This window comes from Brevundimonas sp. NPDC007368 (assembly GCF_042869015.1).
Classification (GTDB): Bacteria; Pseudomonadota; Alphaproteobacteria; order Caulobacterales; family Caulobacteraceae; genus Brevundimonas.
The window spans coordinates 54948-111548 of sequence record NZ_JBIAFA010000007.1 but is presented as its reverse complement, the minus strand read 5'-3'; the positions used below and the strand labels follow the sequence as shown (position 1 = coordinate 111548).

The following is a 56601-nucleotide window of genomic DNA, read 5'->3' as shown; positions in this document are numbered from 1 at the left end:
CGTCAGTCTGGCCCCCAGCTGGCGAACGCCGGCCATGCGTCAGCGCCCGATGCGCAGCTGCTGCGGCTCGGACCAGACCTGCAGCAGGCGGCCGAAGCGATGACGCGAGCCCTGCACCCTCCAAGTGTAAACTCCGGGCGGCAGGTCCGTCAGGCTGAAGGCCTGATCGGCCAGACCGGGCTGGTCGATCAGCGGAGCCCCTTCGCGCGCGCCGTCGGCGTCTTCGCGGGACAGTTGGAAACGGAAACTGGCCTCGCCCTCGCCCTCGGCCTCCCAACGGAAGCGATAGACGCGGCGGCCGTCCAGCATGGCGTTGCTGGCCGCCAGACCGCCGACGCCGTTGCGGGCGCGAATGAAGCTGTAGGTGGTGCTGCGGCCTTCGACCCCCTCGGGCGACAGGGCGCTGAGCCGCAGGAAATAGGCCCCGTCCGTCAGGTCGCTGAAGGTCAGGGACGCGGCGCCGGCCGCGCTGTCCGTCTCGGCGAAGGCGTCGATCATGCCGGCGTCGGTGGCCAGACGCCCGCGATAACGATCGGCGCCCCGCAAGGCGTCGATCTCGAACACGGCCGAGGGCCCGGACTGCACTTCGTCGGGGCGAGCCAGGGCGGGGGCGGGCAACAGGGGCACCAGACGCGCGGCGGTGGCGCTGGCCGTCACGCCCTCGGCGGCGACGGCCGTGGCCTCCACCAGCCCGTCACCCGATTCGACCTCGACCCTGCCTTCGATAACCTCGGTCGCCGATCGGTCGGCGGCGTCGTCGAAGGCGACGCGGAAGTCCGTGCCGCGGACGGCCGATACCGAAACCGGCGTGCGGACGACGAAGCCGCCGGGGCGGCGGCGCGGCGTCACGCGCGACTCCGCGCGGCCCGCCTCAACCGTCATGGCGTGATCGACGGCTCCGTTGATGGCGTAGCGCCGCAGGCGGGTCAGCCGCACCCGGCTGTTCGACGGCGCCACGACATAGCTGCCGTCCGACAGGGTCAGGCGCACGAAGGCGTTGGCCCCGGTGGTCAGTACGGCGCCTTCGGACACCATCTGCCCCTGGGTGGGAGCGCCGGTCGACGTCCCCTGGGTCAGGGTCACGGCGCCGCGAAAGCCGACAATCCGCGCCTGGTCCGGGTCAGCCCGCAGCAGTTCTACGGGAATGGCCAGCGTCCGGCCCACGCTCATGCGGCGGGGGTCGGCGACGCGGTTGCCGCGCTGGACCTGCCGATAGTCGGCCGGACGATTCAGATAGGCGACGGCCAGGTTGATCAGAGTGTCGCCGCGCTGCACCTGATAATCGATGGTGCCGGCGGCCGGATCCGCCAGAGATTGCGCGAAGGAGGAGGGGGCGCAGAATGCCGCCGCCAGAGCCCCGGCGACCAGCGCCCGTCCCATCATTCCGTCGTCTCTTCCACGCTGGGGGCCTCGTCCCGGATCGCCGGTTCGACCTCGTCTGTCGCGCCTATGCGCTCAAGGCGATAACCGTAGCTGTAAATGGGCGTTAGGCGAAACCCCTGTTCGGGACGCAGGTTCAGCTTGGTGCGGATTCGCGAGATGTGCATGTCCAGCGAACGGCTGTTCAGGTTGGGCTCGTTGCCCCAGACCGTTTCAAGGATGTAGGTCCGCGACAGGGCGCGGTGAAGGTTGCGGAACAGTAGAAGCGCCAAGGCGAATTCCTTGGCCGTCAGCACGACGGTCTGGCCGTCGCGCACCACGGCGCCGGCGGACTCGTCGAACAGGGTATCGGCATGGACCTCAGCCCCCGGCGCGGAGGGCTGGGCGTAAACCCGACGCATGAGTGCGCTGATGCGGGCCGCCAGAACCGGCGGCGACAGGGGTTTGGGCAGGTAGTCGTCGGCGCCGGCGTTCAGGCCGGCGACGATGTCGTCGTCCTCGGAGCGGCTGGTGACCAGCAGCATGGGGGGCGGCGGCCGAAGATTGGTGCGCGCCCAGGCCAGAACCTCCAGCCCGGAACGGTCGGGCAGATTCCAGTCCACGATCAGAAGGTCGAAAGTATCCTTGCGCAGCGCGGAGATCAGCGCCTGCGCGCGTGAGAACAGCACGGCGCGATACCCGAGGTCCTGGGCTGTGGCGGCCATGGTTTCCAGCTGGACTGGGTCGTCGTCGAGCAGGGCAATTTTCATTTTACTTCAACACTCCGGAGCGCCCTGACCATAGCTTGCGCTTTGCGGGATGTGGTCGGCGTCAGCGGTCCAGAATGTAAAATTGCGTCACATTCCGACCTGCCGATGAAGCTTGACCTTATGCCTGAGCTTGGGCGGAATTGGGTTCCGGCAGGGGGGCGACTTTAGTCGGACCAGGGCGACAGGCGTTCGGCGGCGTCGCGACACAGGGCCTTGATCCAGCGCCGCGCCGCCTTCAGCCGCGCCGTGCCGTGGACTTCGCGGTGGGTGCTCAGCCAGAAGCGGCGCTCGATCAGCACATGGTCAGGCAGGACCCGCGTCAACCCCTCGGCCAGGAAGCAGGGCAGGACCCCGATCCCGCCGCCCGCCGCGATCATGTCCCGCTGCGCCCGGATCGAGGAGGAGGCCAGGCGCGGCCGCAGGTTGGGTCGGATCTCGTCCAGATAATGCAGCTCCGGCGCGTAGATCAGATCGTCGACGTAGCCGACGATGTCGAAGTTCGGCAAGTCCTCCACCCGTTCGGGCGCGCCATGACGCTCCAGATGGCCGGGCGCGGCGTAGAGGGCCAGCTGATAGGGGGTCAGCGGCTCGACGATCAGACGCGGGCTGGCGGCGGGGCTCAGGGTGATGGCCATGTCCACCTCGCGGCGGCTGGGCGACAGGAAGCCGGAACTGGCGGCCAATTCGATATTCAGCCCCGGATGCGCCGCCAGCAGCGCAGGCAGGGCGGGGGCCAGGACCGCGCCGCCGAAACCCTCCGAGGCGCTGATCCGCACCGTGCCGGCGATCAGGTCGGGCCGCGTCACCCGCTCGGCCGCCTCCATGGCGCTTTCGGCGTCCAGCGCCGTCTCCAGCAGTTGCGCCCCCGCCGCCGTCAGCAGCAGGCCGGAGGACGAGCGCACCACCAGGGTCGACTTTAGCGCCGTCTCCAGCCGCGCCACGCGTCGCCCGACCGTGGCGGCGTCGATCCCCAGCCGCTGGGCCGCGACGGCAAGCGACCCCGCCCGCGCGGCGGCGATGAAGATGCGAACGTCGTCCCAGTCGAACATTGCAGGAATGCACAGCATAGGATGCACGATTGCAATGGGTGGTTTGGCGTTCGTCTGCTAGGCCATGCTGGAACGAACCACGACATCACAGGGAAACGCCTCCATGCGCGACATTCGCCACTTCATCGACGGTGCGGCCTTCGACGGCGCATCGGGCCGTTTCGGCGACGTGTTCAACCCCAGCACCGGCGAGGTTCAGGCCCGCGTCCAGCTGGCCACCGTCGGCGAGATGGACCGCGCGGTCCAGTCGGCCCAGGCCGCTTTCGAGGGCTGGTCCAGCACCAACCCGCAGCGCCGCGCCCGCGTCATGTTCGAGTTCAAGCGCCTGGTCGAGGCCAATATGAACGAGCTGGCCGAGCTGCTGTCCTCGGAACACGGCAAGGTCATCGCCGACTCCAAGGGCGACATCCAGCGCGGTCTTGAGGTCATCGAGTTCGCCTGCGGCATCCCTCACGCGTTGAAGGGCGAATACACGCAAGGCGCCGGCCCCGGCATCGACGTCTATTCCATGCGTCAGCCGCTGGGCGTGGTGGCGGGCATCACCCCGTTCAACTTCCCCGGCATGATCCCGATGTGGATGTTCGGCATGGCGATCGCCGCCGGCAACACCTTCATTCTGAAGCCGTCGGAGCGTGATCCGTCCCTGCCGGTGCGTCTGGGCGAACTGATGATGGAAGCCGGCGCGCCCAAGGGCGTGCTGAACGTCGTCCACGGCGACAAGGTGGCGGTCGACGCCATCCTGACCCACCCCGACATCCACGCCGTCAGCTTCGTCGGCTCGTCCGACATCGCCCACTACGTCTATCAGATGGGCGCCCAGCACGGGAAACGCGTCCAGGCCATGGGCGGCGCCAAGAACCACGGCATCGTCCTGCCCGACGCCGACATGGATCAGGTGATCAAGGACCTGACCGGCGCGGCCTATGGCTCGGCCGGCGAGCGCTGCATGGCCCTGCCGGTGGTGGTGCCGGTCGGTCAGCGCACCGCTGACGAACTGCGCGAGCGTCTGGTCTCGGAAATCCCCAACCTGCGCGTCGGCGTCTCGACCGACGCCGAGGCCCACTACGGCCCGGTCGTCACCCAGACCCACAAGGACAAGGTCCTGGGCTGGATCAACAAGGGCGTCGAGGAAGGCGCTGAACTGGTGGTCGACGGCCGCGAGTTCAGCCTGCAGGGCCACGAGAAGGGCTTCTTCATCGGCCCGTCGCTGTTCGACCACGTCAAGCCCGAGATGGAATCCTACAAGGAAGAGATCTTCGGCCCGGTGCTGCAGATCATGCGCGCCGCCAGCTTCGAGGAGGCGCTGAGCCTGCCCAGCAAGCACCAGTACGGCAACGGCGTCGCCATCTTCACCCAGAACGGCCGCGCGGCCCGCGACTTCGCCGCCCGCGTCAACGTCGGCATGGTCGGCATCAACGTGCCGATCCCGGTGCCGGTGGCCTACCACTCGTTCGGCGGCTGGAAGCGTTCGGCCTTCGGCGACATCAACCAGCACGGCATGGAAGGTCTGCGCTTCTGGACCAAGACCAAGACCGTCACCGCCCGCTGGCCCGACAGCGAACTGGAGCACGCGGACTCGAGCTTCGTCATCCCGACGATGGGCTGATGCAGTTTTCCTCCCCACTGCGTGGGGAGGGGGACCACGAAGTGGTGGAGGGGCTGCTTCGGCGAAACGGCCCCTCCGTCTCGGCGGCTTCGCCGCCGATCCACCTTCCCATTTCATGGGGAGGAGAAGTGTAGGCTTCAGCTCAGCGTGTAAGGGATCACCCCCCGCTCATGGTCCGGCACGCGCAGGGTCCGGTCGATAGGCGGGAAGGCCCGTTGGGCGCAGTCGGTACGCTCGCAGATACGGCAGTTGACGCCCATGCGGGTCGGCGGGCCGTTCAGGTCCAGCCCGTCGGCATAGACCAGCTGCGCCGCATGTTCGATCTCGCAGCCGAGGCCCAGGGCATAGCGGCGGTCGGGTTCGAGGAAGGAGCCGCCCGGCTTGGACACGCTCTTGGCGATGCAGATGTAGCGCGAGCCGTCCGGCATCTCGGACAGGTTGACCAGGATGCGGTCCGGCGCGCCGAAGGCCTCGTGCACGTTCCACAGGGGGCAGGCGCCGCCGAAGCGGGCGAACTGGAACCGGGTGGCGCTGTGCCGCTTGGTGATGTTCCCGGCCATGTCCACCCGCGCGAAGTAAAACGGCACGCCGCGCCAGCCGGGACGCTGCAGGGTCGAGAGCCGGTGGCAGACCTGCTCGAAGCTGACGTGGAAGCGGTTCCTCAGCCGGTCGACGTCGTGGCGCAGCTCGCGCGCCGCCTCGAGGAAGCGGCGATAGGGCAGCAGCAGGGCGCCCGCCGCATAGTTGGCCAGACCCACGCGGCAGACATCGCGCGCGGAGGGAATGTCGAAGGCGGCGCGGTCCAGTTCGTGCTCGATCAGGTCGTGGAAGCGCAGCAGAACCAGTTGGTGCGCCATCAGGAAGGACCGCGTCGCGCCGGGCAGGCTGGCGTCGACATAGAGGATGCGCGCGGCCGGATCGAAGCGCCGCATGGCCCCGCGCCCTTCGCCGGTGGCCAGACGCACCCCGCACAGGTCGTTCAGTGCCGCCTCCAGATCGCGCTCGGGATGGCCGCCCGCGCCCAGCCCCAACTGCTCGGCCAGGGCCTCCGCCGCCTGATCCAGCACGTCGATGTAGTTGTCGCGGTAGTGGAAAAAGTCGCGCACGGCCTCATAGGGCAGGGCAGGCGCCGCCTGCGCCCGCTCGTCCCGGCCCAGGGTCTCGTTCAGCGTCTTCAGCCGTTCGTCCAGACGGCGATAGTCCTGATGCAGGGCCAGGAACTGACGCGCCAGCCGGGGCGTGTTGGTCACCGCCTGCTTCAGCTCGACGGCGGACGGCGTCTCGGCGTGACCGGCGACGTCGGTGACGGCCTCGCGCAGGTCGGCGATCAGGCGGGCGTCGCCGTCCAGATCGAACAGGCTGGCGTCCACGTCAAAGGCCCGCGTCAGGGCGATCAGAACCCGCGCCGTCGCCGGGCGTTGATTGGTCTCGATCTGCGACAGGTAGCTGGGCGACAGGGCCAGCCGCCCGGCGCAGGCTTCCAGCGTCCAGCCGCGCGCTTCGCGCAGCTTGCGCACCTTGGCCCCGAGGTAGAGTTTTTCCGCCATCGCAACTTTGCAAAACAGCCCGTGGACCTTGGCAGACTTACGCACTTACGCCCCTTTTGCAAAGTTGCGATTGCCTTTTTGCAACGAAGCGGCTTGGTGATCACGAAAGATTTCAGGAGCAGCCCAAACCATGAGCCAGGCCATCCTCGAGGAGCTTGAGCGCCGTCGCGCCGCCGCCAAACTGGGCGGGGGGCAAAAGCGCATCGAGAGCCAGCACGCCAAGGGTAAGCTGACCGCGCGCGAACGGATCGAAGTCCTGCTGGACGAAGGCAGCTTCGAAGAGACCGACATGTTCGTGGAGCACCGCAGCCACGACTTCGGCATGGACCAGCAACGCATCCCGGGCGACGGCGTGGTCACCGGTCGCGGCACCATCGGCGGGCGTCTGGTCTATGTCTTCTCCAAGGACTTCACCGTCTTCGGCGGCTCTTTGTCGGGCGCCCACGCGGCCAAGATCGTCAAGATCCAGAAGATGGCCCTGACCGCCGGCGCACCGATCATCGGCCTGTTCGACGCGGGCGGCGCGCGGATTCAGGAAGGCGTGGAATCGCTCGCCGGCTACGCCGACATCTTCCTGCAGAACACCCTGGCCTCGGGCGTCATCCCGCAGATTTCGGTCATCATGGGCCCGTGTGCGGGCGGCGACGTGTATTCGCCTGCCATCACCGACTTCATCTTCATGGTGAAGGACACCTCCTACATGTACGTGACGGGCCCCGACGTGGTGAAGACCGTCACCAATGAGGTGGTCAGCCACGAGGACCTGGGCGGCGCCCGCGTTCACGCCGGCAAGTCGGGGGTCGCCGACGGCGCGTTCGAGAATGATCTGGAGGCCTTGTCGGAGGTTCGCCGCCTGATCGGCTTCCTGCCTCTGTCCAACCGCGAAAAGCCGCCGGTGCGCGACAGCTATGACGAGCCGGATCGCGACGAGGCCAGCCTCGACACCCTGATCCCGACCAATCCGAACCAGCCCTATGACATGAAGGAGCTGATCCTGAAGATGGTCGATGAGGCCGACTTCTTCGAGATCGGCGCCGACTTCGCGCGGAACATCATCTGCGGCTTCGGTCGTCTGGACGGCCAGAGCGTCGGCATCGTCGCCAACCAGCCTCAGGTTCTGGCGGGGGTTCTGGATATCGACAGCAGCCGCAAGGCCGCGCGCTTCGTGCGTTTCTGCGACGCCTTCCACATCCCGCTGGTGACCCTGGTGGACGTGCCGGGCTTCATGCCGGGCACCAAGCAGGAGTACGGCGCCTTGATCAAACACGGCGCCAAGCTGCTGTTCGCCTATGCCGAGGCCACCGTGCCCAAGCTGACGGTCATCACGCGCAAGGCCTACGGCGGCGCCTATGACGTCATGAGCTCCAAGCACCTGCGCGGCGACGTCAACTACGCCTGGCCCACCGCCGAGATCGCGGTCATGGGCGCCAAGGGCGCGGTCGAGATCATCTTCCGCAAGGAGGCCGGTGATCCCGAGGCCCTGGCGGCGCGCGAGGCCGAATACAAGGAACGCTTCGCCAACCCCTTCGTGGCGGCCGGCCTGGGCTACATCGACGACGTCATCATGCCCCACGGCACGCGCCGGCGCCTGATCAAGGCCCTGCGCACGCTGAAGAATAAGACCCAGGAAAATCCCTGGAAGAAGCACGACAATATCCCCCTGTAAGGCCCAGAAATGTTCAAGAAAATTCTGATCGCCAACCGGGGCGAGATCGCGGTTCGCATCATCAAGACGTGCCGCAAGATGGGCATCAAGACGGTGCTCGTTTACTCGGACGCGGACGCTGGGTCGCTGGCCTGTGAGATGGCCGACGAGACCATCCACATCGGGCCGTCGCCGGCCGCCCAGTCCTATCTGATCCAGGACAAGATCGTGGATGCGGTGCGTCAGTCGGGCGCCGAGGCGGTGCATCCCGGTTTCGGCTTCCTGTCGGAAAACCCGGTCTTCGCGCGTCGTCTGGAGGCCGAGGGCATCACCTTCATCGGCCCGAACCCGCACGCCATCGAGGCCATGGGCGACAAAATCACGTCCAAGAAGTTCGCGGCTGAGGCGGGCGTCTCGACCGTGCCGGGTCACATGGGCCTGATTGAATCGACCGAAGAGGCGGTGAAGATCGCGGGCGAGATCGGCTATCCGGTCATGATCAAGGCCAGCGCCGGCGGCGGCGGCAAGGGCATCCGCGTCGCCCATTCCGACGCCGACATGGCCGAAGGCTTTGCCGCCGTTAAGGCCGAAGCCCTGACCGCCTTCGGCGACGACCGCGTCTTCCTCGAGAAGTTCATCGTCAATCCGCGCCACATCGAGATTCAGGTGCTGGGCGACAAGCACGGCAACATCGTCTCGCTGTTCGACCGCGAATGCTCGATCCAGCGTCGCAACCAGAAGGTCATCGAGGAGGCGCCGTCGCCTCTGCTGGACGACGCGACGCGCAAGGCCATGGGCGATCAGGCCATCGCCCTGGCCCGCGCCGTCAACTACGACAGCGCAGGCACGGTCGAGTTCGTGGCCGGTCAGGACCGCAGCTTCTACTTCCTGGAAATGAATACCCGTCTGCAGGTCGAGCATCCGGTGACGGAGCTGATCACCGGCGTCGATCTGGTCGAGCAGATGATCCGTTCGGCGGCGGGCGAGACCATGGGCTTCAAGCAGGAAGACCTGTCGATCAACGGCTGGGCCATCGAGAGCCGCATCTACGCCGAGGACCCCTATCGTGGCTTCCTGCCGTCGATCGGTCGTCTGGTGCGCTATGAGCAGCCGGAAGAGGGCGAACACTCCAGCGCTTTGGGCGACTACACCGTCCGCAACGATTCCGGCGTCCGCGAGGGCGACGAGATCAGCATGTTCTACGACCCCATGATCGCCAAGCTGTGCGCCTGGGGCGAGACGCGCGACGCCGCCGTCGAGGGCATGGCCCGCGCGCTGGAGGACACCCACCTGTCGGGTCTGGGCCACAACGTGCCCTTCCTGTCGGCGGTGATGGATCAGGACCGCTTCAAGTCCGGCCAGCTGTCGACCAGCTATATCAAGGACGAGTTCCCCGACGGCTTCCGCGGTCTGGAGCCCAGCGAGGCGCAGAAGGACATCTTCATCACCGTCGCCGCGGCGATGAACGAGGTTCTGGCCGAGCAGGCGGGCGACCCGTCGGAACGCACCGACTGGACCGTGCTGATCGACCGTGAGGCCCACTCCGTGTCGCTGTCCTACGACGAGGCCGAGGATCTGGTCATCTCGCTGGACGAGCGCGACCTGACCCTGTCGGAAATCGACTGGCGCCCGGGCATGGCCCAGTTCAAGGCGGTGCTCGACGACGAGCCCTTCACCGCCGAGGCCAAGCGCGCGCCCGACGGCTTCGATATCCGCCACCGGGCGGCCAGGGCCCGCGTCCGCGTCCTGACGCCGCGCGCCGCCGACATGTATCAGCGCCTGCCGGAAAAGGTCGCCGCCGACACCTCCAAGCTGGTGCTGACGCCCATGCCGGGACTGGTTGTCGACATCCCTGTGACGGTCGGCCAGGAGGTCAAGTCGGGCGAGACCGTCGCCATCATCGAAGCCATGAAGATGCAGAACATCCTCAAGGCCGAGCGTGACGGCGTGGTGAAGGCGGTCGGCGCCAAGGCCGGCGATCCGGTCGCCGCCGACGACGTGCTGGTGGAGTTTGCGTAAATGACGACCTTTCCCACGCCGAGCCCGCTGGAATGGCGCGAACAGGCCGAGAAGGCGCTGAAGGGGCGGGCGATCGAAAGCCTGCTGCACCTCGACGCCGACGGCCTGATCATCCGGCCGCTCTATGCCGACGCGACCGGGGTGCAGGCGCTTCGCGCGCCGCGCACCACGGACGCCGATGGGCGGGCGTGGGATCTGCGCACCCTGGTCGAGGGCGACGAGGCGGCGGCGATCAACGCCGCCGTCCTGACCGACCTTGAGAACGGCGCCGCCTCGGTGGTGCTGAAGGGGGCGTTCACGACCGACGAGGCGGCGCTGGCCGCTGCGCTGGACGGCGTGGCTCTGGAACTGGCGCCGGTGGCGCTGGACGCGGGCTTTGACGGCGTGAAGGCCGCCGAGGTCCTGTCGGCTGTGGCCAAGGGTTCGCCCCGCGCCCAGCTGCAATTTCATCTCGACCCCATCTCTGCCTACGCCGAGGCGGGTGAGGACGAGATCGACGCCGCCGTGACTGAAGCCGCCGAGGCCGCCGCGCGTCTGGCCGGGACCTATCCCGAGGCCAGACTGTTCCTGGCGTCGGGCCGCGTGGTGCATGAGGCCGGCGGCTCGGCGGGTCAGGAACTGGCCTTCGCCGCCGCCAGCGCCGTCGCCTACGTCAAGGCCGCTGTCCTGGCCGGTTTGACGACTGAGCAGGCGCTGAAGGGCGTGGTGCTGGGCGTTTCGGTCGACGCGGAATATTTCGACGCCCTGGCCAAGGTGCGGGCCATGCGCCTGATCTGGGCCAGCGTGTCCAAGGCCTTTGGCCATGAGACCCCGGCGACCATCGAGGCCCGCTCGTCGCGGCGGATGCTGTCGGCGCGTGATCCCTGGCCCAACCTGCTGCGCCTGACCGCCGCCGGGTTCGCCGGGGCTGTCGGCGGCGCCGACGTGGTGGTGCTGGACGGCTTCACCCGCGCCGAGGGCCGTCCCGACGCCTTCGCCCGCCGTCAGGCCCGCAACACCCAGCTGGTGCTGATGGAAGAGGCCAACCTCGGCCGGGTCGACGACCCCGCCGCCGGCTCCTGGTTCCTGGACAGCCGCACCCGCGATTTGGCTGAGGCGGGCTGGAAGGAGTTCCAGTCCATCGAAGCCGAAGGCGGCGTGGTCAACGCCCTGAAGCACCACCTGATCCAGCCGCGCGTCGAACGCACGCGTGGTCAGCTGGAGGCCGCGCTCAAGGACGGCGCCCGCCACATGGTCGGCGTCACCAAATATGTCGATCCCGATCCGCGCCCGGCCCCGGTTGAGGCCGCCGATCCCGCCTTCGTCCCGGTGCGCCACGGCGCCCTGACCCCGGTTCGGTTCGCCGCGCCCTTTGAAATCGCGTCCGAGGAGGCGAACCCATGAGCTTCCCCGACTTCTCCAAGGTCGATCTCGACCTGACCGCGACGGGTGAAGGCCCGACGCGTGAGCCGTGGCTGACGCCCGAGGGCCTGACGGTCGAAACCGCCTATGGCCCCGAGGCGCTGGAAGGCCTCGACGCCATCCACGGCCTGCCGGGTTTCGCCCCCTATATGCGCGGTCCCTATCCGACCATGTATGCGGGCAATCCGTGGACCATCCGCCAGTACGCGGGCTTCTCGACCGCCGAGGAGTCCAACGCCTTCTATCGCCGCAACCTGGCGGCCGGTCAGAAGGGCCTGTCGATCGCCTTCGATCTGGCCACCCACCGCGGTTATGACAGCGATCACCCGCGGGTGAAGGGCGACGTCGGCATGGCCGGCGTGGCCATCGACAGCATTCTGGACATGCGGACCCTGTTCGACGGCATTCCGCTGGATCAGATGTCGGTGTCCATGACCATGAACGGCGCCGTCCTGCCGATCCTGGCCCTCTATGTCGTCGCCGCCGAAGAACAGGGCGTCCCGCACGCGGCCCTGACCGGAACCATTCAGAACGACATTCTGAAGGAGTTCATGGTCCGCAACACCTACATCTATCCGCCCGCGCCCTCGATGCGGATCATCTCGGACATCTTCGCCTGGACCGCGCAGGAGACGCCGAAGTTCAACTCCATCTCCATCTCCGGCTATCATATGCAGGAGGCGGGAGCCTCGGCTGAGATCGAGCTGGCCTATACGCTGTCGGATGGGCTGGAATACATCAAGGCGGGCGTGGACGCCGGGATGGACGTGGACCGGTTCGCGCCGCGCCTGTCCTTCTTCTGGGCCATCGGCATGAACTACTTCATGGAGGTGGCCAAGATGCGGGCCGGCCGCCTGTTGTGGGCCGAGCAGGTCGCCGAGAAGTTCGCGCCCAAGGACCAGAGGTCGCTGTCGCTGCGGACCCACTGCCAGACCTCGGGCTGGAGCCTCGCCGCGCAAGACGTCTTCAACAACGTGTCGCGCACCATGATCGAGGCCATGGCGGCCGCGGGTGGTCAGACCCAGAGCCTGCACACCAACGCCCTGGACGAAGCCCTGGCCCTGCCGACCGACTTCTCGGCCCGGATCGCGCGCAACACCCAGATCCTGCTGCAGATGGAGACGGGCCTGACCCGCACCATCGACCCCTGGGGCGGCAGCTTCTACGTCGAGCGCCTGACCCATGATCTGGCCAATCGCGCCCGCGCCCTGATGGACGAGGTCGAGACGGCGGGCGGCATGGCCAAGGCCATTGAGGCCGGCATTCCCAAGCTGCGTATCGAGGAGGCCGCGGCCAAGACCCAGGCCCGCATCGACACCGGCCAGCAGACGGTGGTCGGCGTGAACCGCTATCTGAACGACACGCCCGACGACATTCCGATGCTGAAGGTCGACAACGCCGCCGTCCTTAGCGCGCAGATCGACAAGCTGAAAAAGCTGCGCGCCGAGCGCGATCAGGCCGCGACCGACGCCGCTCTGGAAGCCCTGACGGCGGGCGCGCGGGGAAACGCCAACCTGCTGGAGCTGGCGGTTCAGGCCGCCCGCGCCAAGGCGACGGTGGGCGAGATTTCCGACGCGCTGGAGGCCGCCTTCGGTCGCCACATCGCCACCGTGAAGACCGTCTCGGGCGTCTACGGCAAGGAGGCTGGCAATGATCCCAAGGTCGCCCGAGCCCGCGACATGGTCGCGACCTTCGTGGAGAACGACGGAGGTCCGCCGCGCATCCTGATCGCCAAGCTCGGCCAGGACGGCCACGACAGGGGTCAGAAGGTCGTCGCCACCGGCTATGGCGACATCGGCTTCGACGTCACCGCCGGTTCGCTGTTCCAGACGCCCGCCGAGGCGGCCAGGGACGCGGTCGAGAAGAATGTCCACGCGGTCGGCGCCTCGTCGCTGGCGGCGGGGCACCTGACCCTCGTGCCCGAACTGCGCGCCGAACTGGCCAAGCTGGGTCGTGAGGACATCATGATCGTGGTCGGCGGCGTCATCCCGCCCTCGGACGTGCAGCCCCTGCTCGATATGGGCGCGGCGGCGGTCTATCCGCCCGGCTCGGTCATCGCCGACACGGCGGCGGACCTGATCGAGAAACTGAACCAGCGTCTGGGCTATGCCCAACCGGCGCCCGCGGAGACCAAGTGATGATCGGCAATCTGAACCACGTCGGCGTCGCCACGCCCTCGATTGCGGACTCGATCAAGCTGTATCGCGACATCCTGGGCGCGACGAAGATCGGCGAGCCGTTCGATCTGCCGGCCCAGGGGGTGAAGGTCTGCTTCATCGACACCCCCACGGCCCAGATCGAACTGATCGAACCCTATGACGAGACCAGCCCCATCACCGGCTTCCTGGCCAAGAACCCCAAGGGCGGCCAGCACCACGTCTGCTTCGAGGTGGCCGACATCCACGCCGCCATCGCCGACATGCGCGCCAAGGGCGTCACCATCCTGGGCACCGGCGAGCCCCGCATCGGCGCGCACGGCACCCCGGTCGTCTTCCTGCATCCCAAGGAGATGGGCGGCGTCCTGATCGAACTGATGGAAACGCCGAAAGAGGCGCACTGAAGTCAAAAGGCCCGGTCGATGACCGGGCCTTTTTCTTGTCAGAACAGGATCTTGCGGAAGCTGACCCGGAAGGTCCGGCCCAGCGGGTCCAGATAGTCGGGCTGATAGGACAGCGGCGTCTCGCCCAGGCCGTTTCGCACGTCCAGCTTCTGGTCGAAGATGTTGTCGATGCCGACGCTGACGCGGGCGCCCTTCAGCCAGGGATATTTCGCCACCCAGGTCTGACGCGACGACAGGTCGGCGAACAGGTTCAGGTTGACTGTCGTCAGGTCCGAGAAGGTCAGGTCGTCGTCCGGCGTGGCGCCGCCGTTGATCCGCGTGGACTCCTTCCAGTTGGCGTTCAGGAAGCCGCCCATGCCGCTCTTGAACAGGCCCATCTGGAGCTGGACCTCGTTGCGCGCCTGACCCCCGCGCGAGCCTGTGGCGGCGCCGTCCAGCAGGTCCAGCACCGGCAGGCCGTCACGGATCGTGATCTCATCCTGGATGCGATAGGTGTGGTACAGTGAGACGTTGAAACGTCCCTGGCCGGGCTGCATGGTCGGGCCGCGTCCACCGCGTCCGCCGCCCATCTGCATCCGCATGCCGCCGCCGGGCGGAGGACCGCCCGCGCCGCCGCCGGGGGGCGGGCCGCCTTCCATACGCATCGTCACGGGACCGCCGCCTCCGCCGGGACGTCCGCCGCCCGGGCCGCGCTGGCCCATGCGCGCCGCCGCCGCCGGGTCGGGCTTGCCGAACGGGGTCGAGAAGTTCAGGCCCCAGCGAATTTCCTGTTGTTCGGCCTTCTGGAAGTTCAGCGGCCGGGCGTCGATCGACAGCAGGTTGCCGTCCAGATCCCGCGTGAAGCGCTCGGGCAGGGCGGCTTCCAGTTCCGGGGTGATGGTCGGGAAGGCGGCGATGGAGCCCTCGACCTCGGTGCGGCTGTAGTTGGCTGTCAGGCGCAGGTCCTTGTCCTTCAGCGGCGTGAAGTTGAAGCCCAGCTTCAGGATGCGCTTGGTTTCCTCGGACAGACCGGCGTTGCCGCCTTCGATGCGGGTGATGTTGACCGACTGGCCGGTGGCGAAGTCATAGACCGGCACATTGGGGGTCGAGATGGTCGGATCGTTCAACTGCGACATCGACGGGGCGTTCTGCTCGTCGCTCCAGCTGACGTTGAAGTTGATGGGCGTCCAGGGGGACCAGTTCAGGCCCAGGGTATAGGCGCTGAGGCCGCCGAAGTCGGACAGGTCCTGATAGGCCAGGTTCAGGTTGGCCGACAGGTCGCCTAGAACGCCCAGGACCTCGCGGTCGCGGCTGGCGATCGGCAGGTTGAAGTTGCCCGAGGCGCTGGTCCGGTCGCGCGACAGCGAACGTTCCGAGAAGACGCCGGAACGCACGCTCTCAGAGTCCAGCGTCTGGGTGTCGAAGCCGACCTTGAAGGTCGAGGTCAGCGAGCCCGCCGGAGCCTCCCAGGCGGTTCCGTTGATGACGCCTTCGAGGTTGCCGCTGCTGGATACGGACCGTGCGGTGTCGAAGGGAAGGCGCGGCAGCAGGTCTGCGTCGCCGAACGGGTCGATCAGGCCCGCCATCACCCCGGCCTGCAGGGTTTGCTGATCCAGCCCGCGCCCGGTGCGGGTCTTGGTCTCTGTGCGGTCATAGCCGCCGGTCAGCGTCCAGCGCCAGTCGCCCAGATAGCCGTCCACCAGGGCCCCGACCTTGCCCGCCAGGGTGTCGGTGGTGCGCGACAGGGCGTCGGGCGCGTTCAGATACAGTTGTTCCGAGATGCTGGACGGCGGCAGGGCCAGTTGGACGCTGGGCAACCCCTGGTAGGACAGCCGCGAGGTGTCCTCCAGGCTGGCGCTCAGCGTCAGGGCGGTGGTGTCGTCCAGGTCGCGCACCACCGAGCCGGCGACCGAGGCCTGTTCCTGTTTGGCCAGCAGGGTGCGGTAGTCGGTGGGATCGCCGTCCTCGCGCCGGATGTCGCGCTCGGTCTCGAACAGCGGGGTGTCGTTCTCGTATTCGAGGTCCAGCGTCGTGCGCTGCTTGCCGGCGATGCGCAGGATGTTGCCTTCCAGATCGCTGACCGTGCGGCCGCCCTCTTCCGGGCGGCGGACGCTGGCCTGCATGGTCAGCGAGCGGAAGTTGGCCTTGAGAACGAAGTTCACGACCCGCTGGTCGGCGCTGTAGCCGTAGGAGAGGGCGGTTTCCTCAGGAAGGATTTCGGTGCGCTCGATGGCCTCGGGCGGGATGCCGCGGATTTCCTGGAAGCCCGAGATGCGTCGACCGTTGACCAGGAAGACCGGCGAGCCGCCCCGCGAACTGCGCGTCACCGGCTCCAGAAGCGTCATCAGCTCCTGAATGCTGCTGGCGCCATAGGCCTTCAGCTGTTCCTCATCCAGCACCAGTTCGGGCTCGTAGTCACCGAGCGCCGCGCCCCGGCGTTTGGTCGAGACAGCTTGAATCTCGCCCAGGTCATAGGCTTCCTGCTCGTTGATGGCCGGGACCGCAGGCGTCTGGGTCTGTGGCGCCGCCGCAGGGGTCGCCGTCTCCGCATTGGGGTCGAGCGAGGCGAGGGCGAGAAGCAGAACGACGGGCGACATAAGGAGTCCTGGCTAGACCGAAGGCTTGGGCGTCGACCTGCTTGAAGACCGATGTGCGCCGAATAAGGGCGACATGGGTTCCATCAGATTAACAGCCTGTAATGACGCGGAAATGTCACAGCAGGCTCGACAGCAGTCTAACGAACGAAGGGGCGGCGTCCGTCGCACGCCGCCCCTTCTTTTTTCGGCTCTGATGAAATCAGAAGCGGGCCCGGACCCCCACGACCAGGTTGCGGCCGCGTTGCGGCGCGGTCTCGGCTAGGAAGGAGGCGTGGTTCAGCGCCAGTTCGTCCAGCAGGTTGGTCCCGCGCAGGAAGACCTGCGACTTCACCCCGGCCAACTCGACGTCATAGGCCACGGTGGCGTTGACCATGTTGTAGCCCGGCGTCTCGCTTTCAAAGACGGCGATGTCGTTCTGCTTGAAGGTGCGGCTGTATTCCACGTCGCCCGACCACGGCCCGGCGAAGGCCTCGGCGCGGACGCCGAGACGGGCGGCGGGAATGCGGGGCAGGTTGCCGCCGTCGCCCTTCAACTCGCCGCGCACATAGTCGCCGAACACCGTGGCCGACAGCCAGGGCGTCAGCTGTTGGCGCACCTCGCCCTCGATCCCGGTGAAGGTGGCGTCGGCCTGGCTGTACTGGATCAGGCGGAAGTCCTCGAACTGGTCCAGGGTCCGGGCGAAGATGTAGTCGTCGTAGACGTAGTGATAGGCGCTGACCGAGGCCGTGGTGGAGCCCGCCGTCTTGCGCAGGGTCAGCTCCAGTGCGTTGGCGGTTTCGACGTCCAGACCGCTGTCGCCGATCTCATAGGTATTGGTCGCCAGGTGGACGCCGTCGGCGTACATTTCCTGCGCCGAGGGCGCGCGCTGCGAGCGTGACAGCGAGACGGCGCCGGTCCAGCCGGGCATGAAGTGCCAGACCGCCGAGCCGGAGATCGAGAAGGGCTTGTGCTCGGTGTCGGCCAGGCCCAGGGCCGAAGCCTCCTGCCACTCCTGACGCACGGCGCCTTCCAGATGCCAGTCGCCCAGTTCGTATTCCTCCATCACGAACAGGCCGGTGTTCTTGGTCGTGCTGGGGGCCAGGAAGCTCTCCTCGCCGACGGCGGCGAAGTCGCTCTTGCTCAGTTGCAGGCCGACCACGCCCTTGAAGCCGGCGATCTCGCGATGCTGGGCCTCGATGCGGCCGTCATAGCCCTCGTTGGTGAAGGTGGTCGAGACGACGCCTTCCTCCAGCTCCTGATGCTGATAATCGGTATAGCCGGCGCGCAGACGCACGTTCTCGATGCCGGGCAGGGGGTCGCGCAGCTCGCCGCGCAGGTCGAAGCGACGGCTCTTTAGCCGGACCTCGGGCACGCCGTGGTCGTGATCGTGCTCCTCGCCCTCTTCGTGATCGTGGCCGTCATGGTCATGATCGTCGTGACCGCCGCAATGCAGGTGGTCGCCGTGCGGGTGGCAGCCCTCGTATTCGTGGGTGTGACCGGCCAGACCATAGCGGCTGGTCTGTTCGGTATAGGCCGCGCCCAGATAGCCGCGCGACCCGATGTATGAGGCGCCGAGCGTCGCGGTCGAGGTCTCATTGTAGGAGCCGTCCAGACGCGCTTCGTCCCAGTCAGGCACCTTGTAGTCGTCGGCCTTGCGGGCCGCCGCCTCGATGCGGACGGCGAAGTTGCCGGCGCCCACCGTGGCGCCGACCACGCCGGCTTCCTCGTTGTCGACCGAGCCGCGGCGGTATTCGACCACGGCCTCGCCGCCGTTGGCCGGGACGCGGGTGGGGATCTTCTTGTCCAGCAGGTTGACCGCGCCGCCGATGGCGCCGCCGCCATAGAGCAGGGCCGACGGGCCGCGCAGAATCTCGATGCCTTCCAGCAGCAGGGGCTCGCCGGAAATGGCGTGGTCGGGCGAGACTTCGGAGGCGTCCATCAGGCCCGCGCCTTCGCTCAGGACCTTGACGCGCGGGGCGGCCTGACCGCGCACCACCGGGCGGCTGGCGCCGCCGCCGAAAGTGTCGGAGTTGACGCCGGGAATGCCGCTGAGCGTGTCGCCCAGCGTCGATTGGCGGCGGTGCACCAGTTCATCGCCGCTCAGCAGGGCGACGTGGGAGCCCACGTCGTCGCCGGCGCGGCCCAGGGGCAGGGCGCGCACGACCACATCGGCGATCTCGGTCGGCTCGTCCTGATGGGTGGTCTGGATCACCTCATCCGCCGCGAAGGCGGACGTCGAGAGGGCGGCCGCCCCGGCGGCGGTCAGCAGGAAGGTTTGAAGTCGCAAGGCACGCATCCCCGTTACAATGTCGCGCACTTGATATGTTATAGTATATCACTACGCAACCGCTCCGCTCGATTTCTTTTCAAGCGGAGCCTTTGGCAGGGTGTAGCGTTGGGACCGGACTCACTCGGAGAGACGCCATGACCCGTTCCGCCGTTGCGCTGCTGTCCTGTTTTGGCCTGACCGTGGCGGCCTGTTCGCAGGAGGCGCCGCCCGCGCCCACGTCGCCGGTCGAATCGCCTACGGCCCAGACCGCCGCCGCCGTCGGCTACGCCTGTGAAAGCGGCAAGGTCGTCACCGCCACCTACCCGGACACCGAGACGGCGCGGGTGTCCTACGATGGGCGCGACTACGTCCTGACCAGCGCGGTCTCGGCCAGCGGCGCGCGTTACGTCGGGCAGGGGCTGGAATGGTGGACCGCCAGCCGCAACGGGCAGGAGAGCGGAACCCTCAGCCGACTGGCGCCGAATGAGACGACGGACGGGACCATCATCGAACGTTGCAGCCGCCCGGTCCCGGTGCTGGCGCCGTCGCCCGAGGCGCCCTGCGTCGGCGCCAACCTACTGCTGTCGGTCGAGGGCGGCGATGCGGGCATGGGCAATCGCGTCACCACCCTGGCCTTGCAGAATGCGGGGACGCAGACCTGCAGCCTGACCGGCTATCCCACCGTGACGCTGGCCGATGCGAGCGGCAGCGCCCTGACTGCGGTCAAGGTGGAGCAGGAGCCGGGCAACTATTTCGCGCAAGGCTCGGCGCCGACGCCGGTTTCATTGGCGCCACAGGCCAAGGCCTATATCGACCTGGCCTGGAACGTCGTCCCGCATGAAGCCGAGGGCGAGAAGACCTGTCCCGAGGCCAAGACCCTGCGCCTGACCGCGCCCGGTGACACCGCTGTGATCAGCCTGCCGCTGGCCTTGACCCCGTGCGGAAAGAAGGTTCGCGTCAGCCCGTTCCGCCCAGTGGCCGACGCCTCGGCCAGACCTGCCCCTGCGAGCTGAAATCGGGGGTTCAAACCTGCCGGGATTCAGCGTAGCGGAGAAATCATGACCCAGAGCACCAATACGGCCTTCTACGACCGCATCTCCGCCGAACTGACCGACATCGACGCTCAGGGCCTGACCAAGCCCGAGCGCGTCATCGCCTCGCGTCAGGGGCCGGTGATTTCGGTCAACGGCCGCGAGGTCCTCAACTTCTGCGCCAACAACTACCTCGGTCTGGCGGGCGACGAGCGCGTCACCCAGGCTGGCATCAGGGCGATGGAGAAGTGGGGCGCGGGCACGGCCTCGGTCCGCTTCATCTGCGGCACGCTGGAGATCCACAAGGAGCTGGAGCGCGCCATCGCCGACTACCTCGGCTTTGAGGCTGCCATCCTGTTCGCCGCCGCCTTCGACGCCAACGGCGGCATCTTCGAGCCTTTGTTCGGGGCCGAGGACGCCATCGTCTCGGACAGCCTGAACCACGCCTCAATCATCGACGGCGTGCGCCTGTGCAAGGCCAAGCGTTATCGCTTCGCCACCTCGGACATGGCCGATCTGGAGGCCCAGTTGAAGCAGGCCCGGGCCGACGGCGCACGCGAGATCATCATCGCCACCGACGGCGCCTTCTCGATGGACGGCTATATCGCCAGGCTGAAGGACATCCGCGCCCTGGCCGACCAGTACGGCGCCTTGATCATGGTCGACGACTGCCACGCTACCGGCTTCATGGGCGACAAGGGGCGCGGCTCCTACGCCCACTGCGGCGTTGAAGTGGATTTCGTCACCGGCACCTTCGGCAAGGCCCTGGGCGGCGCCATGGGCGGCTTCATCTGCGCCAGGGCCAATGTCGTGGCCCTGCTGAAGCAGCGCGCGCGGCCCTACCTCTTCTCCAACGCCCTGGCCCCCGCCGTCTGCGGCTCGTCGCTGGAAGCCATCCACATCGCCGCGGGCGAGGAGGGCGACGCCCTGCGCGCCCAGCTGTTCGCCAACGCCGCGCGCTTCCGTTCGGCCATGACCGAGGCGGGCTTCACCCTGCAGCCGGGCGAGCACCCGATCATCCCCGTCATGCTGGGGGACGCCAAGCTGGCGCAGGACATGGCGGCGCGGATGCTGGAACTGGGCGTCTATGTGATCGGCTTCAGCTTCCCGGTGGTGCCGCGTGGTCAGGCCCGCATCCGCACCCAGATGTCGGCGGCGCATACGTTTGAGCAGATCGACGCGGCCGTGGCCGCCTTCACCCAGGCAGGCAAGGAGCTGGGGGTCATCTGACCCCCAGCGAACCTACGATTTCAGGCTGTCGTCGGCCATGATGACCGAGCGCCCGGCCGGATTGAGCGCGGCCCACAGCACGACGGCAGCGACCAGCGGCGCCACCGACATGCCGATATAGCGGCCGATGATGGCGATCTGCGCCAGGATGGGGGGCAGGGCTGGTTGATCGAGGGCCTGCCGCACGTCCGCGCTGGGTGGGGCCAGGGCGGGGTTCAGCTGCGCCGCCAGATCGCCCCAGATCAGGCTGATCAGCGACAGGATGAACAGCAGCGTCAGCACCGCTACGGTCACGACCGCCGCCTTTAGCGGGTTCGGCGTGCGCGGCGGCGCGGTCAGGAAGGCCAGGGCCAGGGGGAAGCCCAGCAACAGCCGACGCAGCGAGGTATGGGGCACGTCGTAGGACACGGGGACGCCGCCGCTGGTCAGATGCGTGCCGACGCTCCAGCCTCCGTCCGCCAGCACCGCGATCTCGCCCGACAGGCCGAAGAGGCGGAACACCAGACCCGCCAGCGGGCGCAGGGCCGTCGCGAACAGGTCCGCGCCCCACAGCCACCAGAGCGGCAGCACCAGCACGAACAGGCCCAGCGACCACAGGCCGAAGCGACGACGCGCGGCCTCTTCCGGCGTCCGGGCGCCGAGGGTGTCGAACCAGGCGGCCATCAGGCGGCGTCCTCAGCGACGGTCCTGGGCGCATTGCCCGGTTGGCGGCTCTGCCAACGGGTCCAGAAGAAGAAGACCAGCAGGCCCTCCAGCCCGATCATCGCGTCCCACACATAGTGGTGGAAGAACTCGAACATCGATTCAGAGCCGCGCGACAGATACAGCAGGCTGATGATCCGCAGCAGGTTGACCAGCTGCAGGGCGATCACGCCAACAGCCGCTCCGATCAGGCCGTCGCGCAGCCGCCCCGGGAAGGCCAGGATGGCCGCGATCAGCAGGGCGCAGACCTCGACGGCGTTGCAACCCGCCAGCACCTGAACCGCGCCGTGCCCGTCGGCAAAGCGCAGGATGTCGCTCTGGGCCTGAACGCGGGGATCGAACGGTGCAAGCACGAAGGCGCAGATGTCGACCAGCAGCTGGGTGAAGGGCTGGACGAACAGCCGTTCGGCCCACGGCGTGGCCAGAACGCTGAACAGGGTGATCGCCAGCAGGGCGAACAGCCCCAGATACTGGACGGCTGGGGATTTGAAAAAGCGCGGCATGGTCGGGCGTCGTCGCCTCTTCAGCGGGAGATGGAAGTTGGAAAACGGGGGCGGACCGTGACGGCCCGCCCCTGCCGTCGTCTGATCCGATCAGACCGTGCGGCGACGCTTGTGAATGGTCAAGGCGGCGAAACCGCCCAGAGCGACCGTCAACAGGATCATGGCCCATTCCGTCATGGTCGGGACAGGGGCGGGCGGCGGCGTGCCGATGAAGTAGGTCGGCAGGGTGGCGGGCGCATCAACCGTGGCGCCGCCGTCCGTAGCGGTCTTGAAGGCAGCGGCGCCATAGGATCCCGACGTCGCCGTGGTTGTGACGCGCGCGCTGTCGATCACGATCTCCACATTTGAGCCGGCGGCGACGCTTTCTCCTGTGGCCAGGCGGAACTGGACGTTGTTGCCGTTCCAAACCGAGCAATAGTCTAAAGCGCCTGGCGCCAGCGGCGTCCCATTGACCGTAAACGTCACATCGGCGCCGCAACTTCCGTTGGTGATGACCAGACCGCTGAACTCGGCCAGCAGCAGGTTGGTGCGAAGGCTTGGCGTGTCGAGGGTTGTTGCGGTCGTGTAGCGGATGGTCACGTCCGTCGGCTGCGACACGCGGCTGTCCGAAAGGCTGACGGAGACGTTGGTCAGGACGCCGGCCGAGGCTGCGTTGTCCGCAAGGACCATGGTGGCGCCGACGAAGGCGGCGATCATCTTTTTCATGGGTTTTTCTAAAATTTAAGTCCGAAACTACGTCGAGACCATCTCGCCGTCGATCTTCGATCCACGGGGCGCGGCGGTAGCTGATTCGCATTCTTACGGCCAAGCTTGTTCGAGGCGACCTGTCTCATTTTGTTACGTCGAGAGGCTGGGCGACGGCGCTCCGGACGGCGGATCCGGTCGAAGAGCGCATGATCCGCTTGCGATCATGGCCAAGGGGGCCTAGCGGCTGCATCTAAGCAACGGGAGCACCCACCATGACCGACACCATGAAGGCCCTGGCCAAGACGAAACCGGCTGAGGGGCTGGAACTGATCGACGCCCCCATCCCCGCCGCGGGCGACGAGGACGTGCTGATCAAGGTGCACCGCACCGCTGTCTGCGGCACCGACATCCACATCTGGAACTGGGACGAATGGTCCCAGAAGAACGTGCCTGTCCCGATGATCACCGGCCACGAGTTCGCCGGCGAGATCGTCGCCATCGGCAAGGACGTGGATCGCCGCCTCAAGGTCGGCCAGCGCGTCTCGGCCGAGGGCCACGTCATCGACCTGAACTCCGAAGCGGCTCGGGCCGGTCACTTCCACCTCGACCCCGACACCCGCGGCATCGGCGTGAACCGCCAGGGCGCCTTCGCCGAATATGTCGTGGCGCCGGCCTTCAACGTCATCGAACTGCCGGACGACGTTCCTTATGAGATCGGCTCGATCCTCGACCCGTTCGGCAACGCCGTGCACACGGCGCAGCAGTTCGATCTGCTGGGCGAGGACGTGCTGGTCACTGGCGCCGGCCCGATCGGCATGATGGCCGCCGCCGTGGCGCGCCATGCGGGCGCTCGCACCGTGGTCCTCACCGATATCAATGACTTCCGCCTGGAACTTGCGCAGAAGGTTGCGCCGGGCGTGCGCACGGTCAACACCACCAAGGAAGACCTGCGCGACGTTATGCACGAACTCGGCCTCAAGGTCGGCTTCGACGTGGCGCTGGAGATGTCGGGTTCGCCCATCGCCTTCAAGCAGTGCGTCGACACCCTGATCATGGGCGGCGGCATGGCCCTGCTGGGCATTCCGTCCAAGCCGATGGAGACCGACTGGGGCACGATCATCCTGAAGGCCCTGACCATCAAGGGCGTCTATGGCCGCGAGATGTTCACCACCTGGCGCAAGATGCTGGGTCTGCTGAAGGCTGGTCTGGACCTGTCGCCGCTGATCACCCACCAGATGTCCTATCAGGATTTCCAGCAGGGCTTCGAAGCCATGAAGTCCGGTCAGTCGGGCAAGGTGGTTCTGAACTGGGCTGATTGATCGGTCGCTGACCCGCGAAGCCGAGGCCCCCTGACCGCAAGGCAGGGGGCTTCAGGCCACGGCGGAGCGCGGGCCGGTGGCGCGGAAGACGATGATCACGAACAGGATCATCGATAGCAGGGTCAGGGTCGGACCCGCCATCAGACCCAGGTTGGCCGCCGCCTGCACGTCCGCCCCGCCCAGCAGCTTGGCCGCAAGCGCCGGCATGAAGATCACCAGCCCGACCAGCGAAACCCAGAAGTGTGTCTGGGGCAGCCAGCCCAGGGCCGCCCCGGGCTGAATCCGATAGAAGAGGCCGTAAAGCGCCATCGACACCCAGCCCAGCAGATTGATGTGAGCGTGAACCGGCGAGGCGGCGAACTGTTCGGTCGCCCCCATCCAGTAGCCCAACCCCATGCCGATCAGGGCGAACAGAACCGCCAGCCTCAGGAAGCGGTTGGAAAGGCGGTAATCCATCAGCGTATCCTCACAAGGGGCGGCCAGGCAGGCGGATTAGGCTGAAGAACGCCGATCTTCAAAATGAAACAACCGTCATTTCATGGCGACGACAGCAACCGGATCAGGGCCGGCTCGAACCCTTTCGCTTCGGCGCCGGGCAGGGCGTCGGCCAGGCTCCCGTCCTCGAACGTCGCCATCACGCGCGGATGGACATAGGCGGCGCGGCAGACCGTCGGCGTATTGCCCAGCAGGCCGGACACCGCCTTGACGCACAGGGTGATCTTGCGCCGCGCATCTGTGGACGAGGTCGGCGGCTCCATGCCGCACAGGGCGCGCGCGGCGGACACGGTCCCGGCCCAGGTGCGGAAATCCTTGGCCGAGAACTGCTCGCCCATGGCCTCGCGGATATAGGCGTTGACGTCGTCCGAGGTGACCGGACGCAGGTCGCCCGCCGCGTCCCGGTATTTGAACAGATGCTGGCCGGGCAGGCCCTCCAGGGTGCGCATCGCCCGCGCCAGCCGCTGATCGCGAACGCTTATCTTGTGGTCCTTGCCGCTCTTGCCGCGAAACTCGAAGGTCAGGGCCGCGCCGTCCACATCCAGATGTCGCTTGTGCAGGGTGGTCAGGCCGTAGCTGCGGTTCTGGCGGGCGTACTCGGCGTTGCCGACGCGGATCAGGGTGATTTCCAGCAGGCGCACGGCGGTGGCCAGCACCTTGTCGCGGCATGGCCCGCGTCGAGACAGATCATGCTCCACCCTCTGCCGCAGCTTCGGCAGTCTGCGGGCGAAGTCGGACAGGCGGTCGAACTTGTGGCTGGCGGCGTGGCGGGTCCAGTCGGGGTGATAGCGGTACTGCTTGCGCCCGCGCGCGTCGCGCCCCGTCGCCTGGACATGGCCGTTGGCGCGAGGGCAGATCCAGACGTCCGTCCAGGCGGGCGGGACGGCCAGGGCGCGGATGCGGTCCAGCGTCTTGCGGTCTCCAATGGGGCGGTTGTCCCGGTCGCGATAGGAAAAGCCCTTGCCCGACCGGCGACGGGTGATGCCGGGGCTGTCGTCGCTGCACCAGCTCAGCCCCTCGGGGATATCGTGGACGATTGGAAGAGCAGAGGGGCCGTCGGGCATGGGTCGGGTCCTGGTCGCCGGAGGCCAACGGGCCGCATCGCGCACGGGTTCCTCTTGACCCAGCGCCCGGACCGGGGGACGGAGCGGGGATGAATTATCGCCACAGCTTTCACGCCGGAAACTTCGCCGACCTGGTCAAGCACGCCCTGGTGCTGTGGCTGCTGAAGGAGCGGCAGGAGAGGGGGGCGGTCACGGTCCTCGACACCCATGCGGGCGCGGGCTTGTATGACTTGTCGGGCGACGGTGCGCGGTCGAAAGAGGCCGAGGCGGGCGTGGCGAGGCTGATGACCGCCGAGGACCGGCCGCCGCTGATCGAGGCCCTGGCGGCCGAGGTCGCGGCGCTGAACCCCGACGGCGGGGCGCGCTTCTATCCGGGTTCGCCGCTGCTGATCGCTCGGGCGCTGCGTGAAGGCGACCGCTATCTGGGCTTTGAGTTCCATCCGCCGGTTCATGAAATGCTGGCCGAGGCCTTGGCCGATTGGCCCGCAGCCGAGGGCCGTCAGGGCGACGGATATGTCGAGGCGTTGAAGGCGGCCAGGGCGACCAAGGGGCCGTTGGTCCTGATCGATCCGCCGTTTGAGCGGCCCGACGACTACGTACGCTCAGCCGAGACGGCTGCGGCCATCCTGCGCCACGACCGCACGGCGACGGTGGCGGTCTGGACCCCCTTGAAGGACATGGAGACCTTCGACGGCTTCATCCGCCGTCTGGAGGAGGCCAGGGTCGGTCGGGTGCTGGTGGCCGAGGCGCGTCTGCGCCCGCTGAACAATCCGATGAAGATGAACGGCTGCACCATGACGGTGATCAATCCGCCGCCAGGCGCCGAGGCGGCCGCCGCCGAAATCTGCGGCTGGGTCGCGGCGACCCTGGGCGAGGCGGGCGCCCGGGCCGAGGTCTGGCGGGCCGGTTAAGTCTCGATCACCTCGCCGGGCTCATAGAGGTGCGGCTCGAAGGTGGCGATGGACAGGATCGGCTCCATAGCGGCGACCACCTGGGGATGGCGGGTCATGACCTTCCAGTCGGTGGCGCTGGCCCAGACGGCGTGATTGGCGACGACACGTCCGTTCAGGCCGCGATGCAGGGTGCCCGAGACAAAGCCGGGCAGGGTGCGCTGCACCTGGGCCAGGGCCGTCAGATGCTCGATCAATTCCTCCTGACGGCGCGCGTCGCACTTGAAGATGTTGATCAGGACGACAGGGGAATCGGCGGGCGCGTCGGCGGTCATGAAGGGCAGCCTCGTTGCAATCGCCCGACTTCTACCCCAATCCAGAGACAGACGCTTCCTTCTCCCCGCAGGAAAACGCCGAAATGACCCGCATCGCCATTCTGGAAACCGGCCACCCGCCCGAGCATCTGCGGGACGCCTTCGACGACTATCCGGCGCGCTTCCGCTATCTGTTGGGCGAGAACGTGCCGACGACGCGCTTCGACGTGCAGTCGGGGCAACTGCCGGAAGACCCATCTGTCTATACGGGCGTCATCGTCACCGGCTCGGCGGCCGGGGTCTATGACGACCTGCCGTGGATCTCGCCGCTGGTGGACTGGCTGAGGGCGGCGCGCGGCCAGACCCGCCTGCTGGGGATCTGCTTCGGCCATCAGGTCATCGCCCATGCCTTCGGCGGCAAGGTCGAGAAGTCGCACAAGGGCTGGGGCGTCGGTCTGCACCGCTACGACGTGGTCGGTCAGGAGCCCTGGATGCACCCGCGCGCGCCCTCCATCGCCATTCCGGTGTCGCATCAGGATCAGGTGGTGGCGGTCGCGCCCGACGCGCGCGTCATCGCTTCCAGCGCCTTCACCCCCTATGCCGGTCTGGCATGGGGCGAGGACGCGGTCAGCTTCCAGTGCCACCCGGAGTTCCAGCCGGCCTACGCCGCCGCCCTGATCGAGGGACGACGTGGCCATCGCATCCCGCACGATCTGGCGGACGAAGCTCTGCTGAGCCTCGAAGGAGCGAACGACCGGGCGGTGCTGACGGCCTGGATCCGCGCCTATCTGCTGCTGACCCCGCCGCCGGTCGAGGCTGACGGTAGCGGCATCTGACGCGGGCGCGTTCATCGAACGCTAAACCTTGCTCAACTTCTGCTGTGCCAATCTGGGGCGTCAGTCCGGAAGTGATATGTCGCCAATCAAAGCCGCGGTCCTCGCGACCGCCATTCTTCTGTCTCCGGGTCTGGCTCAGGCGCAGGCGCCCGCGCCGCGCGATGACTTGCTGCGGGCCGTCGAGCAGCGCGCCTCGCAGACCAGCTTCGCCGCGCTCGAAGCCTTCGGCGAGGCGGCCTACAAGCGCCACGACCGCGAGGGACTGAATCGCCTCTATCACGTCGTCTGGATCATTCAGAACCAGGGCGAGTTCGAGCGCGCGGGCTTCTGGAACGCGCGATTGGCCGAGAACGCGCGCGCGCAAAGCGACCGTCGCTACATCGAGATCGCGCAACTGAATGATCTGACCGCCCGCTACGACCAAGGCGATCTTAGCGTCGACGCTGAGATGGCCCGCATGACCGCCGTGGGATCTGACTGGTTCGTGCGGGCTCACGCCGCGCGTCTCACGGCCATGGCTCTCATGGACCAGGACAAGGTGGGCGAGGGCCTGAAGCTGCTCAGTCAGGCCGAGACCGAGATTCAGGACGAAGATCCTTTCGCTGCCACCGCCCATTCGGGGCTGTGGGAGATGACCGGCATGGGGTTGATGAAGCTGAACGACGTGGTGGGGGCGACGATCGCCTTTCGTCGCTTCGAACTCGACTACGCCAATCCGGCCTATCCGCGCCCCGACTTCGACAGCCTGTACAACCTGACCAAGATGGCGGTGCAGGTCGGCGACCTGAGCCGGGCCCAGGCCTATTACGCCGCTCACCGCCGCCTCAGCATGCGCACGGGTCTGGAGAACCTGCTGGTCTATGACGCCAGCCTGTGCGCCCAGGTGGCGGATGCCAGGGACGAGCCGCTGGAGGTGCTGGCTTGCGTCGCGCCCTATGGCGAGGACATGGGCCCGGCCGCCTTCCTGAAGCTGGAGCTGTTGCCTTTGCGGGCTGTGGCCCGCGCGCGGACCGGCGACCTTGACGGGGCGCGTCGTGATCTGGCCCAACTGCGCGTGCTGGACCGCGAGGGTGGCGTGGATTCCCACGTGGCCCTGGTCGAGGCCGAACTTCTGTTCGCCTCTGGCCAGTCGGCCGAGGCCTATGCGGTGTTGCGGACCTATCAACGCGAACGGGATGTCCAGACGGCCCAGAGATTTAGTGCGGGCATTCGTCAGGTCACCGGCGACATCCAGGAACAGTTGGATCGGCGGCGACAGCAACTGGAGACCGCTCGCGCCAACACCGAACTGCAGCGCACGGTCATCCGTTGGCAGAACTGGATTGTCGGCATCGGCGTGGTCTTCATGCTGTCGGCGCTGCTGACCTTGCTGTGGCAGTGGCGTCAGGGGGGCGAACTGCGCCGCGCCCGCCGCCGCGCCGAGGAGGCCAATCGCGCCAAGAGCGAGTTCCTGGCCAATATGAGCCACGAGATCCGCACTCCGCTGAACGGGGTCGTGGCCATGGCCGACGCCTTGGGTCAGCGCCAGCTGAACGCCGACGAGCATGACATGGTCGAGGTCATTCGCTCATCCGGCGCCATGCTGGAACGCCTGTTGTCCGACATCCTGGACAGCGCCCGCATCGAGTCCGGCCAAGTCACGATCGAACCCGCGCCCTTCCATCTGGGCCGCGCGGTGCAGGACGTGGCGGCCCTGTGGCGCATTCCGGCCGAAGCCAAGGGTGTGGAGGTCGTCTTGCACGTCCATCCCGTCTTTGACCGCCAGGTGCTAGGAGACGCCGTGCGCGTGCGTCAGGTTCTGACCAATCTGGTCAGCAACGCGCTGAAGTTCACGTCGCAGGGCAAGGTCAGCCTGACGGTCGAACCGGGCCTTGAGGGAGACGTACGGTTTATCGTCACCGACACCGGCGTCGGCTTCGACGAGGAGCAGAAGGCGCGCATCTTCGGCCGCTTCCAGCAGGCCGACGGCTCGATCACGCGGCGCTTCGGCGGCACCGGCCTGGGTCTGGCCATCTCGCGCGAACTCGTCGAGCTCATGGGCGGCTGGCTGGAATGCGACAGCACGCCCGGCGTGGGCTCGCGCTTCTGGTTCGAGATTCCATTGCCGCCCGTCGGGGAAGCGATCGAGGCCGTCGATGAGGTTCAGCCCGCCGGCGACGTGCGCGAACAGCCGCTGCGGGTATTGCTGGCCGACGACCACCCGGCCAACCGCAAGGTCATCGAGATCATGCTGGGCGCGACCGCGATGGAACTGGTCGCCGTCGAGGACGGGGCGCAGGCGCTGGAGACCTTCAAGCGCGAGGCCTTCGATCTGGTCCTGATGGACATGCAGATGCCGGTGATGGACGGCCTGACCGCCACTGCGGGCATTCGCGCCTTCGAGGCGCAGCACGGCCGCGCCCGGACGCCGATCCTGATGCTGACCGCCAACGCCATGGCCGAGCATGTCGAGGCGGGGCGGGCGGCAGGCTCGGACGGCCATCTGACCAAGCCCCTGACCCTCGCCGCCCTGTTCGACGGGATCGATCAGGTGATGACCCGGCGCGACCGCGCCGCCTAGGGCCTGATCAGGGCCACTTCACCACGGGCGGCATGGAACTGAGGATCGACTCGACATTGCCGCCGGTCTTCAGCCCGAACATGGTGCCGCGGTCGTAGAGCAGGTTGAACTCGACGTAGCGGCCGCGACGGATCAGCTGTTCCTCGCGTTCGTCAGCGGTCCAGGCCTCGGTCATGCGGCCGGCGACGATCTTGGAATAGACGTCGAGGAAGGCCTTGCCGACGTCCTGGGTGAAGGCGAAGTCGCGTTCCCAGTCGCCGCTGTCGTGATGGTCGTAGAAGATGCCGCCGGTGCCGCGCGGTTCGTTGCGGTGGGGCAGGAAGAAGTACTCGTCGCACCACTGCTTGTATTTGGCGTGCCAGGCCGGGTCATAGGCGTCGCAGGCGCCCTTCATTGCAGCGTGGAAGGCGAGGGTGTCGGGGTGGTCGTCGCGACGGTCCGCGTCCAGCACCGGCGTCAGGTCGCCGCCGCCGCCGAACCAGGTTTTCGTGGTCGAAATCAGTCGGGTGTTCATGTGCACGGCGGGCACGCGCGGGCTGACCGGATGGCAGATCAGGCTGATGCCGGTGGCGAAAAAGCGCGGGTCTTCCTCGGCGCCGGGGACGTTCTTCGCATAGTCGGCGGGGAAGGTCCCGTGGACGGTCGAACAGTGGACGCCCACCTTTTCGAACAGGCGGCCGCTCATCATGCCCATGACGCCGCCGCCGCCTTCCTTGCGGTCCCAGGGCGTGCGCACGAAGCGGCCGGCCTCGCCGGGGAAGAGGTCGGCGGGGGCGGCGTCTTCCAGGGCCTCGAAACCGGCGTGGATCTGATCACGCAGGGTCTCGAACCAGACGCGGGCGCGCTCGCGGTGCTCGACCATCAGGGTGGGGGTGTCTTGGATCATCAGGGCTTCAACCATGACGGGCGGCCTTTGTGAACAGTGTGCGATGCGCGCTTCATGCGCCCCGGCTCAAAACAGGGCCTTGATCCAGATCAGACCCCGTTTCCATGCCGCCTCGCCTGTGTCAGCGTGACCTTATCAGTCTTCAGGGGACCCTCATGATCCGCACCGCTCTGCTCGCCGCCGTCTCGCTCGCTGTCCTGGCCGGACCCGCGCTGGCGCAAACCCCGGCCGGCGACAACACCGCAGGGCAGGAGCGGGTGATGCAGATCCTGCGCCGCACGCCCCTGATCGACGGCCACAACGACCTGCCGTGGGCCTTGCGTCAGGGCTTCGGAAATGACCCTTATCGTGTTGATCTGGCGACCAATCTGGCGGCGACGACGCGCCTTCACACCGACATCCCGCGCCTGCGCGCGGGCGGCGTCGGGGCGCAGTTCTGGTCCGTCTATGTCCCTGCCAGCCTGGAGCCGGTCGAGGCCGCCAAGGCCACCTTCGAGCAGATCGACACGGTCAAGCGCATCGCCGCCGCCTATCCCTCGGTGTTCGAGATCGCTGTCACCGCCGACGACATCGCCCGCATCCACAAGGCGGGCCGCATCGCCAGCCTGATCGGCATGGAAGGCGGCTATTCGATCGATGATTCCCTGGGCCTGCTGCGCGAGTTCTATGATTCGGGTTCACGCTACATGACGCTGACCCACTCCAAGACCACGACCTGGGCCGACAGCGCCACGGACGCGCCCAAGTGGGGCGGCCTGTCGCCCTTCGGCGAGCAGGTGGTCAAGGAGATGAACCGCCTCGGCATGATGGTGGACCTGAGCCACGTCTCGGAAGAGACCATGTACGACGCCATCCGCGTCTCGACGGCCCCGGTCATCTTCTCGCACTCGTCGGCGCGCGCCGTGACGGGCCACCCCCGCAACGTGCCCGACGCCGTGCTGCGGATGATGCCGGCCAACGGCGGCATCGTCATGGTGACCTTCGTGCCCGGTTTCATCAGCGAACCGGTGCGCCAGTGGGGCTCTTTGCGCTCCGCCGAGCTTTCGCGGCTCTCGGCTCTGAACCAGGGCGATCCTGACGCGGTGAAGGCGGGCATGGACGCCTGGACGGCCGCCAACCCTTCGCCCAAGGCCACGCTGGACGACGTCGTGGCCCACATTCAGCACGTTCGCGACGTGGCGGGCATCGACCATGTGGGGCTGGGCGGCGATTTCGACGGCGTCGACAGCCTGCCTGAGGGCGTGGAGAGCGTGGAGGCCTATCCCCGCATCCTGGCCGAACTGATGCGTCGTGGCTGGACCGAGGCCGATATCCGCAAGATTTCGGGCGAGAACCTGCTGCGCACCATGCGCGCCGTCGAACGCGCCGCCACCGCCCAGCGCGCCGAGCGTCCCAACCTGGCGCAACTGCCCAACGACGGCGCGCCGGAGTAGGGGGTGGAACTGCGAGCCGGCGCATGGGGTGTGATTGCCACCCTGTTGCTGGGCGGCTGCGCCACGGCCGTCGGACCGCTGAACTTGTCGCCGGGGCGCTATGGCGACGTCGAAGTGGAGGAGGGCCCTGCAGGTTGGCTGAAGCTGAGCCCGGTGTCATGCGACGCGCAGAATCAGGATGAAGCAGGGCGGCAACAGCGTTTCTGTACAGGCCAGATCGACCTGAACAGCGATGGAGCAATGGAGACCATCTCCCAGCGATATGTCCTCGACATGCCGTCGGTGATTTCCCTCCAATCCGAAACTTCGGCGTCGTTATTCCAGGACGAAGGGTACAGCCTTCTGGTCGAAAACCGCCGGGGACAAGGGGGATGGCCGAACGTCGCCGCCTTTGGTCATGGCTCGACAGCCGAACTGCGGTTCGGTGTCCGGCATCGGTGGCGCAAGGATCGGTTCGAGCCTGTTCCTGGTCGTCAGGGCCTCGTCGGCAACCCGCCCAACTGACGCATGCCTTCCCACAGGGCGATGCCCGCGCTGACCGACAGGTTCAGCGAGCGTGTCTCCGGTCGGATGGGGATGAAGACCCGGGCGTCGGCGGCGGCGTGGACGTAGTCGGGCGCCCCGGCGCTTTCCTTGCCGAACAGCAGGACGTCGTCGGGCCGGAACTCGAATTCAGGCAGGGGCGTGGCGCCCTTGGTCGTGAACAGGACCAGCCGTCCGGGCGCGCGGTCGCGCTGGAAGGCCTCCCAGTCAGCGTGGCGGATCATATGCGACAGCGGGCCGTAGTCCAGCGCCGCGCGTTTCATGGCGCGGTCGTCGAAACGGAAGCCGGTGGGCTCGATTACGTGCAATTCCACGCCGAAACAGGCGCTCTGGCGGATGCAGGCGCCCACATTCTGCGGGATGTCAGGTTGAAAAAGGGCGAGACGCATTCTAAGGCCGTCATACGCGCGGGGCGGGGTCTTGTCGCGGTCTTTGTTGCGACCGTTTCGCAAGTTGTGTCAGCAACTTGTGTCTATTGGGGTAAAACAAGGGCCGCGGGCATCTTTTGCCGTCTCGCAGGGACGATCCATGCCGACGACTAACCCCTTCCGGGGCGGGCGATCGGGAGTGCAGAGGTGAGAGCGTGGCCGAATCGGTCGTGAATGCTGAAGGGCCCGAGGGCCAACACGGGGGCGGCGACGCCACCCGCCGCGATTTCATCCACATCGCCGCCGGCGCCGCCGCGGTCGGTGCTGGCGTGATGGTGGCCTGGCCGCTGATCAACCAGATGAACCCCGCCGCCGACACCCTGGCCTTGGCGTCGATCGAGTTCGATCTGACCAAGGTTCAGGAAGGCCAGCAGGTCGTCATCAAGTGGCAGGGCAAGCCGGTCTTCGTGCGCTACCGCACCCCGGCCGAGCTGACCAAGGTCATCGACGAGGGCGCCGTGGGCAGCCCGCCGCAGACCGACGCCGAGCGCACCAAGGCCGGCCATGAGAAATATCTGGTCGTCGTCGGTTCGTGCACCCACCTGGGCTGCGTGCCGACCTTCAACGCCGGCGACTACGGCGGCTGGTTCTGCCCCTGCCACGGCTCGCACTACGACGCCTCGGGCCGCATCCGTAAGGGCCCGGCGCCGCTGAACCTGATCGTGCCGAACTACGAATACGTGTCCGACACCCGCGTGAAGATCGGCTGAGGACGGACAGAGGAACCATGAGCGATCACGAATCCACCTACGTCCCCAAAACCGCGATCGAGCGGTGGATGGACACCCGCCTGCCGATCATCCGTTTCGGCATGGACTACGCCAACCTGCCGACCCCCCGGAACCTGAACTACTGGTGGACCTTCGGCGGCATCCTGGCCCTCTGCCTGATGACCCAGATCATCACCGGCATCGTTCTGGCCATGCACTACACCCCGCACGTCGACCTGGCCTTCGCCTCGGTCGAGCGCATCATGCGCGACGTGAACGGCGGTTGGCTGATCCGCTATGTGCACGCTAACGGCGCGTCGATGTTCTTCATCGCCGTCTACCTGCACATGCTGCGGGGTCTCTACTACGGGTCCTACAAGGCCCCGCGCGAGATGATCTGGATCATCGGCTGCGTCATCTTCTTCCTGATGATCGCCACCGCCTTCCTGGGCTACGTCCTGCCCTGGGGCCAGATGTCCTTCTGGGGCGCTGAGGTCATCACCAACCTGATCGGCGCCATTCCGGTCGTCGGCGAGCCCATCCTGATCTGGCTGCGCGGCGGCCCGGCGATCGACAACGCCACCCTGAACCGCTTCTTCTCGCTGCACTACCTGCTGCCGTTCGTCATCGCCGGCTGCGTGGTGCTGCACCTGTGGGCCCTGCACGCCGCCGGTCAGAACAACCCGGTCGGCATCCTGATCCCGAAGGACCGCCAGAAGAAGGACATGCTGCCCTTCCACCCGTATTTCACGGTCAAGGACGGCTTCGCCATCATCCTGTTCCTGATCCTGTTCGCGGTCTTCGTCTTCTATCAGCCGAACGCCCTGGGCCACGCCGACAACTACATTCCGGCCAACCCGCTGCAGACCCCGGCGCACATCGTGCCTGAGTGGTACATGCTGCCCTTCTACGCGATCCTGCGCGCCATCCCCGACAAGTTCGGCGGCGTGGTGGCCATGTTCGCTGCCATCGGCGTCCTGTTCGTCCTGCCCTGGCTGGACACGTCCAAGGTGCGCTCGATGCGCTACCGCCCGACGATGAAAACCTTCTTTATCATCTTCCTGTTCGTCTGCTTCGGCCTCGGCTGGTGCGGCGCCCAGCTGCCGGACGCTCCGGTGATCGGTAGCTTCAAGACCTTCACCCTGATCGATGGCGACCTGAACTCCTATCTGTGGCTGACGCGCTTCCTGACGGCCTACTACTTCATCTTCTTCCTGGTGCTGATGCCGCTGATCGGCCTGCGCGAGAAGCCGCTGCCGGTCCCGGCGACGATCTCGGAGCCGGTCCTGCCCGTCACCGAGCAGAAGGGCTGAGCGCGATGATTTCGAACGAGAAGAAAACCGTGTCCTTCCGCAAAACCCTGGTCGTTCTGACGGCCGCTCTGGGCCTGGCCGCCACCGCCGCTCCGGCGCTGGCCGCCGGGGGCGCCAAGCATCCGCGCAGCGGCGGCTTCAGCTTCGAGGGGCCGTTCGGCACCTACGATCAGGGCCAGCTGCAGCGCGGCTACAAGGTCTACAAGGAAGTCTGCGCCTCGTGCCACGGCATGAACCTGGTGCACTTCCGTAACCTGGGCGACAAGCACGGGCCGTTCTGGAACCCGGAATATCCGAACCCGAACGACAACCCGGTCGTGAAAGCCCTGGCCAAGGAAGTTCAGGTCGCGGACATCGACAGCGAGACGGGCGAGGCGCTGATGCGTGACGCCACCACTGCTGACAAGTTCCCGTCGCCCTATCCGAACGCTACGGCCGCGGCCGCCGCCAACGGCGGCGCGACCCCGCCGGACCTCTCGGTCATGGCCAAGGCCCGTCACGACGGCGCCAACTACATCTACTCGCTGCTGTCGGGTTATGTGACGCCGCCGGAAGGTCTGACCATGACCTCGAGCCAGCACTACAACCCCTACATGGCGGGCGACCTGACCCCGTTCTGGGACAAGAAGAAGGGCCACGTGCCTCCGGGCGGCTTCATCGCCATGCCCGCGCCGCTGCGCGACGGTCAGGTCACCTATGACGACGGCACCAAGGCCAGCGTCGACCAGATGGCCAAGGACGTCGCCGCCTTCATCGCCTGGACCTCGGAGCCCAAGGCGACCGAGCGCAAGCAGATGGGCTTCGGCGTGATCATCTTCCTGCTGCTGTTCGCAGGGATCACCTACGCCAGCTATCGCCGCATCTGGAAGGGCGTCGCCCACTAAGGCGAAACCCCTTTGAGACGAGACGACCCGCCGGAGCGATCCGGCGGGTTTTTTCTTGTTCATTGCGTTGGCCGTGAAAGTTCTTTATAACGTAAAGTGAAAAGGAGATCCGCTGATGAAGTCGCATGCCTGTCTGGCGCTGGCCGCCGCTCTTCTGATTGCTCCCGTATCTGTCCATGCCCAGATGCCCGCATCGCCCAACGGGTCCGAGGCTCAGCGCGCGGCCATCAATCGTCTGAACTTCATGGATGGCGAATGGCGCGGCGAGGCGGTCGTCCATGGCCCGACGGGAACCATGACCCTGACCCAGACGGAGCGGGTCGGCTCCATGCTGGGCGGGTCCATCAAGGTGATCGAGGGTCGCGGTTACGCCGCCGACGGCTCAACCCAGTTCAACGCCATGGCCATCGTGTCATGGGACGCCCGCGCCGACCGATATGGGTTCCGTTCCTACGCCCAAGGGTATTCTGGCGATTACGCCTTTGAGGTCACCGACGACGGCTTCCGCTGGGAGACGCCGGCAGGGCCCAATGCCAAGATGCAGTACGTCGCCGTGGTGCGCGACGGAACCTGGCACGAGGTCGGTACATACGTCGCCGAGGGCCAGCCCCCGCGTAAGGCCATTGAGATGCGGCTGACGCGGGTCGGCGACACCGATTGGCCGGCGGGCGGGGCGGTCTCGCCGACGCCTTGAACGGCGAGGAGGGCGCGTCGCATCGACACGATGGAGCAGGGCCTCTAGGGTCCGTCCCTCTGATTTGCCCGAGGGGTCCGTTTCATGCGCCTGATGTCGTCCGCCGCCGTCCTTTTGTTCGCCGCCTCGCTGGCGTCGGGCGCAGCCGCCCAGACCCCCGATTTTGATGCCGCGCGCATCTCCAACGACATCAAGGTCCTGTCGGACGACAGCTTCGAGGGGCGGGGCATCGCCACCCCGGCCGAGCAGAAGGTCATCGACTATCTGAGCCGGCAGTATGCGGCGGCCGGCTTCGCCCCCGGCGGCGAAAACGGCGGCTGGACCCAGGCAGTCGGCCTGAACCGCTTCACCGTCTCCAACGTCAGCGGCCAGATCAAGGTCGGCGACTGGACGCAGGCCCTGGCCCAGGGCCAGCAGGCCACCATCACCACCCGCCTGCCGAGCAATGGCGTCGACCTGCGCGGCAAGCCCCTGGTCTTTGTCGGCTACGGCACGAACGCGCCGGAGCGCGACTGGAACGACTTCAAGACCGACGTGCGCGGCAAGGTCATCGTCGTCCTGGTCAACGACGCCGACTTCGAGGAGCCCTCGCTGAACACCTTCGGCGGCGTGGCCATGACCTACTACGGCCGCTGGACCTACAAGTACGAAGAGGCGGCCCGTCAGGGCGCGGCGGGCGTGCTGATCGTCCATGAGACCAGGCCGGCCTCCTACGGCTGGACCACCGTGGCCAACTCCTGGTCCGTGCCGCAGTTCGACATCGTGCGTCAGAACCCCTCGGCCGAGCGGGTGCCGATGGAGGCCTGGATCCAGCGCGACGTGGCCGTCGAGATGTTCCGCCAGGCCGGGCTCGACTTCGAGCAGGAGAAGATCAAAGCGCGCAGCCGCGACTTCCGGCCGGTCGAGCTGAAGGGCGCGACCATCGACGCCAAATTCGACGTGAAGACTGACCAGATCACCACCCACAACGTCGTGGCCAAGCTGGAAGGCGCGACCCACCCGAACGAAACCATCCTCTACACCGGTCACTGGGATCACATCGGCATGGGCGAGCCGGACGCCAGCGGCGACCGCATCTTCAACGGCGCCGTGGACAACGCCTCGGGCACGGCGGGCCTGCTGGAGCTGGCGCGTCAATGGGCCAAGGGCCCGAAGCCCGAACGCAGCATCGTCATGATCAGCTTCACCGGCGAGGAAAGCGGCCTGCTGGGCTCGGAATTCTACGCCGCCAATCCGCTGTATCCGCTGGAAACCACGGTGGCGGGCTTCAATCTGGACGCCACGAACGTGCTGGGCCGGATGAGCAAGCTGGGCGTCACCGGCTATGGTCAGTCCGATCTGGACGAGCGCGTCGTCGCCCTGGCGTCGGCCCAGGGGCGCGGCTTCGAGGGCGACGCGGGGGCGGGCGCGGGCATCTACTTCCGCTCGGACCATTTCCCGCTGGCCAAGCGCGGCGTGCCGATGGGCTACCTTTCCTCGACGGGCGAATACATTGACGAGCCGATCGCCCAGCGCCAGGCCGCGGCCAACGAATATCGCGCCAACCGCTATCACCAGGCCGCCGACGAGTGGGAGTCCAACTGGGATTATCGCGGCATGATCCAGGATCTGTCGGTCGTCTATGACGCCGGTCGGGCCCTGGCCAACAGCCGCGACTGGCCGCAGTGGAAGGCGGGGTCGGAGTTCGGCCCGGCGCGCGCCGTCAGCGCCGATCAGCGCAAGTAGGCCGGGTCCTCGCCGCCTTCGCGGAACATGACAAAAATGTAAGGGGCGGTCTCGCGAGGGGCCGCCCTATTACTTTGCGCGAAAGCCCCCGTGGGGAGGGCTCGGGAGTTTCCATGAATCGTCGATTCATCAGCGGCGTCGCCGCAACCGCTCTTTTGCTGGTCGCCGGTTCGGCCGCCGCTCAGGACTTTTCGGCTCAACGCCTGTCGGAGGAAATCCGCACCATCAGCGCCGACGACTTCCAGGGCCGCTATCCCGGCACGGACGGCGAGAAGAAGACGTTGGACTGGCTGCAGGCCCAGTACGAGGCCATGGGCATGGCCCCGGGCGGTCCGAACGGTCAGTGGCTGCAGGTCGTCGACCTGAAGCGCTTCACCCCCGTCGCTGACGCCGCCAGGGCTAGCTGGACCGGCCCGGACGGTCAGGCGCACGCTCTGACGCCCGGAACCGACATCACCCTGCGGGCGGTCAGCAATGACGGCAAGGCGTCGATTGCTGGCGCGGGCCTGGTCTTCGCCGGCTACGGCATCAACGCGCCCGAGCGCGGCTGGGACGACTACGGCGGCCTGGACGTCACCGGCAGGATCGTCCTCGTCGTCGGCGGCGAGCCGGACGGCGACCTGTTCAACGGCCCCTACACGACCAACTACCAGTCCGGCGCCTATAAGGCGGACGAGGCCAAGCGCCGGGGCGCCCTGGGCGTCATCACCGTGTCCAAGGCGACCGCCACCGACACCGCCTGGACCCGCATGGTCCAAGGCAACGCCCGCACCCGCACGCTGACGCCGGGCGCGGCGGATCTGGAGTTCTCGGGCGCGATCAACGCCGACACGGCCAAGGCTCTGGGCCTGGACATGGCTGAACTGACGTCTCGGATCAGTACCGGCGACTTCCGCGCCTTCGTCGTGCCGGGCGTGACCCTGTCGGTCGAGACGGCCGAGACCACGGACACCCTGCGCACCCATAACCTGCTGGCCAAAATCCCGGGCGCCAAGCGGCCGAATGAGACCATCATCTATTCGGCCCACTGGGACCACGTCGGCGTCAACGAGCACGCCGCCGGCGACGACAAGGTCTTCAACGGCGCCTGGGACAACGCCTCGGGTACGATCGGCGTGCTGGAGATGGCGCGTCAGCTGAAGGCCGCGCCCGCGCCCGACCGCACCATCGTATTCGCCCACATGGCGGCCGAGGAAATGGGCCTGCTGGGCGCCTACGCCTATGCCGCGGATCCGGTCTATCCGCTGGAAACGACGGTGGCCGACATCAACATCGACATGTTGCCCCTGTCCGGTCCGACCCGCGACGTGCCGATCTTCGGCAAGGGCCAGAACAGCCTGGAAGACGACCTTCAGGCCCTGGCGGTCAAGGAGGGCCGCTACGTGTCGGATGACGGCCAGCCGGAGCAGGGCTTCTACTATCGCTCCGACCACTTCCCCTTCGCCCGCGCGGGCGTGCCGGCCCTGATGCCGTGGCACGGCGTGGATTGGGTGGACGGCGGCAAGGAGGCCGGTCTGGCGGCGTGGAAGGCCAGGTTCGCGGCCGACTATCACAAGCCCAGCGACGAATGGTCGGCCGACTGGGACCTGCGGTCGGCGGTCGAGAACCTGACCCTGCTGTATCGTCTCGGCCTGCAACTGGCCAATAGCGACGAATGGCCGACCTGGAAGCCCACCTCTGAGTTTGGCCAGGTCCGCGCGGCCAGCGACGCGGCGCGGCGTTGATCTAAGGTACAGCGGGACGGGTTTCGCGGCCCGTCCCCGGTGGCGATGAACCAGGCCAGCTCTCGTTCGTTTTCAACGGCATGAGAGGCTTGGTCATCCTGATGCTGGCGGTCGCCGGGCTTGCCGCCTGTGATCGTCAGCCGCGCGTCAATCCGCCGACGGAACCGGCGGCTCCGATCGACGGGCCGGAGGCGAAGGCCTCTCCTGCGCAGCGCCCGCCCGGCGCAGATACCATGTTGCCGGGGGCGGGGCCCGTCAGCTTCGTCGGCCGCTGGGCGGCCGAGGCGGACTGGTGCTTCAATCCGCGCGGCGACCGCGTGCCGATCGAGATCACCACGACCGAGCTGCGCGGCTACGAGAACCGCTGCGACATCCAGCGCATCACCGAGATCAGTGAAGGCTATGAGGCCGCTTTGAAGTGCGACGCGGAAGGCGAGGCGCGCTACGAGCGGGTGCGGCTGACGGCCACCAAGCAGACCCTGGCCATCACCTGGATGAACCGCAGCGACCGGCCGGTCCGGCTGCTGCGGTGCACCACCCTGGCCGGCTGAGGCTCAGACAGCGGCCAGCGCCTGTTCCAGATCGGCGATCAGGTCGTCGATGTGTTCGATCCCGACGGACAGGCGCACGGTGTCCTCGGTCACCCCCGCCTTCTTCAGCTCGTCCGGCGACAGCTGGCGGTGGGTGGTCGAGGCCGGGTGGCAGACCAGGGACTTGGCGTCGCCGATGTTGACCAGACGGGTGAACAGCTTGACGGCGTCCTGGAAGCGCCCGCCGGCGTCGCGGCCTCCGTCCACGCCAAAGGTGAGCAGACCCGACGCCTTGCCGCCGAAATACTTCTGGATCAGCGGGTGGGACGGATGGTCGGGCAGACCGGCGTAGTTGACCCACTTCACCTTGGAGTGGCCCTTCAGATAGGTCGCCACGGCCACGGCGTTCTCGACGTGCCGGTCCATACGCAGGGCCAGGGTCTCCAGCCCCTGCAGGATCAGGAAGCTGTTGAACGGCGAGATCGCCGCGCCGGTGTTCCGCAACAGCACGGTCCGCACCCGGCCGATATAGGCCGCGGGGCCAAGCGCCTCGGTATAGACCACGCCATGATAGCTGACCTCGGGCTCGTTCAGGCGGCGGAATCGCGTCTTGTGCTCGGCCCAGGGGAATTTGCCGCTGTCGATGATGGCCCCGCCGATGCTGGTGCCGTGGCCGCCGATATACTTGGTCAGTGACTGCACCACGATGTCGGCGCCGTGCTCGATCGGGCGCGTCAGGTAGGGGGTCGGCACGGTGTTGTCGACGATCAGCGGCAGGCCCTGAGCGTGGGCCGCATCAGCCAGGGCGGCGAAGTCCACTACATTGCCTAGCGGATTGCCGATGGACTCGCAGAAGACCGCCTTGGTCCGCTCATCCGTATGGGCCGCGACCGCCGCCACGTCGTCGGCGTCGATAAAGCGCACCTCGATGCCATACTGGGGCAGGGTGTGTGCGAACAGGTTGTAGGTGCCGCCGTACAGGGTGCTGGTGGCGATGATGTTGTCGCCGGCCTCCGCGATGGTCAGGATCGCATAGGTGATGGCCGCCTGGCCCGAGGCCACGGTCAAGGCCGCGATCCCGCCCTCCAGCGCCGCCAGACGCTGCTCCAGCACGTCGGACGTGGGGTTCATGATGCGGGTGTAGATATTGCCCGCCACCTTCAGGTCGAACAGGTCCGCACCATGCTGGGTGTCGTCGAAGGCGTAGCTGGTCGTCTGATAGATGGGCACCGCCACCGACTTCGTCGTCGGGTCGGGCGAATAGCCGGCGTGGACGGCGAGGGTGTCGAACTTCATGGCAGGCTCCGGGCGATGGCGAAGCCCAGACGCTAGCAAGGCCGCCCGAGGGGCGGCCTTGCAGAAATTCTCAACTGAAGCGGAGAAGCTCTAGTTGTTGAACAGGAAGTGCATCACGTCGCCGTCCTTGACGACATAGGCCTTGCCTTCCGCCCGCATCTTGCCGGCTTCCTTGGCGCCCGCCTCGCCCTTCAGCGCGACATAGTCGTCGAAGGCGATGGTTTCGCCGCGGATGAAGCCCTTTTCGAAGTCGGTGTGGATCACGCCGGCGGCCTGGGGCGCGGTGGCGCCGACCGGGATGGTCCAGGCGCGCGCTTCCTTGGGACCCACGGTGAAGTAGGTCTGCAGGCCCAGCAGCTTGTAGGCTTCGCGGATCAGGCGGTTCAGGCCGGGCTCTTCCAGACCCAGGGTCTCGAGGAACTCCTTCTGCTCCTCGTCGTCCAGGACGGCGATTTCCGACTCGATCTGGGCCGAGATAACCACCGAGTTGGCGTTGTCCTCGGCGGCGCGCTTGGCCACCAGGTCGGACAGGTCATTGCCCTTGTCGGCCGAGCCTTCTTCCACGTTGGCGACGTAGAGGGCGGGCAGGGCGGTCAGCAACTGCAGCATGTCCCAGGCCTTCTTGTCTTCTTTGGACACCTCGGCCAGACGCGCGGGCTTGCCGTCGCGCAGCTTCTCGAGCGCGGCGTCAATCAGCTTCAGCGTCAGCTGGGATTCCTTGTCGCCGCCCTTGGCGCGCTTCTCGACCTGAACGCGACGGCGCTCCAGGCTTTCCAGGTCGGCCAGCATCAGTTCGGTCTCGATGATCTCGAGGTCCGAGATCGGGTCGATGCGGTTCTCGACGTGGGTGATGTCGTCATCGACGAAGCAGCGGGCGACGAAGGCCACGGCGTCGCAGTCGCGGATGTTGGCCAGGAACTGGTTGCCCAGACCCTCGCCCTTGGACGCGCCGCGCACCAGACCGGCCACATCGACGAAGGTGATCCGCGCGGGGATGATTTCCTTCGACCCGGCGATCTCCGCCAGGGTGTTCAGACGGGCTTCCGGCACGGCCACGTCGCCGGTGTTCGGCTCGATGGTGCAGAACGGATAGTTGGCGGCCTGGGCCGCCGCCGTCTTGGTCAGGGCGTTGAACAGGGTGGACTTGCCGACGTTGGGCAGGCCGACGATCGCGACTTTAAGAGCCATGGGATTCCTCGTGAGCGCGAGCCTTTAGCGGGTTCGGGCCTGTTTGTCAGGTGCGGCGGCGACACGGCCCTTCCTCCCCATGCGGAGGGGAGGAAGGGCGCGGTCCGACTACTCCTCGGAATCCACCACCGGCGGCTGCTTCACCGCCGCGTGGACGCCAATGGCCGGCGCCTTCTCGAAGGTCAGGGTGAAGGAGGCGACGCCGCCGTCCACCAGAGGATCACGAAGACCCATCAGCATCACGTGGGTCGAGCCCGGCTTCAGTTCGACCTTCTGACCGGCGGGCAGGGGCAGGCCGTCTTTCAGCTCGCTCATGCTCATGACGCCGTTCTCCATCTTCATCTCATGGATCTGGGCGCTTTCGGCCAAGGCCGTCGAGACGCTGAGCAGGCGGTCGTCGGACCCGGCCGTCAGGGTGACGTAGCAGCCGCCGACCTTGGCGCCGTTCGGCGTCGGGCGGCACCAGGCGTCGGCGACCGTGACGGTGCCGGGCGCGGCCTCTGCGGGCTTTTCGGCGGCCTGACCACAGGCGCCAAGGGCGAGGAAGGCGGACAGGGCGAGAATGCGTTTCATGGCGAGTCTTTCTTTCAGGAAACGACGGGGCGGGGCCGCATGAGGCGTCTTGCGGCAAAATCCAGCAGCAGGACGGTCACGAGGCTCAGTCCCGTCAGGGGATAGAGGATGCAAAGCGGGATGACGATCCCCGGCACGGCGAACCGCACGCGAGGACCAGGCGGGGCCGTCGGCGCCCCCAGACGGACGCGAGACAGGCTGGGCGGGCGGCGCTTCCACCACATCACCAGACCGCTGACGCCCAGCAGCCAGACGCCGATGCAGCCGGCCAGCATGAGCAGGCGGTTGATCTGGCCGAACTGCGTGCCCTGATGGGTATAGATTCCCCATTCGATGACCTTGGCCCCGGCGCCGAAGCGGTCGAAACCGATGTCGGCCAGAACCGCGCCCTTCGCCGGATCGACATAGAGGGCGCGGCTGTCCTGCACCCGACGAACCTGTGCGGTGACGGTATAGGCCGTATCGGGCTGGGCCGGGATCGACACCGTATAGGGGCGAGGCAGGTTCCGAGCTTCGGCCGCCGCAATCACGGCGGTCAGGCTTTGATCGTGGGACGGCGACGGCAGGACGACCCCCTCCATGGTCCACCCGGCGCCGGCGGGGTGATCGTGATGCTCGGCCCTCTGCCAGGCGCCGGCCACCGGCGCCGGTGGACGGCCCAAGCCGCTGGCCTTGACCGCGCCCATAACCTGATCGCCCCAGACAGCGGACCACGGCATCCCCGTCACTGCCAGAAACAGGATGATCCCGCCGACATAGAGGCCGACCAGGGCGTGCAGATCGCGCCAGAAGGGACGACGGCGCAGGTCTGTCTCATGCGGGACCAGCACCGCGCCCTGACGTCGCCTCGGCCACCACAGATACAGACCCGTGGCGCACAGGACGATGGTCCATCCGGCCACGATCTCGATCAGGATGTTCAGCGCCTTGCCGGTCGCTCCGCCGAACAGGCTCAGCGAGTGCAGCTTCTTGATGGTTTCGGTGACGCCGCCCTGGTCAATGACGCCGGTCACTCGGGCCGTGTGCGGATCGACGAAGACGGTCTTCTGCGATCCGTCAGGGCGGTCGACGCGCACCCGCACCGCCTGATCCGGCGAACCGGGCAGCGTCAGACTGGCGGCGCGGCCGCCTCCGGCCTGCGCCGCATTGCCGATCCAGTCGCCTGGCGCGGCCCGTGCCGCTGCTGGGGCAATCTGGATCATCCGCCGGTTGGCGAACTGATCGATCTCGTCCTTGAACAGATAGAGGCCGCCGGTCAGCGCCAGAAGCATCAGGAACGGCATGACCAGCACCCCGGCGTAGAAGTGCCAGCGCCAGACGGCCCGATAGGCGCCGGACATTGCGTCCGGCGCCGTGGCCCGCATTGAGGGAAAGCGGCTCATCAATAGGTCAGCCGAAGACCGACGAAGACCGAACGCCCCTCGCCGGGGAAGAAGACGGCGGTGGACGCCGAGCGGGCGTCGGTCACGGCCGAGAACTCGCCGACGTAGCGCTCGTCCGTCAGGTTGCGCGCGTCGACATAGATCGAGGTGTTCGAGCCGATGTCGAAGCCGCCCGTCAGGCCTAGCAGGGCGTAGTCGGGCGCTTTCATCGTATTGGCGTAGTCGACGTAGGGGCTGCTGATCCGCCACTCGACCGATGGGGTGACGAAGACGCCGGACGGATGGCGCCAGGTCAGCTCGGCCCGGTACTGATGCTCGGGCACCACCGGCAGGCGGTTGTCGCCCCAGCGCGCGTCGCCGTCGAAGCGGAAGTCGCTCCAGTTGTATGTCTGGCGCAACAGCAGCGAGCCGTCCGCAACTTCATACGGCAGGCGCCAGTCCAGACCGGCCTCGATCCCCTGATGCACGGTCTTGTCGGCGTTGAAGGTGGCGGCGGGAATGTCTGGGCCGGTGATGAAGTTCAGCATCTCGCCGTCGATCTGGCTGCGATAGGCGGTCAGGTCCCAGGCGAAGGCGCCGCGTCTGCCGCGCGTGCCGATCTCGGCGGTCCAGGCGTCCTGAACCTCGACGGGCGTAAAGCCCGTCAGCGGGGCCTGCACCAGCGCCCCATAGGTCGGCGGCTCGACCGAGCGGGTCACGTTGGCGAAGACCTGGGCGCCGTCCTCGGCTTCCCACAACAGGCCCAGACGCGGCGAGAACCAGTCGTAGTCGATGCTGTCGTCATTGGCCGGAGCCAGATGGTCGCGATAGTCGCGCGTGGCCCGCCCCCAGGACCCGCCCGCGACCAGGGCCAGCCGGTCGGTGACGAACAGCCGCCCCTCGGCGAACACGTCCAGCCCCGTCGCCTCTTGCTTGCCCTTGGCCGTCAGGGCGCCGCGATTGCCGGCGATATTGACGTAGCGCAGGGCGTCCAGATCGCCGTCACGCCAACTGAAGCCATAAAAGGCGTCGGCGCGCAGACCTGCGACCCGACCCGTCCAGTCGATGCGGCCAAAGGCGCCGCGCGTCGCGCTTTCCTGATCCACGACCTGGAAAATGGGGTGGTAGAGCGACTTCTCCCAACCCCAGACCGCGCCCTCGAACAGGGTGGACTCGTTGAAGCGCCAGCGCGTCTGCAGCGTCAGGCGCTTGACCGTCAGGTCGCGGGCCTGATCGCCCGTCACCGCAGAGTTCGAGGCCATGCGCGGCGTCTTCAGCGCCTGATCTAGCGTCAGGGCGCCGGGGATGTCCTGCTTGATATCCGCCGCCTGGGCGATCAGGCGCACCTCGCGGTCCTCGCCGAACGAGCGTCCGGCGTTGACGGTCAGGCGGCCTTGCGACTGTTCGCTGTGCTCGCGCCAGCCGTCGCTCTGCATCCCCGTGACGGCGGCATAGACGTCCCACTCGCCGTGCGTGCGGGCCACGGCGGCGTGGCCGCGCCAGGACTCGAAGCTGCCGCCTTCCAGCTGAAGCAGGTTCTCTTGCAACGCCGTGCGGCCCGTCGGCGTCACCAGATTGATCGCCCCGCCCAGCTGCGCCCCGCCGAAGCGCAGGGTGTTCGACCCCTTCCACACCTCGATGTAGCGGGCGCTCAGGGCGTCCACACTCTGGAAGTCGGAAAAGCCGTCGGCGTCGGCGAAGGGGACGCCGTCCTGGGCCAGCAGAACGCCGCGCTGGTGGAAGCCCTGGGCGATGCCCGAGCCGCGGATGGAGAGGCGGCTTTCCTCGCCATAGCGTTTCTGGGCCAGAACGCCGGGGACGTTCCTCAGGGTGTCGGAAAAGCCTTGGGCGAAGCGGTCGGCGTAGCTCTCGGCCGAGACGACGGCCACGGCGCCGGGGGTGCGGCTGAGGCGGTCGCGCGCCTCGGCCACGACGGCGGGGTCTTCGGCGTTGCGGCGGCCGGTGACGATGATGCTGTCGACGACGGTGGCCGGACCTTCAGCGTTCGGCCCCTCAGCCTCGGAGGCATGAGCAAAGGCGGGCGCCAGGCAGGCGCCGATGAGCAGCGCGCACGGCGCCGCAGTGGTCTTGAAAAACATGAAACTGGAATCCTGAAAACAGAAATGCAGCCGCGCTGCCCGTCAGCAGGCGTGCGGCGTCGATAGGTCTGGTTTTCAGGCGTGGGGCGGGGCGGTGGACGGCGGGCGCGGCGGCGCGCGGGCCGGCGGCGGGGGGCTGACGCGGAAGGGCGTATAGGCGACCGGCGCGACCAGGCGGACGGCTGGAGCTGGAGCGGGCGCGGGCGGTTCGGGCAGGGCGGCCAGCAGGGGCATGACGCAGGCCGCGCACTTGGCCCCGACGTGCTGGTTGACCGGGCCGTCGACGCCGCCCGTCTGGATCGTCTGCGGCCCCTCGGCAGAGCAGATGACGATGGGCTGGCCGGGAACCGAGGCCGCCAGAGCCGCGAACGGCATCAGGGTTCCGATCACGATGGCGAACGTCGCGGCCAGGAAGGCCAGCGAGCGCGCAATCGACCAGTTTTCACTCTGGGACCGGGTCACGGACCGGGGCTTAAACCTTCCCGTAGTGTGAAGCTATAGCGACCTGACGCCGCGCACCCTCGACAACGGTCGTTTCTCCGTGCCAGCGTGGTCTCCGGACAAGCTCAGGGGGAACCCATGATCCGCGCACTCGGACCCTTCGCCGTCGCCATGCTGCTGGCCGCGCCCGCAGTTGCTCAGCAGGTAGAGGAGGGGCCGGGCGGTCCCGACCGCGTCTCCCTGACCGTCTATAACCAGAACATCGCCCTGGTCGAGGACGTGCGGAACCTGAACGTGCCCGCCGGGCGATCGCGTCAGGAGTTTCCGGGCGTGTCGGCCAGCATCCGGCCCGAGACGGTGGGTCTGTCGGGGCGCGGCCTGTCGGTGGTCGAGCAGAACTTCGACTATGACCTGCTGACGCCGGGCAAGCTGATGGAAAGCGCCGTCGGCGGCGATATTGGCATTGTCCGCACCAATCCCGGCTCGGGCGCGCAGGAGACTGAGCGCGCCCGCGTCCTGGCGGCGAATCAGGGCGTGGTGCTGCAGATCGGAAACCGCATCGAGGTGCTGCGCGACGACGGCGTGCCGACCCGCGTCATCTTCGACCGCGTGCCGCAGAACCTGCGCCCGCGCCCGACGCTCAGCGTCACCCTGGACGCCGAGGGCGCCGGCCGTCGCGAGACGACCCTGTCCTATCTGACCAGCGGCCTGGCGTGGAAGGCCGACTATGTCGCCCGTTTCGACGAGAAAGCGGGCAAGCTGGACCTGACCGGCTGGGTCACCATCACCAACAACTCCGGCGCGACCTTCTCCAACGCCCAGACACGGGTGGTGGCCGGCGACATTAACCTGGTCAACCAGGGCGGCTATAATCCGCGCCAGGTGCGTGCGGGCGCCGTGCGGGGGAATGGAACACAGTCGGGCGGGCAGGGCGCTCTGGCCGATGTCTATGTCTATCCGCTGCCGGAAGCCGTCACCGTCGCCAACAACCAGACCAAGCAGGTCGGCCTGCTGGACGCGGTCGGCGTCCCGGCCAGCAAGCGCTACCTCTATGTGGCCAACGGCTTCCAGACCGCCGAGGAGCCCAGCGCGGCCGAAGTGGGCGTCATCTTCAGCAACGCCTCGGGAGCGGCGGCGCGCGCCCTGCCGGCGGGCGTCATGCGCGTCTATGTGAAGGACGAGGCGGGCGAGCCGCGCTTCATCGGCGAGGATCAGGTCGATCATGCCCCCGCCGGATCCGAGATCGTCATCACGACCGGCGAGGCCTTTGACGTCACGGTGCAGCCGCGCGTGGTTTCCAGCGCCGCCGCGCCCAAGTCGTCCTACTATCGTTGGCGCACCCGCTACGCGATGGAATACACCGTCCGCAACGCCCGCTCGCAGCCGGTGACGGTCGAGGTGCGCCAGCGCGGTCTGGGCCGGGACACGGAACTGAGCGAGCAGAGCATCGACGGCGACCTGCGTGACGCCAACACCGTGGTCTGGCGCGTGCCCGTGCCCGCCAACGGCGAGACCAAGCTGACCGCGACCATCACGACCGGCGGCTGATCCCATGCGCCGCCTGCTGGCGATCACCACGGCTCTGACGCTGCTGGGACCCGCGGTCTGGGCTCCCGTCGCCATGGCCCAGACGGAAAGCGTCTCCGCGCGCCCGGACGGAGCGACGGTGGTCATCTACCGCGACCGTCCCGTGAACACTGTCGAACTGATGGCCCAGTCGCGTCAATCCTGGAACCGGCTGGACCAGCAGGGTCTGGCCCTGATCGTCGAGACGCGCACCGTCGACCTGCCGGCGGGCGAGGGGATCATCCGCTTTCGAGGTCTGGCCACCGGCGTAGTGCCGCAGAGCGCGGTGCTGGAGGGCCTGCCCGCCCATGTGGTCGAGCGCAACGCTGACTTCGACCTTCTGTCGCCCGCCAGCCTGATGGAGAAGTCGGTGGGCGAGGTCGTCCGCGTCGTTCGCACCAATCCCGCGACCGGCGAACAGGTCGAGAAGGCCGCCGTCATCCGCGCGGGCGCCCAAGGGGCCGTGCTGGAGATCGACGGCCGCTTCGAGGCCCTGGACTGCTCGGGCCAGACCGAGCGCGTCATCTTCGACCGCGTGCCGGAAGGTCTGGGCGACCAGCCGGTGCTGTCCGTCCGCACCCGCGCCGAGCAGGCCGGCCGCCACACCGTGACCCTGGCCTATCTGGCCACGGGGCTGCAGTGGTCGGCCGACTATGTGGCGCGCCTGAACCCCGACGGGCGGACGCTGGACCTCACGGGGTGGGTGACCCTGGCCAACTTCGGCGGCACCGGCTTCCCTGACGCTCCGGTTCAGGTGGTGGCCGGCACGTTGAGGAAGGACGACGGCACAGTGCCGGTTGAGCCGGTGATCCGCTATCCGCAGACCGGCTGCTGGCCGCAGGGCACGACGACCCTGGGTTCAGGAGAGTTCGCAAACTATAGCGGGCCTCCGCCGCCGCCCCCGCCTCCGCCGCCCATGGCCGCTCCCATGATGCGGATGGCGGTCGAGACCGCTGTGGACGAGATCGTCGTCACCGGCAGCCGGGTCGTTCGTCAGGGCGAACTGGGCGACTACAAGATCTACACCCTGCCGGAGCCGACCACGGTGGCCGCGCGCCAGACCAAGCAGGTGCGGTTCATGGAGCGCGAGGGTGTGGCCTATGACCGCGTCTATCGCGCCTGGATTGATGAAAATGACAGCGCCGAGTCGGAACCGGCCGAGATCCAGCTGCGGCTTCGCAACGAGGCGCGCACGGGCCTGGGCTTGGCCCTGCCTGGTGGCACGGTGGCGGTGATGCAGCCAGACGGCGCGGGCGGCGCCCTGCTGGCGGGCGAGGACCGATTCGAGGACAAGGGCGTGGGCTTGCCGGTGCGTCTGACGTTCGGCCAGTCGCCTGACGTGCGGGTCGCGACGCGGCGCGTGTCGTCCAGTTCCACCCGGGACAAGGGGATCCGCACGCGCCGCGCGGATATGGAGATCACCGTCACCAATGCGCGCAGTGAGGCCGTGACCGTCGATCTGTCGCCTCAGGGGGCGGGACGGCGGGGCTTCCGCATTCTCAGCCAGTCGATCCGCAGCCGCATCGACGACACCGGCTATCCGGTCTGGACCATGACCGTGCCCGCCAACGGCGCGGCGACCCTGAAGGCGACCTGGACGACGACGGACTGAGACTGTGATTCTCGCTCCCCTTCATGGGGAGGGAGAGCCTTGCGCTATTCCCCCCGCGCCGCCTGCCTGGGGCTGAACTTGGGCGCCGGGGCCAGGCGCATGACCTCGCCCTGATAGCGTTCGTCTTCGCCGTTCACCGCAAAGGGCAAGGCGTCGGCGCAGGCCTGCAGCATGGCGTCCAGCCAGGGCTTGTCGGCCTTTTGGAAGTCGCCCAGGACGTGAGCGTGGACCAGTTGCGGCTCGCCGGGGTGGCCGATGCCCATGCGGGCGCGGCGGAAGTCGGCGCCCAGGTGGCTGATCAGGCTGCGCACGCCGTTCTGACCCGCTGCGCCGCCGCCGGTCTTCATGCGGAACCGACCGGGGGCCAGGTCGATCTCGTCGTGGAAGATGATGATTTCGCTGGGCTTGATCTTGTAGAAGCGCGCCGCCTCGCCGACTGCCCGGCCGCTCTCGTTCATATAGGTCTGGGGCTTCATCAGCAGGACCTTGGTCCCCTCGACCTCGCCCTCGCTGACGATGGACTGGAACTTGGCCCGCTCGGGGCCGAAGCGCCAGCGGCTGGCGATCTCGTCCACAGCCATGAAGCCGATGTTGTGGCGGTTCTTTTCGTACTTGGCGCCCGGATTGCCGAGCCCTGCGATGATGATCATGCGGACCTCATGCCCTGTGCTTCGCGCAAAGAAAAGCCCCGCTCCGGCGAACCGGGCGGGGCTGAAATCTTCCGAAGAAGAAGCCTATCAGGCTTCGGCTTCAGCGGTGGTGTCACCGGCGTCCGACTGCGAGGCAGCCGAGTTCTTGATCGTGGCGATCACGAAGTCGCGGTCGGTGATGGTGGCCGAGGCGCCCTTCGGCAGGGCGATGTCCGACATGCGGATGGTTTCGCCGATTTCGCGACCCTTCAGGTCGACAACCAGCTCTTCCGGGATCTGGTCGGCGGCGACCAGGATCTCGACCGAGTGACGGACGACTTCCAGCATGCCGCCGGCGCGGGTGTAGGGCGCTTCGTCAGCGTTCTTGAAGTGAACGTTGATTTCGATCTTGATCGGAGCCTTGGCGTCAACGCGCATCAGGTCGAAGTGCATCGGACGGTCCGAGACCGGGTCGAAGTCGACGGTCTTGGCGATGACCGGCTGGGTCTCTTCGCCATACTTCAGGGTCACCAGGTGGCCCAGCAGCTTGCCGGTGTAGAGCGACTTGCGGAAGTCCTTCTCGTTCACCGAGATGGCGACGGGGGCCTTGTCGCCGCCGTACAGGATGCCAGGGACAGCGCCCGCGCGACGCACTGCACGTGCGTTGCCGGTACCAACGCCTTCACGGACGTCAACGTTCAGAATGATCTCGGCCATCGGGCTCGCCTCAACAACAACAGTAACGCCGCGCCAACCGGGGCCCGCGCAGCGGGGTCATGAACCCTCGAATTCAAGAGGGCGGGCTATTACACGGAACATGGGGAGGACGCAACCGCCCCGGTCGTTTCAGCCCGCCTTGTCGTCACTTCATGCCGCTTCCCGGCATGGGATTGGTCTCGGCGATAGTGACGGTCGGGGTGGTTTGAGCGGGCGCGGGCCCGGTATACTGGGCCGTGCAGGTCGCCAGATCGCGCAGGATGTGGCGACCTGTGCAGAACATGTCCTCATAGCTGGGGCGCGATGCGGCGAGGCATTGGTACAGCATCAGCTTCGACATGCTGAGGCAGAACTCGTTGTTCGATTCGGTCGACAGGGCGTTCGTGTTGGCTTGCGCGTCTTCGCCGGCGGCTCCCAGGGCAGCCAGGGCGGCGATCGCCAGGGAGTTGACCACTGCAGGCGTGAACGGCGCGCCGCGCTGCGCCGGCGTCAGGTTCAGCCCCGAGCCGCTGTTGGCGGCGGCGAACAGGCGGGCGCTTTCCTCCGCCGAGGGCAGGCGCGCCACCGCCAGGGCCTTGGCGCCTTCCAGTCGGCCGCTGCGGTCCGCCACGGGCTGCACCGCCCAGCGGCGCCGCGGGTCGCGACGTTCCTGAATCGTATAGGCGTCGCCTTCAACCGCTTCGGCGATCGCCGTCAGAGCGGCGATGTCCTTGCCGAGCGTCGAGGTGATCAGGCCTGCGGCGGCGTCGGCGCCGGGCAGGGTGGCGGCGTAGGCCGGGTCGGCGACGATGCGCGAGATCATTTCCTGCCGCAGGGCTGGCGTCGAGGCGAACTGCCGCACGCCGGCGACGTACTCGGGCGATTGCAGAGCCAGGATCGAGCCGTAGGCGATCATGCCGCGCGACAGCTGGCCTGGCTCGGAGGCGGCGCCTTTGCGGATCGCCGCCTGAATGGACTCAGCGTCGGCGAATCCCGCCTGTATGGTGCCGACTTCGCGCACGTAGGCGACATAGACCGAGGCTGCCTGGGCCACGCCCTGGTTCAGGCTTACCGCGGGCAGGGGGGCGACCACCGGCGGCGGCGGCGGCGCTTCCGGTTCGGGCGTCGAGCAACTGGCCAGAAGGGCGGCGGCGGCGATGGCGGCGACGGACAGGCCGCGGCGCAAGAAGGCCTGGGTCATCGGCGAACTTCCCTCAAATCAAACGCGGGGCGCGCCCCTTGAGGCCAAGGTAGGCGCGCTCCAGAAACTGTTGCGTCTTATATCGCTGAGGGAATGGTTATTCGAAGGTTAATCGAACAGCTTCGAGACCGATTCCTCATTGGCGATACGGCGGATAGCTTCGCCGATCAGAGGGGCCACGGAAACCGTGCGGATCTTCCCGCACTTCAAAACTTCGTCAGGCTGTTCGATGGAATCGGTGATCACCAATTCCTTGAGCGGGCCGTTGGTGACGCGCTGCACCGCCGGACCCGAGAGGACGCCGTGGCTGATGTAGGCCGAGACCTCGGTGGCGCCGCGATCGATCAGGGCCTGGGCGGCGTTCACCAGGGTGCCGCCCGAATCGACGATGTCGTCGAACAGGATGCAGCGGCGGCCTTCGACGTCGCCGATGATGTTCATGACCTCGCTCTCGCCCGCCTTGGGACGGCGCTTGTCGACGATGGCCAGGTCCGCGTCCAGTCGCTTGGCCAGCGAGCGGGCGCGCACCACGCCGCCGACGTCCGGCGAGACGATCATCAGATCATCGCCGCGCGGATAGTGATCCTTGATGTCTTGGGCCAGCACGGGCGTGGCCACCAGGTTGTCGGTCGGAATGTCGAAGAAGCCCTGAATCTGGCCGGCGTGCAGATCCATGGTCAGGACGCGATCAGCGCCGGCGCGGGTGATCAGGTTGGCCACCAGCTTGGCCGAGATCGGCGTGCGGCCGCCGGTCTTCCGGTCCTGACGGGCGTAGCCGAAGTAGGGCATGACCGCCGTGATCCGCCGCGCCGACGCCCGCACCAGGGCGTCGGTCATGATCAGCAGCTCCATCAGGTTGTCGTTGGCCGGATAGGAGGTCGACTGGATGACGAAGACGTCTTCGCCGCGGACGTTCTCCTCGATGACGGCGAAAACCTCATTATCGGCGAATCGCTTCACCTGGGCCTTGGTCAGGGGCATGTCGAGGTGGGACCCGATGGCCTGGGACAGAGTCCGGTTCGAATTGCCAGAGAGCAGCTTCATGACCGGTCATCCTTTTGCCGTCATCGCTGCGCCAATGAGCGCAGTCGTTTCTGGACGCGCTCTTTAGCAGCGGATCGCCTCGCATCAACCCGTCATGACGGATTTCGCTGCATTGGCATGGTCGCCGTCGCTGCTATAGAGATCGCCGTAACGACTGCGGCGCACCGGGGGTGCGCCGTGACCAAGGCATCTTAAGAGGTCGCCCTTGCCCGCTTCGAAGTCCCGTACCGGCCTGACCCTGATGACGGTCGCCGTCGCCGCCCTGACGGTTTCCGCCTGTTCCGGGACCAAGCCGCGCCAGCGACTGGCCTATGAGGAGCGCCCCGTCGAGGCGCTCTACAACACCGGCTATCAGCGACTGCAGTCCAAGCGCTGGACCGACGCCGTGGACTATTTCCAGGAAGTGGAGCGTCAGCACCCCTATTCGGAATGGTCGCGTCGGGCGATCCTGATGCAGGTCTACGCCTATTATCAGAACAACAACTATCAGGACGCCATGGCGGCGGCTGATCGTTTCATCGCCCTGTTCCCGGGCAACCCGTCTGCGGCCTACGCCTTCTACATGCGCGCCATCTGCAACTTCGAGCAGATCGTCGACGTGGGCCGGGACCAGGCCTACGCCGAGGCCGCACTGGCCGGCCTGCGCGACGTCGCGCGCCGCTATCCCAACACGCCCTACGCCACCGACGCCCGCGTCAAGATCGACATGGTCAACGACCAGCTGGCCGGCAAGGAGATGACCGTGGGCCGTTTCTATCAGCGGGCCAACCAGCCGCTGGCCGCGATCAACCGCTACAAGACGGTCATCAATAGCGAAGCCTTCCAGCGCAGCTCGCACACACCGGAAGCCCTGTACCGTCTGGTGGAGGTCAACCTCGCCCTGGGCCTGAACGAAGAGGCTACCCGCAACGCCGCCGTCCTGGGTCACAACTATCCGGGCAGCCCCTGGTACGCTGAGGCCTATGCCCTTCTGACCGAGCGCGGTCAGCAGCCGGGCGTCCGGCCCGAGGGCAAGCGCGAGAGCTGGCTGCAGCGGATCGTCCCCGGCGGGGCCTGATGCTTTAGGGGGACGCATGCGGAAAGACGCTGCGTTCCCTTTCTGTTTCCGGTTACAGTGGGCTGTAAAGTCGAATCAAGCTGGCCCATGCTGACCACACTCTCGATCCGTGACGTCGTTCTCGTCGACGCCCTCGACCTGGAGGTCGGCGAGGGGCTGACCGTGCTGACCGGCGAGACCGGCGCCGGCAAATCCATTATTCTCGACGCTCTGGGTCTGGCGCTCGGCGCGCGCAGCGATGCGGCGCTGGTGCGCGCGGGCGCCAAACAGGCGGTCGCCACCGCCGTCTTCACCGCCCCCGACGACGCCGCCCTGATCGCCCTTCTGGCCGAGCGCGGCTTCGAGGTCGCGCCGGGCGAGGAGTTGATCCTGCGCCGCGTCGTCTCGGCCGACGGCCGCAGCCGCGCCTACGTCAACGACCAGCCCGCGGGCGTCACCGCCCTGCGCGAGATCGGCGCCCTGCTGGTCGAGGTGCATGGCCAGCACGAAACCGTCGGCCTGCTGGACTGGAAGACCCACCGCGCCTTGCTGGACAACTATGGCGGCCTGCAGCCCCA

50 protein-coding genes (2 of these 50 running past the window's edge) are annotated in these 56601 nt (G+C 67.3%); 25 read left to right on the top strand and 25 right to left on the bottom strand.

The window, feature by feature from the left end; all coding sequences use genetic code 11:
• The 4 genes from ACFYLW_RS15545 to ACFYLW_RS15530 all read right to left on the bottom strand — a co-directional run.
• Positions 1–36, bottom strand: partial view of a CHASE2 domain-containing protein gene (locus ACFYLW_RS15545; RefSeq protein ID WP_312065326.1) — the 5' portion only. The gene continues 2238 nt to the left of window position 1, outside the view; 36 of the gene's 2274 nt are visible here — the first part of the coding sequence; it begins with the start codon at positions 34–36; the stop codon falls past the left edge of the window.
• A gap of 3 nt (positions 37–39) precedes the next feature.
• Positions 40–1383, bottom strand: a complete 1344-nt coding sequence (locus tag ACFYLW_RS15540; protein WP_312065325.1) for a FecR domain-containing protein — start codon at positions 1381–1383, stop codon at positions 40–42.
• The gene (locus ACFYLW_RS15535) at positions 1380–2129 is read right to left on the bottom strand and encodes a response regulator transcription factor (protein ID WP_292081872.1); all 750 of its coding nucleotides are present in this window, start codon (positions 2127–2129) and stop codon (positions 1380–1382) included. The genes ACFYLW_RS15540 and ACFYLW_RS15535 overlap by 4 nt, the downstream gene beginning before the upstream one ends.
• 164 nt (positions 2130–2293) lie before the next feature.
• On the bottom strand, positions 2294–3178 hold the full coding sequence (locus ACFYLW_RS15530) for a LysR family transcriptional regulator (protein ID WP_390183215.1): 885 nt from the start codon (positions 3176–3178) through the stop codon (positions 2294–2296).
• 103 nt (positions 3179–3281) lie between these two features.
• Here ACFYLW_RS15530 and ACFYLW_RS15525 point away from each other — a divergent pair, with 103 nt between their 5' ends.
• Entirely contained in the window at positions 3282–4784 is a 1503-nt protein-coding gene (locus ACFYLW_RS15525; protein ID WP_312065323.1) for a CoA-acylating methylmalonate-semialdehyde dehydrogenase, read from the top strand.
• A gap of 137 nt (positions 4785–4921) precedes the next feature.
• On the opposite strand, the gene ACFYLW_RS15520 is transcribed toward ACFYLW_RS15525, so the two are convergent.
• Positions 4922–6331, bottom strand: a complete 1410-nt coding sequence (locus ACFYLW_RS15520) for a short-chain fatty acyl-CoA regulator family protein (RefSeq protein ID WP_313472570.1) — start codon at positions 6329–6331, stop codon at positions 4922–4924.
• A gap of 130 nt (positions 6332–6461) precedes the next feature.
• On the opposite strand from ACFYLW_RS15520, the gene ACFYLW_RS15515 reads away from it, so the two are divergent.
• Genes ACFYLW_RS15515 through mce form a run of 5 tightly spaced genes read left to right on the top strand, consistent with a single transcriptional unit; the run spans position 6462 to position 13956 of the window.
• Positions 6462–7997, top strand: a complete 1536-nt coding sequence (locus ACFYLW_RS15515; protein WP_312065321.1) for an acyl-CoA carboxylase subunit beta — start codon at positions 6462–6464, stop codon at positions 7995–7997.
• Between the two features lie 9 nt (positions 7998–8006).
• Entirely contained in the window at positions 8007–9995 is a 1989-nt protein-coding gene (locus ACFYLW_RS15510; protein WP_312065320.1) for an acetyl/propionyl/methylcrotonyl-CoA carboxylase subunit alpha, read from the top strand.
• Complete coding sequence (locus tag ACFYLW_RS15505) at positions 9996–11378, top strand: methylmalonyl-CoA mutase family protein (protein WP_312065319.1); 1383 nt, start codon at positions 9996–9998, stop codon at positions 11376–11378.
• Positions 11375–13534, top strand: a complete 2160-nt coding sequence (gene scpA, locus ACFYLW_RS15500; RefSeq protein ID WP_312065318.1) for a methylmalonyl-CoA mutase — start codon at positions 11375–11377, stop codon at positions 13532–13534. The genes ACFYLW_RS15505 and scpA overlap by 4 nt, the downstream gene beginning before the upstream one ends.
• Entirely contained in the window at positions 13534–13956 is a 423-nt protein-coding gene (gene mce, locus ACFYLW_RS15495; RefSeq protein WP_312065317.1) for a methylmalonyl-CoA epimerase, read from the top strand. The genes scpA and mce overlap by 1 nt, the downstream gene beginning before the upstream one ends.
• A gap of 38 nt (positions 13957–13994) precedes the next feature.
• On the opposite strand, the gene ACFYLW_RS15490 is transcribed toward mce, so the two are convergent.
• Both ACFYLW_RS15490 and ACFYLW_RS15485 read right to left on the bottom strand, forming a co-directional pair.
• A complete protein-coding gene (locus ACFYLW_RS15490) occupies positions 13995–16532 on the bottom strand; it encodes a TonB-dependent receptor (RefSeq protein WP_313472569.1) in 2538 nt (845 codons plus the stop codon).
• A 199-nt stretch (positions 16533–16731) separates the two neighbouring features.
• Positions 16732–18807, bottom strand: a complete 2076-nt coding sequence (locus ACFYLW_RS15485; RefSeq protein ID WP_312064362.1) for a TonB-dependent receptor domain-containing protein — start codon at positions 18805–18807, stop codon at positions 16732–16734.
• Between the two features lie 128 nt (positions 18808–18935).
• Between ACFYLW_RS15485 and ACFYLW_RS15480 the strand changes: the two genes are divergently transcribed.
• Positions 18936–19793: a DUF4232 domain-containing protein gene (locus tag ACFYLW_RS15480; protein ID WP_312064363.1), complete on the top strand. Its 858-nt coding sequence runs from the start codon at positions 18936–18938 to the stop codon at positions 19791–19793.
• Between the two features lie 45 nt (positions 19794–19838).
• Positions 19839–21041, top strand: a complete 1203-nt coding sequence (locus tag ACFYLW_RS15475) for a glycine C-acetyltransferase (protein ID WP_312064365.1) — start codon at positions 19839–19841, stop codon at positions 21039–21041.
• Between the two features lie 12 nt (positions 21042–21053).
• Here ACFYLW_RS15475 and ACFYLW_RS15470 read toward each other — a convergent pair whose 3' ends face one another.
• The 3 genes from ACFYLW_RS15470 to ACFYLW_RS15460 all read right to left on the bottom strand — a co-directional run bounded on the left by ACFYLW_RS15470 (position 21054) and on the right by ACFYLW_RS15460 (position 22951).
• On the bottom strand, positions 21054–21704 hold the full coding sequence (locus ACFYLW_RS15470; RefSeq protein WP_312064367.1) for an exosortase H-associated membrane protein: 651 nt from the start codon (positions 21702–21704) through the stop codon (positions 21054–21056).
• Positions 21704–22246: an exosortase H gene (xrtH, locus tag ACFYLW_RS15465; RefSeq protein WP_312064369.1), complete on the bottom strand. Its 543-nt coding sequence runs from the start codon at positions 22244–22246 to the stop codon at positions 21704–21706. Before xrtH ends, ACFYLW_RS15470 begins: the two co-directional genes overlap by 1 nt.
• Before the next feature lie 90 nt (positions 22247–22336).
• Positions 22337–22951 (bottom strand): hypothetical protein, encoded by a 615-nt coding sequence (locus tag ACFYLW_RS15460; RefSeq protein ID WP_390183214.1) that lies wholly within the window; start codon positions 22949–22951, stop codon positions 22337–22339.
• A gap of 266 nt (positions 22952–23217) precedes the next feature.
• On the opposite strand from ACFYLW_RS15460, the gene tdh reads away from it, so the two are divergent.
• Complete coding sequence (gene tdh, locus ACFYLW_RS15455) at positions 23218–24252, top strand: L-threonine 3-dehydrogenase (protein ID WP_390183222.1); 1035 nt, start codon at positions 23218–23220, stop codon at positions 24250–24252.
• 51 nt (positions 24253–24303) lie between these two features.
• On the opposite strand, the gene ACFYLW_RS15450 is transcribed toward tdh, so the two are convergent.
• Positions 24304–24708, bottom strand: a complete 405-nt coding sequence (locus ACFYLW_RS15450) for a hypothetical protein (RefSeq protein WP_312064375.1) — start codon at positions 24706–24708, stop codon at positions 24304–24306.
• 80 nt (positions 24709–24788) lie between these two features.
• Positions 24789–25811 carry a DNA topoisomerase IB gene (locus tag ACFYLW_RS15445; RefSeq protein ID WP_312064376.1) on the bottom strand — a complete coding sequence of 341 codons (1023 nt, stop codon included), beginning with the start codon at positions 25809–25811 and terminating at the stop codon, positions 24789–24791.
• Positions 25812–25900: 89 nt separating this feature from the next.
• Here ACFYLW_RS15445 and rlmJ point away from each other — a divergent pair, with 89 nt between their 5' ends.
• Positions 25901–26722: a 23S rRNA (adenine(2030)-N(6))-methyltransferase RlmJ gene (gene rlmJ, locus ACFYLW_RS15440; protein ID WP_312064378.1), complete on the top strand. Its 822-nt coding sequence runs from the start codon at positions 25901–25903 to the stop codon at positions 26720–26722.
• On the opposite strand, the gene ACFYLW_RS15435 is transcribed toward rlmJ, so the two are convergent.
• Positions 26719–27036 carry an antibiotic biosynthesis monooxygenase gene (locus ACFYLW_RS15435; protein ID WP_312064380.1) on the bottom strand — a complete coding sequence of 106 codons (318 nt, stop codon included), beginning with the start codon at positions 27034–27036 and terminating at the stop codon, positions 26719–26721. The two genes, rlmJ and ACFYLW_RS15435, sit on opposite strands and share 4 nt — an antisense overlap.
• Positions 27037–27119: 83 nt before the next feature.
• Between ACFYLW_RS15435 and ACFYLW_RS15430 the strand changes: the two genes are divergently transcribed.
• The gene (locus ACFYLW_RS15430; protein WP_312064382.1) at positions 27120–27851 is read left to right on the top strand and encodes a type 1 glutamine amidotransferase; all 732 of its coding nucleotides are present in this window, start codon (positions 27120–27122) and stop codon (positions 27849–27851) included.
• 76 nt (positions 27852–27927) lie between these two features.
• Positions 27928–30411 (top strand): ATP-binding protein, encoded by a 2484-nt coding sequence (locus tag ACFYLW_RS15425; RefSeq protein WP_312064384.1) that lies wholly within the window; start codon positions 27928–27930, stop codon positions 30409–30411.
• 7 nt (positions 30412–30418) lie between these two features.
• On the opposite strand, the gene hemF is transcribed toward ACFYLW_RS15425, so the two are convergent.
• Positions 30419–31273 (bottom strand): oxygen-dependent coproporphyrinogen oxidase, encoded by an 855-nt coding sequence (hemF, locus tag ACFYLW_RS15420; protein WP_312064411.1) that lies wholly within the window; start codon positions 31271–31273, stop codon positions 30419–30421.
• Positions 31274–31452: 179 nt separating this feature from the next.
• Here hemF and ACFYLW_RS15415 point away from each other — a divergent pair, with 179 nt between their 5' ends.
• Positions 31453–32730: a dipeptidase gene (locus tag ACFYLW_RS15415; protein WP_312064386.1), complete on the top strand. Its 1278-nt coding sequence runs from the start codon at positions 31453–31455 to the stop codon at positions 32728–32730.
• A gap of 3 nt (positions 32731–32733) precedes the next feature.
• Positions 32734–33234, top strand: coding sequence for a hypothetical protein (locus ACFYLW_RS15410; protein WP_312064389.1), 501 nt, complete (start codon positions 32734–32736; stop codon positions 33232–33234).
• Here the strand turns inward: ACFYLW_RS15410 and ACFYLW_RS15405 are convergent.
• Positions 33204–33662 carry a tRNA (cytidine(34)-2'-O)-methyltransferase gene (locus tag ACFYLW_RS15405; protein ID WP_312064391.1) on the bottom strand — a complete coding sequence of 153 codons (459 nt, stop codon included), beginning with the start codon at positions 33660–33662 and terminating at the stop codon, positions 33204–33206. The two genes, ACFYLW_RS15410 and ACFYLW_RS15405, sit on opposite strands and share 31 nt — an antisense overlap.
• 194 nt (positions 33663–33856) lie before the next feature.
• Between ACFYLW_RS15405 and petA the strand changes: the two genes are divergently transcribed.
• From petA to ACFYLW_RS15370, 7 genes are all read left to right on the top strand, one after another.
• Entirely contained in the window at positions 33857–34411 is a 555-nt protein-coding gene (gene petA / locus ACFYLW_RS15400; protein ID WP_292081833.1) for a ubiquinol-cytochrome c reductase iron-sulfur subunit, read from the top strand.
• A gap of 17 nt (positions 34412–34428) precedes the next feature.
• Positions 34429–35724 (top strand): cytochrome b N-terminal domain-containing protein, encoded by a 1296-nt coding sequence (locus tag ACFYLW_RS15395; protein WP_312064394.1) that lies wholly within the window; start codon positions 34429–34431, stop codon positions 35722–35724.
• Between the two features lie 5 nt (positions 35725–35729).
• Complete coding sequence (locus ACFYLW_RS15390; RefSeq protein ID WP_292081829.1) at positions 35730–36608, top strand: cytochrome c1; 879 nt, start codon at positions 35730–35732, stop codon at positions 36606–36608.
• Positions 36609–36723: 115 nt separating this feature from the next.
• Positions 36724–37302: a DUF1579 domain-containing protein gene (locus tag ACFYLW_RS15385; protein ID WP_312064397.1), complete on the top strand. Its 579-nt coding sequence runs from the start codon at positions 36724–36726 to the stop codon at positions 37300–37302.
• Positions 37303–37386: 84 nt separating this feature from the next.
• Complete coding sequence (locus tag ACFYLW_RS15380) at positions 37387–39027, top strand: M28 family metallopeptidase (protein ID WP_312064399.1); 1641 nt, start codon at positions 37387–37389, stop codon at positions 39025–39027.
• Between the two features lie 113 nt (positions 39028–39140).
• Positions 39141–40751 (top strand): M28 family peptidase, encoded by a 1611-nt coding sequence (locus ACFYLW_RS15375; RefSeq protein WP_312064401.1) that lies wholly within the window; start codon positions 39141–39143, stop codon positions 40749–40751.
• An 80-nt stretch (positions 40752–40831) separates the two neighbouring features.
• The gene (locus tag ACFYLW_RS15370) at positions 40832–41302 is read left to right on the top strand and encodes a hypothetical protein (RefSeq protein WP_312064403.1); all 471 of its coding nucleotides are present in this window, start codon (positions 40832–40834) and stop codon (positions 41300–41302) included.
• Between the two features lie 3 nt (positions 41303–41305).
• Here ACFYLW_RS15370 and ACFYLW_RS15365 read toward each other — a convergent pair whose 3' ends face one another.
• From ACFYLW_RS15365 to ACFYLW_RS15340, 6 genes are all read right to left on the bottom strand, one after another.
• Complete coding sequence (locus ACFYLW_RS15365) at positions 41306–42577, bottom strand: aminotransferase class I/II-fold pyridoxal phosphate-dependent enzyme (RefSeq protein ID WP_312064405.1); 1272 nt, start codon at positions 42575–42577, stop codon at positions 41306–41308.
• A gap of 90 nt (positions 42578–42667) precedes the next feature.
• Positions 42668–43765 (bottom strand): redox-regulated ATPase YchF, encoded by a 1098-nt coding sequence (gene ychF / locus ACFYLW_RS15360; RefSeq protein ID WP_292081815.1) that lies wholly within the window; start codon positions 43763–43765, stop codon positions 42668–42670.
• A 108-nt stretch (positions 43766–43873) separates the two neighbouring features.
• Entirely contained in the window at positions 43874–44338 is a 465-nt protein-coding gene (locus tag ACFYLW_RS15355) for a copper chaperone PCu(A)C (RefSeq protein WP_312064407.1), read from the bottom strand.
• 14 nt (positions 44339–44352) lie between these two features.
• Positions 44353–45720 (bottom strand): PepSY domain-containing protein, encoded by a 1368-nt coding sequence (locus tag ACFYLW_RS15350; RefSeq protein WP_313472564.1) that lies wholly within the window; start codon positions 45718–45720, stop codon positions 44353–44355.
• Positions 45720–47798: a TonB-dependent receptor domain-containing protein gene (locus tag ACFYLW_RS15345; protein ID WP_312064410.1), complete on the bottom strand. Its 2079-nt coding sequence runs from the start codon at positions 47796–47798 to the stop codon at positions 45720–45722. The genes ACFYLW_RS15350 and ACFYLW_RS15345 overlap by 1 nt, the downstream gene beginning before the upstream one ends.
• A gap of 75 nt (positions 47799–47873) precedes the next feature.
• On the bottom strand, positions 47874–48260 hold the full coding sequence (locus tag ACFYLW_RS15340; RefSeq protein WP_313472563.1) for a DUF2946 family protein: 387 nt from the start codon (positions 48258–48260) through the stop codon (positions 47874–47876).
• Positions 48261–48377: 117 nt separating this feature from the next.
• Here ACFYLW_RS15340 and ACFYLW_RS15335 point away from each other — a divergent pair, with 117 nt between their 5' ends.
• Entirely contained in the window at positions 48378–49787 is a 1410-nt protein-coding gene (locus ACFYLW_RS15335) for a DUF4139 domain-containing protein (protein ID WP_312065138.1), read from the top strand.
• Between the two features lie 4 nt (positions 49788–49791).
• On the top strand, positions 49792–51417 hold the full coding sequence (locus ACFYLW_RS15330) for a DUF4139 domain-containing protein (protein WP_312065137.1): 1626 nt from the start codon (positions 49792–49794) through the stop codon (positions 51415–51417).
• A 44-nt stretch (positions 51418–51461) separates the two neighbouring features.
• Here ACFYLW_RS15330 and pth read toward each other — a convergent pair whose 3' ends face one another.
• The 4 genes from pth to ACFYLW_RS15310 all read right to left on the bottom strand — a co-directional run bounded on the left by pth (position 51462) and on the right by ACFYLW_RS15310 (position 54987).
• Positions 51462–52067, bottom strand: a complete 606-nt coding sequence (gene pth, locus ACFYLW_RS15325; protein WP_312065136.1) for an aminoacyl-tRNA hydrolase — start codon at positions 52065–52067, stop codon at positions 51462–51464.
• An 87-nt stretch (positions 52068–52154) separates the two neighbouring features.
• A complete protein-coding gene (locus ACFYLW_RS15320) occupies positions 52155–52763 on the bottom strand; it encodes a 50S ribosomal protein L25/general stress protein Ctc (protein WP_292081799.1) in 609 nt (202 codons plus the stop codon).
• 145 nt (positions 52764–52908) lie between these two features.
• Positions 52909–53943, bottom strand: a complete 1035-nt coding sequence (locus tag ACFYLW_RS15315) for a hypothetical protein (RefSeq protein ID WP_390183213.1) — start codon at positions 53941–53943, stop codon at positions 52909–52911.
• Between the two features lie 108 nt (positions 53944–54051).
• Complete coding sequence (locus tag ACFYLW_RS15310; RefSeq protein ID WP_292081794.1) at positions 54052–54987, bottom strand: ribose-phosphate pyrophosphokinase; 936 nt, start codon at positions 54985–54987, stop codon at positions 54052–54054.
• Positions 54988–55228: 241 nt separating this feature from the next.
• Here ACFYLW_RS15310 and ACFYLW_RS15305 point away from each other — a divergent pair, with 241 nt between their 5' ends.
• Both ACFYLW_RS15305 and recN read left to right on the top strand, forming a co-directional pair.
• Positions 55229–56044, top strand: coding sequence for an outer membrane protein assembly factor BamD (locus ACFYLW_RS15305; RefSeq protein ID WP_312065140.1), 816 nt, complete (start codon positions 55229–55231; stop codon positions 56042–56044).
• 87 nt (positions 56045–56131) lie between these two features.
• Positions 56132–56601, top strand: the 5' portion of a protein-coding gene (gene recN, locus ACFYLW_RS15300) for a DNA repair protein RecN (protein ID WP_312065134.1). Its footprint extends 1228 nt past the window's final position; only the first 470 of its 1698 coding nucleotides appear in the window; the start codon lies at positions 56132–56134; its stop codon lies beyond the right edge, outside the window.

Excerpts from the sequence above, each read along its gene's own strand:
- ACFYLW_RS15350 (WP_313472564.1), bottom strand. The coding sequence starts at position 45,720 with ATGAGCCGCTTTCCCTCAATGCGGGCCACGGCGCCGGACGCAATGTCC.
- ACFYLW_RS15460 (WP_390183214.1), bottom strand. The coding sequence starts at position 22,951 with ATGAAAAAGATGATCGCCGCCTTCGTCGGCGCCACCATGGTCCTTGCG.
- ACFYLW_RS15525 (WP_312065323.1), top strand. The coding sequence starts at position 3,282 with ATGCGCGACATTCGCCACTTCATCGACGGTGCGGCCTTCGACGGCGCA.
- ACFYLW_RS15535 (WP_292081872.1), bottom strand. The coding sequence starts at position 2,129 with ATGAAAATTGCCCTGCTCGACGACGACCCAGTCCAGCTGGAAACCATG.
- ACFYLW_RS15365 (WP_312064405.1), bottom strand. The coding sequence starts at position 42,577 with ATGAAGTTCGACACCCTCGCCGTCCACGCCGGCTATTCGCCCGACCCG.
- ACFYLW_RS15485 (WP_312064362.1), bottom strand. The coding sequence starts at position 18,807 with ATGCGTGCCTTGCGACTTCAAACCTTCCTGCTGACCGCCGCCGGGGCG.
- ACFYLW_RS15450 (WP_312064375.1), bottom strand. The coding sequence starts at position 24,708 with ATGGATTACCGCCTTTCCAACCGCTTCCTGAGGCTGGCGGTTCTGTTC.
- hemF (WP_312064411.1), bottom strand. The coding sequence starts at position 31,273 with ATGGTCGAGCACCGCGAGCGCGCCCGCGTCTGGTTCGAGACCCTGCGT.
- ACFYLW_RS15430 (WP_312064382.1), top strand. The coding sequence starts at position 27,120 with ATGACCCGCATCGCCATTCTGGAAACCGGCCACCCGCCCGAGCATCTG.
- ACFYLW_RS15530 (WP_390183215.1), bottom strand. The coding sequence starts at position 3,178 with ATGTTCGACTGGGACGACGTTCGCATCTTCATCGCCGCCGCGCGGGCG.
- xrtH (WP_312064369.1), bottom strand. The coding sequence starts at position 22,246 with ATGCCGCGCTTTTTCAAATCCCCAGCCGTCCAGTATCTGGGGCTGTTC.
- ACFYLW_RS15395 (WP_312064394.1), top strand. The coding sequence starts at position 34,429 with ATGAGCGATCACGAATCCACCTACGTCCCCAAAACCGCGATCGAGCGG.
- mce (WP_312065317.1), top strand. The coding sequence starts at position 13,534 with ATGATCGGCAATCTGAACCACGTCGGCGTCGCCACGCCCTCGATTGCG.
- ACFYLW_RS15380 (WP_312064399.1), top strand. The coding sequence starts at position 37,387 with ATGCGCCTGATGTCGTCCGCCGCCGTCCTTTTGTTCGCCGCCTCGCTG.
- ACFYLW_RS15475 (WP_312064365.1), top strand. The coding sequence starts at position 19,839 with ATGACCCAGAGCACCAATACGGCCTTCTACGACCGCATCTCCGCCGAA.
- scpA (WP_312065318.1), top strand. The coding sequence starts at position 11,375 with ATGAGCTTCCCCGACTTCTCCAAGGTCGATCTCGACCTGACCGCGACG.
- ACFYLW_RS15510 (WP_312065320.1), top strand. The coding sequence starts at position 8,007 with ATGTTCAAGAAAATTCTGATCGCCAACCGGGGCGAGATCGCGGTTCGC.
- ACFYLW_RS15415 (WP_312064386.1), top strand. The coding sequence starts at position 31,453 with ATGATCCGCACCGCTCTGCTCGCCGCCGTCTCGCTCGCTGTCCTGGCC.
- ACFYLW_RS15320 (WP_292081799.1), bottom strand. The coding sequence starts at position 52,763 with ATGGCCGAGATCATTCTGAACGTTGACGTCCGTGAAGGCGTTGGTACC.
- ACFYLW_RS15310 (WP_292081794.1), bottom strand. The coding sequence starts at position 54,987 with ATGAAGCTGCTCTCTGGCAATTCGAACCGGACTCTGTCCCAGGCCATC.
- ACFYLW_RS15540 (WP_312065325.1), bottom strand. The coding sequence starts at position 1,383 with ATGATGGGACGGGCGCTGGTCGCCGGGGCTCTGGCGGCGGCATTCTGC.
- ACFYLW_RS15385 (WP_312064397.1), top strand. The coding sequence starts at position 36,724 with ATGAAGTCGCATGCCTGTCTGGCGCTGGCCGCCGCTCTTCTGATTGCT.
- ACFYLW_RS15520 (WP_313472570.1), bottom strand. The coding sequence starts at position 6,331 with ATGGCGGAAAAACTCTACCTCGGGGCCAAGGTGCGCAAGCTGCGCGAA.
- rlmJ (WP_312064378.1), top strand. The coding sequence starts at position 25,901 with ATGAATTATCGCCACAGCTTTCACGCCGGAAACTTCGCCGACCTGGTC.
- ACFYLW_RS15335 (WP_312065138.1), top strand. The coding sequence starts at position 48,378 with ATGATCCGCGCACTCGGACCCTTCGCCGTCGCCATGCTGCTGGCCGCG.
- ACFYLW_RS15390 (WP_292081829.1), top strand. The coding sequence starts at position 35,730 with ATGATTTCGAACGAGAAGAAAACCGTGTCCTTCCGCAAAACCCTGGTC.
- ACFYLW_RS15470 (WP_312064367.1), bottom strand. The coding sequence starts at position 21,704 with ATGGCCGCCTGGTTCGACACCCTCGGCGCCCGGACGCCGGAAGAGGCC.
- ACFYLW_RS15445 (WP_312064376.1), bottom strand. The coding sequence starts at position 25,811 with ATGCCCGACGGCCCCTCTGCTCTTCCAATCGTCCACGATATCCCCGAG.
- ACFYLW_RS15375 (WP_312064401.1), top strand. The coding sequence starts at position 39,141 with ATGAATCGTCGATTCATCAGCGGCGTCGCCGCAACCGCTCTTTTGCTG.
- ACFYLW_RS15515 (WP_312065321.1), top strand. The coding sequence starts at position 6,462 with ATGAGCCAGGCCATCCTCGAGGAGCTTGAGCGCCGTCGCGCCGCCGCC.
- ACFYLW_RS15305 (WP_312065140.1), top strand. The coding sequence starts at position 55,229 with ATGACGGTCGCCGTCGCCGCCCTGACGGTTTCCGCCTGTTCCGGGACC.
- ACFYLW_RS15330 (WP_312065137.1), top strand. The coding sequence starts at position 49,792 with ATGCGCCGCCTGCTGGCGATCACCACGGCTCTGACGCTGCTGGGACCC.
- pth (WP_312065136.1), bottom strand. The coding sequence starts at position 52,067 with ATGATCATCATCGCAGGGCTCGGCAATCCGGGCGCCAAGTACGAAAAG.
- ACFYLW_RS15370 (WP_312064403.1), top strand. The coding sequence starts at position 40,832 with ATGAGAGGCTTGGTCATCCTGATGCTGGCGGTCGCCGGGCTTGCCGCC.
- ACFYLW_RS15405 (WP_312064391.1), bottom strand. The coding sequence starts at position 33,662 with ATGCGTCTCGCCCTTTTTCAACCTGACATCCCGCAGAATGTGGGCGCC.
- tdh (WP_390183222.1), top strand. The coding sequence starts at position 23,218 with ATGAAGGCCCTGGCCAAGACGAAACCGGCTGAGGGGCTGGAACTGATC.
- ACFYLW_RS15345 (WP_312064410.1), bottom strand. The coding sequence starts at position 47,798 with ATGTTTTTCAAGACCACTGCGGCGCCGTGCGCGCTGCTCATCGGCGCC.
- ACFYLW_RS15435 (WP_312064380.1), bottom strand. The coding sequence starts at position 27,036 with ATGACCGCCGACGCGCCCGCCGATTCCCCTGTCGTCCTGATCAACATC.
- ACFYLW_RS15490 (WP_313472569.1), bottom strand. The coding sequence starts at position 16,532 with ATGTCGCCCGTCGTTCTGCTTCTCGCCCTCGCCTCGCTCGACCCCAAT.
- ACFYLW_RS15315 (WP_390183213.1), bottom strand. The coding sequence starts at position 53,943 with ATGACCCAGGCCTTCTTGCGCCGCGGCCTGTCCGTCGCCGCCATCGCC.
- ACFYLW_RS15480 (WP_312064363.1), top strand. The coding sequence starts at position 18,936 with ATGACCCGTTCCGCCGTTGCGCTGCTGTCCTGTTTTGGCCTGACCGTG.
- ychF (WP_292081815.1), bottom strand. The coding sequence starts at position 43,765 with ATGGCTCTTAAAGTCGCGATCGTCGGCCTGCCCAACGTCGGCAAGTCC.
- ACFYLW_RS15505 (WP_312065319.1), top strand. The coding sequence starts at position 9,996 with ATGACGACCTTTCCCACGCCGAGCCCGCTGGAATGGCGCGAACAGGCC.
- ACFYLW_RS15355 (WP_312064407.1), bottom strand. The coding sequence starts at position 44,338 with ATGAAACGCATTCTCGCCCTGTCCGCCTTCCTCGCCCTTGGCGCCTGT.
- ACFYLW_RS15425 (WP_312064384.1), top strand. The coding sequence starts at position 27,928 with ATGTCGCCAATCAAAGCCGCGGTCCTCGCGACCGCCATTCTTCTGTCT.